This is a genomic window from Stenotrophomonas sp. YJH_SMC_69, assembly GCF_059370495.1.
In genome coordinates, this window is sequence record NZ_JCAFTS010000005.1 from 335,640 (window position 1) to 389,861 (window position 54,222).

A 54,222-nucleotide genomic window follows, 5' to 3' on the forward strand; every position below is an offset into this window, starting at 1 on the left:
CGGGCTGGTGCCCTACTGGAGCTCGCACCTGCCACACGCCGTTTCGGAGAAGGTGATCGTGTCCGGTCACAGCGTGCAGGAAGCCACGCCGGCCATCGTCGAGCTGCGGCGGATCCTGCATGAGGACATGCAGGAACACGGGCGTACGGCAAAGTAAGCCGCCCGCCCCTGCAGATCAGGCACCGGCCGTATGGCGCGAGAACGTGCCGTGCAGCGCCGCGGGAATCGCGAAGCCTTCCATGCGCACCTCGGGCCGGTAGTCGGCGCTGGGGGTGAAACGGAATTCGCGCGCCAGCAGCGCGCACAGCAATACCAGCTGTGCATTGCCGACCGCCGATCCCACGCAGGAACGCGTGGGGAAGCCGTAAGGCACATAGATGCCGGCGGTGCGCTTGCGCCTTTCGGGCAGCCAGCGATCGGGATCGAACAGCAGCGGGTCATCCCAGTATTTCGCCGAGCGATGCTGGATGAACGAGCTCAGCTCGAACACCGTGCCCTCGGCGATGGCCTGCCCTTCCACCTGCAGATCGCAGGCGGCCACCCGACGGTTGTTGAAGGGCGTGGAATACAGCCGCATCACTTCCTTCAGGAAGCGCATCGTGCAGGGAATCCTGGCCATCGGCAGCGCATGGATCTCCGCATCCGAGAGCGGCGCGAATTCCTCCTCGATGCGCTGGCGCCAGTGTGGATGCATCTGCATCGCCAGCAGCAGGCAGGCGGCCATCATGCCGGGCACCCCGGAAATGGCGATCAGCTGCACGGTGACCAGGTAGGTGACCTTGTCCAGGCCGATGCGCTCGCGAAGGGTCAACAATGACTGCGCGTAGTCCAGCGGCGAACGTCCGCTGCGGACCCGGCGCCTGAGTTCGGCGGTGATCGCCCGCGATTCGCCACGACCGATGAGGAAGTTGCGCAGCAGATGACGCCGATGGATGACCTGCTCGACCTGGGTGGTGTAGCGCAGATGCAGGGCGCGTTCGATGGCCTCGGTACCGCGCGCGTCGAGCCCGTCGATCACCAGTGGCACCAGCGGATGCGCCATCACCTTCCACACGGCTGGCGTGGCATCCAGCTCGCGCCCGCACAGTGCGTCCAACGCCTGCCGCATGCGCGACTGCAGCGCCTCCAGGGTCTGCGCTCCGGTAAGCTCAGCACTGCGGGTCGCGATCAGGCTGCGCACTTCGGTCCAGCGCACGCGTTCGTGCCGGCGGAACAGGTCGGCCAGCGACTCGACCACGAACAGGTGCTCGGAATTCTCCTTGTCGACCTTGCCGGCCAGTTCTGGGCAGAACACCCCGATACCGCCGGTTTCCAGTTTCAGCACCGGTCCTTCGCGCTCCACGCGCGCAGCCAGGCGCTCGGCAGCAATGGCGCTGCCTTCATTCGACATCCCTTGCATGCAGTGCGTCTCCGGCAGGAAGGGACTCGAAAGACGAGTCCCTTCGTCTTGCTACCGCTCAATCGCGGGGTTGCCCCGCAGGATCAGAACTCGACCCAGAGCGGCCAGGTATTCCACACACTGCTCTTCTCGTTCGGATGGATATTCAGAGTGACGCGCAATGCTCGGGCGAATCTTTTCATTTTCATTCCTTTGCTTGCTGTGTGGTTATGCCGGGATTATCCCGGCACCGGCTAGATAACACGACATAATCCTGCTGTCCAACCGGGCCGGTGGCGCGATGCAGCATCCGGGTGGTGGTCCATTGAGGGGAATCCCTCATCGCGCCTGCGCACGCGGCCTCCTATGCTGGGCTCACTTTCCCCCAACGGAGGTCCGCATGAACACGCAAGAGCCCAGCCGCCAGCCCACCCCCGATCCGGCCGAGCGCGATGCCTTCTTCCCGTCGCCGTACTCGCTGTCGCAGTTCACCTCGCCCCAGAGCGACCTGTCCGGGGCCGACTATCCGGATGCACGCCGCGATGGCCGCTGGAAGGTGCTGATGATCGCCGCCGACGAGCGTTATCTGCCGACCGCCAATGGCCACCTGTTCTCCACCGGCAACCACCCGGTGGAAACCCTGCTGCCGATGTACCACCTGGACAAGGCCGGCTTCGACATCGACGTGGCGACGCTGTCCGGCAACGCCGTGAAGTTCGAGTGGTGGGCCTTCCCGCGCGAGGACCGCGAGATCGGTGCCCTGTACGAACGCTATGAGGCGCGCTTCCGCCAGCCGTTGCAGCTGGATGAGGTGGTGGCCGGCCTGGGAGCCGATTCGGACTATGCCGCCATCTTCATTCCCGGTGGCCACGGCGCACTGATCGGCCTGCCGGAGAGCGCGGCGGTGAAGGCCACGCTGCAGTGGGCCATGGCCGGGCAGCGCCACATCATCACGCTCTGCCATGGCCCGGCGGCGCTGCTGGCGGCGGGCGTCGACGAAGCCGACGGTGGCTCGCTGTTCCGTGGTTACCGCATCTGCGCCTTCCCCGACGCAATGGACCGGCAGACACCGGAGATCGGCTACATGCCGGGGCAGCTGCGTTGGTTCTTCGGTGAACGCCTGGCGCAGCAGGGCGTGCAGATCGTCAATGAGGGCATCGATGGCAGCGTGCTGCAGGATCGCCTGCTGCTGACCGGCGACAGTCCGCTGGCCGGCAACGCGTTGGGCAAGCTGGCCGCGCGTACGCTGCTCGATGCACTGGCGGGGCGCTGAGCTAATGCCTGCGCTGGTGCCCGCGCTGCTGGAACTGGAACAGGCGCGGTCACTGCCCGCGGTGGGCGGCGTGCTGCGCGCCGCCGCCTCACCCCTGGGCTACGATCGACTGCTGGTGTTTGCCACCGGGACCGGGCTGGAACGCGACGCGCAGCGCGTGTACTGGATCGAGGGTGACTGGTTCGGCGACGGCAGCGATACCGGACTTGCCCGCTACCTGCATGCCTGCCCGGTCAACCGCCATGTACTGGACAGCAATGCGCCGTTCTTCTGGAGCAAGCGCCAGGGCGTGCGCGGCGAACGCTATCAGGTGGTGAAGCAGCCGCGCGGCGATGGCCTGCATGGGTTGCAGGTGCCGGTGTTCGGCCCGACCGGCCTGGAGGGTGCGGTCAGTTTCGCCGGCACCTCGATTGATGCATCCGCCAGCGCGCGCCTGCTGCTGGAAATGGTCGGAACGTCAGCCTTCCGTGCGGCGCGCCAGTTCGCCGAGGCGCCCGCGGATGTTCGCGCAGGCGCGTTGAGCGCACGCGAACGCGAGGTGCTGCGCTGGGTCGCTGCTGGACGGCGCCAGGCGGAGATCGCGGCCACGCTGGGGCTGTCTGCACGCACGGTGGAGAACCACCTGCGGCGAGCGCGACAACGGCTCGGCGTGGCCACCACCGCGCAGGCGGTGCGCGCGGCAGGCCGCCGTGGCGAGATTGAAGACTGAGCCAGGCAGTACAGATGCTGTCAGGCGTGCCGCGGCGTCAGCGTACCGATGAAATCGACCGGAATGGCAAAGCCTTCCAGCTGCATCCACGGTGTGGGCTCATCCTGTACCGTCAACTCGAAATCGCGGGTCACCAATGCGCAGAACAGCAGCAGCTGCGCGTGGCCGACCGCACTGCCGATGCAGGCCCGCGAGGAAAATCCGAAGGGCACGTAGGCCCCCTTGTTGGCCTGGCGTCGCTCCGGCAACCAGCGATCAGGATCGAAGCTGTCCGGGTTCTGCCAGTACTCCGGCGAATGATGCTGGAAGTAGGACGACAACTCGTATGCCCCGCCCTTGCGGATGCACACGCCCTCGATATCGATATCGTGCGAGGCCGGACGATGCAGGGCGAACAGTCCCGGCCACAGCCGCAGGGTTTCCTTGACGAAACGCGACGTGCACGGCAGCGACTTGATCGGCAGCGCATACAACTGCTCCAGGCTCAGCGCCGAGGTTTCCTCGCGGATGCGCGCCTGCCAGTGCGGAAATCGATGCATCGCGTACAGCAGGCTGGCCGCCGTGATGCCCGGCAGGCCCGACATGCCGGCCAGCACCATCGACACCAGATAGGCCAGGCGGTCCACCCCGACCCGCTGCACCAGCGGCAGCAGGGATTGCAGGAAGTCCTCGCGCGGCACGGTCTGGCGCGCACGACGCCGGATGTGCCGCGACACCGTGCGGGCCGCGCGGCGGGAAAGATGGAAGTCGATGATCCGCCGCCAGAACGAGAAGTTCTGCAGCACGATGGCGTTGTATCGGGTCTTCTGCTCACCGATGAGCGCATCGACGTCGGATCGACTGAGGCCGTCGATCAGCATCGGCAACAGCGACTGCGAGATCGTCCACCAGCTCAGTTCGCTGAGGTCATGCGGCCTGTCCGCGCGCTGGGCAAGGAAGCCGTGCATGCGCGTGTAGAGGTCGCGCATGTGGCCGGGACTGGCCAGCCGCCCGGCCTGCTCGCTCAGCAACGCCCGCACCTCGCGCCACGCAACAGGGTCCCTGCCACTGCGCAGCCCGAGAAAATCAATCAGTGAATCCGGTACGGTGTGCTGGTCGGTGTTGGCCTTGTCGATCCTGACCGCCAGGGCCGGATCAAAGATGCCGACGACATCATTGTTGAAGCGCAGTACCGGCCCTTCGCGACGCACGCGTTCGAGCAGGTCGTCGATGGAAACCACTTCCGCATCCGCTGCACGCTCATCCATGCCCTGCCTCCAATGCCAGGGAAGATCATCGACCCTCCCTGGCGATGTCATCGAATACGTGGAGTCCTTCCGGTCAGAAGATATTCCAGTAGCGATACTTGGAACGGATGCACTGCGTGGAATTGTCCGAACGCAGGTTCAGCGACACCTGCAGGGCGCGAATCAATCGTGTCATGGCACAGCTCCTTGTGGTTCCGTTGATGGTTGCTGCGGTGCCGGGTTCAGTGGCCGGCAGCGCCGTTCTAGCACGCAGGCCCGCGCGGGCGGGTCAATGCGCTGTCAAGGCCCTGCTGAATACGCCGCGGCGACCGGCGGATACCGCCAGCGCGCGCACAGCCATGAACAGGCAATCCGTGCGATGCTCCATGAAACCGTTTTCATGGAATGGAGGGATTCCACGATGTTGTCGCGTTTCCGTCGCCCTGTACTGTCTGCGCTGCTGGCGCTTGCCCTGCCTGCGACCAGCGCCTGGGCCGCAGCCCCCGCGCCGTTGAAGGTGATGTCGTTCAATGTGCGCACCCCGGCCGATACCGAGCCGGGCAAGCGCTGGCCCGACCGTCGCGACGCGATGGTGAAGGTCATCCTCGATGCGCACCCGGCGGTGATCGGCACCCAGGAACTGGTGCAGGAGCAGGCCGAGTACCTGGCAGGACACCTCCCCGGCTACCGTTGGTTCGGCGAGGGCCGCCGCGGCGGCAGCGGCGACGAGCACATGGGCGTGTTCTACGACAGCAAGGTGCTGGCGATCGAGGAATCAGGCAACTTCTGGTTGTCCGATACACCCGATGTGCCCGGCAGCATCACCTGGGGCAACCTGTATCCACGCATGGTCACCTGGGCGCTGTTCCGCCGCATCGACGACGGCCGCCGCTTCTACTTCATGAACACCCACCTGCCCTACCGCGACGAAGACGAGCCGCGGCGGGTCAAGGGTGCCGAACTGATCGGCAAGCGCGTGGCCAACCTGCCGGCCGATCTGCCCGTCGTGCTGACCGGCGACTTCAACAGCGAACCCGGCGGCGACACCTACAAGGCATTCACCCGCGTGCTGCAGGACACCCGTACCCAGGTGAAGGCTCCGCAGGGCCCGCGGCTGACCTTCCACGATTTCACCGGCAAGGCCACCGTGCAGCTGGACTGGGTCCTGGTGCGCGGCTTCCATGCGCGCAGCTTCCTGACCGATGACCGCCGCATCGGTGGCGTGCTGCCATCGGATCATTTCCCGCTGGTGGTCGAACTGGACTGGCCCAGGCACTGAGCAGCCACGGCAGCCGCCGCTACGGCGGTGGCTGCCGCGACAGCAGGCGATACAGCGCCTGATGCTGGTCGCGCGCCTGGCAGATGCGGGCCCCGATCGCCAGGAACACGGCCACGCCAATCAGGCCCAGCCCCAACATCGAATCCTGCAGGCGCAGGAAACCGACCGCCGCCGCCATCGTCGCCAGCACCAGCAGCACCACGACCGCCACTGACAGACCCGCACCGGGTGGACCCGGATCGCCGAACAACATCCGTTGGGTATCCCGCCTTCCATCCGCCATCGCCTGTCCTCCCGAGTGCCTGACCCACTTGTTACACGTCGGGCCGGCATTCCGGCAGAGTCAGAAACGTCACGAAGGTGAAGATGTACGCGGAACGCATCGCGTTACCCTGCCTCCTCCCCCGAACTGCGGAGCAGGACATGGCCCACCAGAGCCGGCTGGCTGGATTCATCATCGACTGCCAGGACCTTCCCGCCGACGCAGGTGCCGGCTTCTGGGCCGCCGCGCTCGGCCTGCAGGCACAGGCGGCGCGTGTCGAAGGGGGCGCCGAGTATGCCGACCTGCTGGGTGCACCGGCGGGCTTGAACGTGGAAGTCCAGCGGGTCGATCACCCGTCACGGGTGCACCTGGACATCGAGAGCGACGACATCGATGCCGAGGCCGACCGCCTGGAGAAGCTCGGCGCGCGCCGGATAGGCTTCGTCAAACGCTGGTGGGTGATGGAAGCACCGACCGGCCATCGCTTCTGCATCGTGCGCATGCGCGAGCGCGAGGTGCCGGCCAATCAGTGGCCCTGAAAGCAGGAGGGGACGGAAGCCACTGCCTCCGTCCCCTGCGGTTACTGCACCTGCGCCACGCTCGGTTGCTGCGGTGATTGCCCCCAGCCGCCCAGCGCCTTGTACACGCCCACCACGCTGACATTGACTTCGGACTCGGCCGCCGCCAGGGCGTCATCGGCCGCCAACTGCGTGCGCTGCGCATCCAGCAGGGTCAGGAAGTCTTCCGAGCCTTCGCGATAGCGGATCTGTGCCAGTGATTCGGCACGCCGTGCGGCCTGTGCCTGCTCGACCACGATCGCCAGCCGTGCCTGCTGCTTGGAATAGCGGGTCAGCGCGTTCTCGGTATCTTCCAGCGCCAGCAGCACGGCCTGCTCGTACTGCGCGGCCACGCCTTCGGCTTCAGCCTTGCTGGCACGCAGGCGTGCACGCACGGTACCGAAGTCGAATGCTGCCCAGCTCAGCGACGGGGTCAGCGACCAGGCCTTGTTGTTGCCATTGACCAGGCCACTGGCATCGCCGCCGAGGAACCCGACGAAGCCGGACAGCGACAACCGCGGGAACAGGTCCGCGGTGGCCACGCCCACGCGTGCGGTCGCAGCGGCCAGGCGACGCTCGGCCACGCGCACGTCGGCGCGCTGGCGCAGCAGTTCGCGGGTATCGCCCAGCGGCAGCGCCTTGGCGAAGGCCGGCACGTCGTGCGGCGCGAGCATGTCGGTCAGCACTTCCGGGCGCTGGCCGAGCAGCACGGCCAGCCGGTTGCGCGACTGCGCCTCGGCCACTTCCAGCAACGGGATGTCGGCCTCGATCGCCTTCAGGCGGGCGCGGCTGCTCTGCACATCCAGCTCGCTTCCCGCGCCCAGTTCCCAGCGCGCCTCGGTCAGCTTCTGCGTATCGCGCAGGTTTTCCAGCGTGTGCTGGGCCACCGCGATGCGCTTCTGCGTTCCGCGCAGCTCGAAGTAATTGCGTGCCACTTCGGCGGCGACCAGTACCTGCGCATCGGCCAGGTTGGCCTGCTCGGCACCGAGGTCGGCGCGTGCGGCCTCAGCGGCACGGCGCTTGCGGCCGAACAGATCCAGCTCCCAGCCGGCGTCGAAGCCGAGCTGGTAGCTTTCACTGAACACCCGCTGCCCACCCAGCTGCGGATCGGGTTGCTTGCGGCGGTCGTAGCTGCCGCCAGCGGTGATGTGCGGCGCCTGGTCGAAACGGCTTTCGACGAACACCGCGCGGGCCTGGCTGACGCGGGCCACGGCCACGCGCAGGTCCAGGTTGTCCGACAGGGCGCCATGCACCAGCTGTTCCAGCACCGGATCATCGAACTGCGCCCACCAGCTGGCCACCGGCGAAACGGTGCTGAAGACCGGCTGCTGTGCGCTCTGCAGGACCACCGGTTCCTGCACCGGGGCCTTGTAGTTCGGGCCGACGCTGACACAGCCTGCCAGCACCAGGCTGGAGACGGCCATCGCCAACGTGCGGATCACCATGGCAGCACCTCGCCCAGGTAGGTGAAGCTGCCGCTGGCACCGGATTCGCCGATCAGCGCCATCTGCACGCTGGAGCGCGCGCCTTCGGCGATTTCGATTTCGCCGTTGCCGCCGTTCATGTCGGTCTTCACGTAACCCGGATGCACGGTATTGACCTTGATCGGGGTGTTGCGCAGCTCGTAGGCCAGGCTCAGGGTCCAACTGTTCACCGCGGCCTTGGACGCGTTGTAGGCGGGAATCTTGAAGTGGTAGATGCCCGATGAGGGATCCGCGTGCAGGGTCTGCGAGCCGAGCATGCTCGACACGTTGACGATGCGCCCGGACTTGGCCTGCTTGACCAGCGGCAGGAATGCCTGGGTTACTGCGACCAGCGCATACACGTTGGTGTCGAAGGTACGCTTCCAGGTGTCGAGCGACTGCTCCGACGGCGCCTGCGCCGGGTTCTCGATCATGATGCCGGCATTGTTGACCAGGATGTCGAGGCGGCCGTGACGCTGGCGCACCTGCTCGACCGCTTCGGCGATGCTGGCCGCGTCGGTCACGTCCAGTTGCAGGGCTTCGACCGGCAGGCCTTCAGCCTGCAGCTTCAGTGCCAGCTCCACCGCCGTATCGCGCTTGCGACCGGCCAGCAGCGTATGCACACCTGCCTGGGCCAGCTGGCGCACGGTTTCCAGGCCGATGCCACGGGTGGCGCCGGTGACCAGCGCGATCTTGTTCTGATGGGTATTCATGGATGCATGCCTTGTGGGTGGAAAGCCGCCGCCGGCCAGTGACCGGCGGCGACGGGGTTCCATGTCAGTGGTGGATGGTCGGCTCGCCGTGCTGCACCAGCTGGCCACCGCCGTTGCGGGTGACGAACTTGCGCAGGGCCACGTAGAACACCGGGGTGAGGAACAGGCCGAACAGGGTCACGCCCAGCATGCCGGCGAACACGGTGATACCGGTCACCGAGCGCACCTCGGCACCCGCGCCGTGCGACAGCACCAGCGGCACGGTACCGGCGATGAAGGCGATGGAGGTCATCACGATCGGGCGCAGACGCAGGCGGCAGGCTTCCAGCGCGGCTTCAACGATGCCCTTGCCGCCCATCTCCAGCTCTCTGGCGAATTCGACGATCAGGATCGCGTTCTTGCACGCCAGGCCCATCAGCACCACCAGGCCGACCTGCACGAACACGTTGTTGTCGCCACCGGTCAGCCACACGCCGAACAGCGCGGACAGCAGGGTCATCGGCACGATCAGGATCACCGCCAGCGGCAGCGACCAGCTCTCGTACAGCGCGGCCAACACCAGGAAGGCCAGCATGATCGCCACCGGGAACACGATGAAGGCCGCCTTGCCCTGGGTCGCCTGCTGGTAGCTCAGGTCGGTCCATTCGGTGGTCATGCCCACCGGCAGCACCTTGCCGGCGATCTCGGTCAGCTTGTTCATCGCCTCGGCCGACGACAGCAGGCGCGGGTCAGCCTCACCGGCCAGGTCTGCTGCCGGATAGCCATTGAAGCGCAGCACCGGGTCCGGGCCGAAGGTCTGCTTGATGGTGACCATCGAACCGATCGGCACCATTTCGCCGCGGTCGTTGCGGGTACGCAGCTTGCCGATGTCCTCGACCGTCTCGCGGAACGGACCGTCGGCCTGGGCGATCACCTGCCAGGTACGGCCGAACTGGTTGAAGTCGTTGACGTAGGCCGAACCGAGGTAGGTCTGCAGGGTGTCGAACAGCTCGGTGAGCTGCACGCCCTGCGCCTTGGCCTTGACGCGGTCCACTTCGGCATCCAGCTGCGGCACGTTGGCCTGGTAGCTGCTGATCGGGAAGGCCATGCCCGGCGTCTGCGCAACGGTGCCCTGCATTGCCTGCACCGCATTCTGCAGCGCGCCGTAACCCAGGTTGCCACGGTCCTCGATGAACATCTGGTAGCCGTTGCCGTTGCCCAGGCCGAGGATCGGCGGCGGCATCATCGCGAACGCGAAGCCTTCCTGCAGGCCGGCGATCTTCTGGTTGATCTCGGCATTGATCTGTGCGGCGGTGCGGCCATGGCGCTCGGCGAACGGCTTGAGCGGGATGAACGCCACACCGGTGTTCGGCGTGTTGGTGAACTGCAGCGCGTTCAGACCCGGGAACGAGATGGTGTGGGCCACGCCATCGGTTTCCTGGGCGATCTTGGCGACCTTGCGCAGCATTTCATCGGTGCGCGCGATCGACGAACCTTCCGGCAGCTTTACACCGGCGATCAGGTACAGCTTGTCCTGGGTCGGGATGAAGCCCGGCGGCACCAGCTTGAAGATCACGCCGGTACCGACCAGCAGGATCGCGTAGACCACGAACACCGCGCCACGACGGCCGAGGATGCGGGCCACGCCACGCTCGTACTTCTCCGAGCTGGACTTGAAGAAGCGGTTGAACGGACGGAACACCCAGCCGAACAGGCGGTCGATCAGGCGGCTCGGCGCATCCTTCGGAGCACCATGGGCTTTCAGCAGACGCGCGGCCAGGGCCGGCGACAGGGTCAGCGAGTTGATCGCCGAGATCACCGTGGAGATGGCGATGGTGACTGCGAACTGCTTGTAGAACTGGCCGGTGACGCCGGACAGGAAGGCCATCGGCACAAACACGGCACACAGCACCAGCGCGATCGCCACGATCGGGCCGGACACTTCACGCATGGCCTGGTGGGCCGCAGCGGTGGGTGACAGGCCTTCCTCGATGTTGCGCTCGACGTTCTCCACCACCACGATCGCGTCGTCGACCACGATGCCGATCGCCAGCACCAGGCCGAACAGGCTCAGCGTGTTGATCGAGAAGCCCAGCAGGTACAGCGCGGCGAAGGTACCCACCACCGACACCGGCACCGCGATCAACGGGATGATCGAGGCACGCCAGGTCTGCAGGAACAGGATCACCACCAGCACCACCAGGGCGATGGCTTCCAGCAGCGTGGAGACCACGGCCTTGATCGAGTCGCGCACGAAGATGGTGGTGTCATACACCGCTTCGTACTTCACGTCGGCCGGCATGGTCTTCTGCATCTCGTCCATCGTCGAGATGACCTGGTCACGAATCTCCAGCGCATTCGCACCGGGCGACTGGAAGATACCGATACCGACCGCGTTCTTGCCATCCAGCTGCGAGCGCAGGGTGTAGTCACCGGCACCCAGTTCAAGGCGGGCCACGTCGGCCAGGCGCACGATCTCGCCATCGGTGCCGCTCTTGAGCACGATGTCGCCGAATTCCTTTTCGCTCTTCAGGCGGCCCTGGGCGTTGATCAGGGTCAGGAACTGGCTGTTCGGCAACGGTTCGGCGCCGAGCTGGCCCGCCGAAACCTGCACGTTCTGCTCGCGCATGGCACGCACCACGTCGCTGGCGGTCAGGCCACGCGAAGCCACCTTGTCCGGGTCCAGCCAGGCACGCATGGCGTAGTCGCCGCCACCGAAGATCTGCGCGTCACCCACGCCCGGAATACGCGCCAGCGCATCCTTGACGTGCAGGCGGGCGTAGTTGCGCAGGTACAGGGTGTCGTACTTGCCTTGCGGCGAGGTCAGGTGCACCACCATCAGGAAGGTTGGCGACTGCTTCTGCGTAGTCACGCCCTGCCGGCGCACGTCCTCGGGCAGGCGCGCCTGCGCCTGCGCCACGCGGTTCTGCACCATCACCGCCGCCGCGTCCGGATCGGTACCGGGGCGGAAGGTGACGGTCATCTGCAGCACGCCGTCCGAGCCGGCAACCGACTTCAGGTACATCATGCCTTCGACGCCGTTGATCGCTTCTTCAAGCGGCGTGGCGACGGTCTCGGCAATGACCTTGGGGTTGGCGCCCGGATACACCGTGCGCACGACCACCGACGGCGGCACCACTTCGGGGTACTCGCTGATCGGCAGGATTGGAATCGTGATCAGGCCTGCGGCGAAGATCACGATCGACAGCACCGCCGCGAAGATCGGCCTGTCGATGAAGAAACGGGAAAAGTCCATGGAGGAATTCCTGGGAAAGGCGTCCGGCGGGCAACAGCCACCCTGCCCCTCGCCGGGATGACGAAGGCAGGGAAGGCTGCCGCTGGCGCCGGCAGCTAAGCGGGGACGCGGATCAGGAGCCGGCGGATCAGTGGTTCAGGGCGGCGGTGGCATCGCGGCCCGGTGCCGGCGCAGCCTGCGGCTGCATCGCCACGGCCTTGGCCTGCACCGGCATGCCCGGCATGAAGACCTTCTGCACGCCGTCGATGATCACCTTGTCGCCGGCGGCAAGGCCGTGCTCGACAATGCGCAGGCCGTCGGCGGTGCGGCCGAGCTGGATGTCGCGGCGCTGGGCCTTGCCATCCTTGTCTACCACGTAGACGTACTTGCGGTCCTGGTCGGTCAGCACGGCCTTGTCATCGATCAGCATGGCCTGGAACTGGCCGCTGCCAAGCAGCTGCACGCGGGCGAACAGGCCCGGCGTGAACTGGCGGTCGGCGTTGTCCAGCAGCGCACGGACGCGGATGGTGCCGGTGCTGCGGGCCACCTGGTTGTCGAGGAAGTCGACCTTGCCCGCATGCGGGTAGCCCTCTTCGCCGGACAGGCCGACCTTCACCGGCAGCGCGCTGTCACGCTCGCTGGGGCGCTCGCCCTTGCGTGCCATCTGTGCATAGCGCAGGAAGGTGCTTTCGTCGGCATCGAAGTAGACGAACACGGTATCCAGCGAGACCAGCGTGGTCAGCACGCTGGCGCTGTCGCCGGCGGTGACCAGGTTGCCGGCGGTGACCATCGCGCGGCCGGCACGGCCATCGATCGGTGCACGCACCTTGGTGAACTCCAGGTTGAGGCGGGCTGCATCCAGCGCCGCCTGCGCGGCCTGCACGGCGGCGCCGGACTGGTCGGCAGCCGCGCGGCGCTGCTCGGCGGTCTCGGTGGAGATCGCCTGCTGCTCGGACAGCCGCTTGGCACGCTCGGACTCGCTGCGGGCCAGCGTGGCCTGGGTGCGGGCGCGGGCCAGCTCGGCGGCCGCGCGATCGTACTCGGCCTGGTAGCTGCGCGCGTCGATGGTGAAGAGCACTTCGCCCTTCTTCACTTCCTGGCCTTCGACGTAGTTGACCTTGTCGATGTAGCCGGACACGCGCGGGCGCAGTTCAACGCTCTGCACCGCTTCGACGCGGCCGCTGAACTCGTCCCACTGGCTGACCTGCTTGACCAGCACCGGCGCGGCGCTGACCTGCGGCGGCGGCGGAGCACCGGCCTCTTCGGCATGGCCGCCGCTGCAGGCCGCAAGCACGGCCGCGGCGAGGATCGACACGCCGACCATCGCGATGCGATGGCCGAAACGATGTGGGGTGGTATTGGGGGAAGTCATGGCATGCATCCGTACGGAGGGGTGGTACAGCTATATGAGAACGTGTTGCAAAAATCGGCGGCGCATACTGCGACCTCAACCATGGTCGAGGTCAAGCGATGCCCGCGGTATCGCGCCACAGTGGAGGGACATCCAGGTGCAGCAGGCCGCGCGGCAGTTCGGCATCGCTGCTGTCGCAGCGGACGATGGCGCGGTTGTCGCGGCAGCCGTCCAGCAGGGAGACCACACGACGACCGACCAGCAACGAGCTTGGCCACTCGATGCACGCATTGGCCGCGTTGGCCGGGGTGCACACCGGACTGCAGACTTCCAGCATCTGCGCGCGCACACCCAGTGCCTGCGCTTCCTGGTGCACCACCTGCGCGTACATGCGCAGCGCGGCGGTGGTGATCGAGGTCTCGCCGTAGCCCGCCCAGGGCTTGGCGTTGGCGGGGCTGCCGATCATCACGTAGCGGCGTGCATGCACGTTGTCCTGCAGCAGTGGCAGCAGGTGACGCACCGCGTGCACGTGCGGCATCAGGTCGGCCTGCATCGCCCCCAACAGCTCATCGCCATTGCGGTCGGTCACCCGGCCGCGACGGTAGGGGCCACCCATTGCGGCGATGACCGCCGCCAGCGGACGCGGGCGCTGCGCGATGCGTTCGGCCAAGGCACGTGCCGAGCCGTCATCGCTGAGCGAGCCCAGCAGCGTCTCCAGGCCGGGCTCGTCGGCGAACTGCTCATGCAGCGCCGCCAGCCGACCCGGGTCGCGGCCAACCACCAGCACCGGGCTGCCGGCTTCCAGCAATGCGCCGACCACGCCCTGGCCGACGGCACCGGTGCCGCCGAGGACCAGGACTTCGGGCGTCAGTATCCCATTCACGGGACATTTCCTCCCAAATCCGGGATAGTCCCGATCCGGCGCAGCCGGTCACCCTTGTGCGGGGCCAGGCGGATGGCACCGCCACGCTGCTGACGCATGGGCGCGGTAAACTCACGAAAGTCCTTGTGTACCAAGGAACTCGGACGGGCTTCGACGGTCATCGCCAGGTCCAGGGTGTTCTGGCCGACATGCCGGAAGCGGGCAAGAATGTTGCGCAGGCTCATGGCGAGGGGGCTCCATTTCACGAATGGCGCCACGATAGACCTCAAACCTTTACTTGATTAGTCCTGATTAAGGGGAATAATCATCCCGCTCCCGGTCCAATCGTTCTGTCACGATTGGCCCATCCCCGACGTCCAGGATCCCCGACCATGTCCCACGATCTCAACGAGACGCTGATCTTCGTCAAGGTGGTCGAGCAAGGCAGTTTCATTGCCGCTGCCAAATCGCTCGGCCTGCCCAAGACCACGGTCAGCCGCAAAGTGCAGGAGCTGGAAACGCGCCTGGGCGCGCGGCTGCTGCACCGGACCACCCGCCGCCTCGGCCTGACCGAAGCCGGCTCGATCTACCACGAGCATTGCCAGCGCATCGCGCGCGAGCTGGAAGAAGCCGAAAGCGCGGTGAGCCAGTTGCAGTCCGGCCCGCGCGGCTGGCTGCGCTTCACCGTGCCCTATTCGATCGGCATCACCTGGATCGCCCCGCTGCTGGGCCAGTTCCATGCGCAGTATCCGGAAATCCGCCTGGACATGCACATGGGCAACGAGAAGCTGGACCTGATTGCCGGCGAAGCGGATCTGGCGCTGCGTGTGGGCGCCCTGCCCGATTCCAACCTGGTCGCGCGCAAGCTGGGCAGCCTGCGCACGCAGGTGTTCGCCAGCCCGGCCTACATCGAGCGCTATGGTGAGCCGCTGCATCCGGAAGAACTGCAGTTCCATCGCATCCTGGCGATGCGCAAGCCGTATCACACTGGCAATTCACCGCGCTTCACCTGGCAGCTGGGCGAGAACGGCGGCGAGCTGCGTGACTTCCCGGTCACCCCGCTGATGACCGCCAACGACATGTCTGCGCTTAATGGTGCACTGGTGTGTGGCGAAGGCCTGCTGCTGACCGGTGATGTGATGGCCAAGCCGTTCGTCGAGTCCGGCATGGTACGGCGCGTGCTGGCCGGCTGGACCGGCCCGGAAGTGGACTTCAACGCCGTGTTCGCCGGTGGCCGCCTGGTCTCGCCGAAGGTGCGGGCGTTCGTCGATTTCCTGGTGGAAAAGCTCAACTTCGACGCCAACTACATGCTGGCGCAGTGCCCGGGTGCGAAGCTGGCACAGCAGCAGAAGGCCCAGGAAGACGCGGCGTTGGAGAGCAGCGGCAAGCGCATCCTGGAGAAGGTCGCCGCCTCGGCGGTGTAACCGGCTTCTGTAGAGTCGAGCCATGCTCGACTGCGGTTGGAACGGCGCCGACCAAGGTCGGCATCTACCAGGAGATGAGTTGCGGCATTTCCTTCCGGCTGCGCCGGGCGTCCGGTAGATGCCGACCTTGGTCGGGGCCGTTCGGAGAAGCCGCGAACGGGAACGCTGTCGGTGTGCCGAGCAAGCTCGGCACCCACAAAAATGCCGCCTGCAAGGGCGGCATTTTCGTTCCGGCTGCGTGGCTCTCGGTAGATGCCGACCTTGGTCGGCGCCGTTCGGAGAAGCCGCAACCGGAAGCGCTATCGGCGTGCCGAGCAAGCTCGGCACCTACAGAAAATGCCGCCTGCAAGGGCGGCATTTTCGTTCCGGCCAGGCCGGAACAGCAACAACGCTACGCGTTATTGCTTGAGCGGAATCACGCGGATCTCGACGCGGCGGTTCTTGGCACGGCCGGCATCGGTGCTGTTGTCGGCAATCGGATACGACTTGCCGGCCCCCAGCGTTTCGATGCGCACGCTCTGCACGCCTTGGCCGATCAGGTACTGCGCCACCGAATCGGCGCGTTCCTTCGACAGGCGGTTGTTGACCGCGTCGCTGCCGATGCTGTCGGTGTGGCCCACCACTTCGATCATGGTCTGGTTGTACTCGCGCAGCGTACCGGCCACACCGTTGAGCGAGCCGTAGAACTGCGGCTTCAGGGTGGCCTTGCCGAAGTCGAAGGTGATGCCATCCGGCAGGTTCAGCATGATGTTGTCGCCCTGGCGCTGCACATCGATGCCGGTGTTGGCGGTGCGCTCGCGCAGCGCGCGTTCCTGGCGATCCTGGTACTGGCCGACGGCGGCGCCGCTGAGCGCACCGATACCGGCACCGATCAGCGCGTGCTGGCGCCGCTCGGTGGCGCTGTCACCGGTCAGCAGGCCGGCAGCCACACCGATGGCGGTACCGATCAGCGCGTTGCGGCCGGTACGGTTCTGCTGTTCGGTCGGGTTGCCGTACTGGTCGCTCTGCACATAGGAGCCGCCGGTGGCGCAGGCCGACAGGACGGCCGCACTCATCAGGGCCAGTGCGACGTTGCGGGTGGTGTTGCGGATCATGTGGTTCTCCTTGTTTTCCGGTCGGGTCGGCGGCTTACGGGCGCAGAGAGAATAAACAGCCCGATGCGATGTCGGGATGATGATCGGTCGCGGCAACAGGGCCGCGTTCAGCTAACTGACTGGAACGCTCAGCCCGCGCTTTACCCAGCCCCCGTCTGCCGGTAGGCGGCCAGCGCAGCATCGCGGCCGGCGGCCAGATCCACCAGCGGCGTACGCGGATAGCCCGGGGCATGCGCCGCCAGCAGCAGCGGATGCTGCCACGGCGCGAAGCGCGCTTTCACCGGCAGCGCCGCCAGTTCGGGCACCCAGCGGCTGATGTAGCGCGCCTGCGGGTCGAACTTCTCCGCCTGGGTGACCGGGTTGAACACCCGGAAGTACGGGGCCGCGTCGGCGCCGGTGCCTGCCACCCACTGCCAGCCCATCGTGTTGTTGGCCAGGTCGGCATCGACCAGGGTGTCCCAGAACCAGCGCGCGCCCTGCAGCCAGTGCGCACGCAGGTGCTTGCACAGGTAGCTGGCAACAATCATCCGTACCCGGTTGTGCATGTAACCGGTGTGCCACAGCTCGCGCAGGCCCGCATCGACGATCGGCACGCCGGTGTTGCCGCGCTGCCAGTCATGCAGTTGCGCTGCAGTGGGCGTGGCCCAAGGGAAGCGGTCGAAACGCGGATTGAGGTTGTCGGTCGGCGTCTTCGGGAAGTGATGCAACAGGTGGTAGGCGAAATCGCGCCAACCCAGTTGGCGCAGATAGCCGTCGATGTCGGCATCAGTGCCGGCACTGCGCAATCTCTCCAGCGCATGCGCGATGCGCCACGGTGCGATCTCGCCGAAATGCAGATGCGGCGACAGCCGCGAGGTGCCGACCCGGTCCGGCAGGTCACGCTGCTCGCGGTAACCGCGCAACGCGCCGTCCTCGAACACGGACAACGCCTCCAGCGCGCCGGCCTCGCCCGGCTGCCAGTGCTCCCAGAAGCCGGAATCCCAGTCCAGCGTGGGCGCCAGCCGCAGCTCGTCCAATGCGAGGCCGTCGACCGAGTGCGCGGTCAGTGCCTTCGGCGCGGCACTCAGCGTCGGCAGGCGCCAATGACTGAGTACGTTGCGCCAGTACGGAGTGAACACCTTGTACGGCTGACCCTGCTGTGTCGCGATGTCCCAGGGCTCGAACAACAGGCTGCCATTGCAGCTCTGTGCGTCGATGCCCTGCTCGCGCAGCGTGCGTTTGATGGTGGCGTCGCGTGCCTGGGTGGCCGGCTCGTACTTGCGGTTCCAGTACACCGCCTCGGCGCCGGTCTGCCCGATCAGCAACTGCAGGGCCGGCAGGCTGTCACCACTACGCAGCACCAGCGATGAACCGCGCGTGCGCAGGTCGGCGTCCAAGGCACCCAGTGAACGGTGGCGCCACGCATCGGAGGCCGCGCCAGGCACCCACTCGCCTTCCTCGTGCGGCGCGTGGAGATAGACCGGCACCACGTCGTGACCCGCATCCAGCGCGGCCTGCAGGGCCGGATTGTCCTGCAGCCGCAGATCACGGCGGAACCATACCAACGCTACCGACACATGCACCGCCTTCGTTGTGGAAGGCGGACATGATAGCCAGGGGCGGTGAAGGTGATGCGCGCGTCCGGCCACCCACCCACGGCGGGGTTCTAGCGCTTGAACCGCTGCATGGCCTCGCGGATCACTGACCGTGCCTCGGCGGCGTTGCCCCAGCCATTTAGCTGCACCGGGTTGCGCCCGGCCGGCAGGTCCTTGTAGACGCGGAAGAACGCTTCGATCCGCTGCCGTTCGGCCTCCGGCAGGTCCGCCAGGTCCCGGATACTGGCGTAGGTCGGGTCGACCTTGTCGGTCGGCACCCCGATGATCTTCTCGTCGTGCTCGCCGCCATCGATCATCTTCAGGTAACCGATCGGCCGGAAACGCACGATCACGCCCGGATGCAGCGGTTCGCGGGTCAACACCAGTGCATCCAGCGGATCGTTGTCGCCGGCCAGGGTGCGCGGCATCGAGCCGTAGTTGGCCGGATAGGCGACCGGCATCGACTGGAAGCGGTCCACGTGCACCAGGCCGTCTTCCTTGATCTCGTACTTGGTGAAGCTGCCGGCCGGGATCTCCACCGCCAGGTTCACCTCCTGCGGGGCCTGCGCCGGCTGGGCGACCAGGAAGGGATGCAGCACGGTATCGGCGGCGGTTACCGCACTGGCCAGCAACAGCAGGGACGCGCCGATGGCAGCCAATGGAATGATGCGGCGGGGTGTGGTCATCGGCGTCTCCTCATTCCCAGCAGCGGTCGGCGCGACCCTTGGCGGTCTGCGCGCGCGGGCAGTCGCGCGGAGCAATGCGGCCTTCGGTCAGCTCCGTGCGCTGCTTTCCACCCTTGGCATCACGACGCAATTCGAAGGCATCGTAAAGACGGCCGGTCACGGTGCGTGCTTCATAGCGCAGGTGCTGCGGGTCGATGTTCAGCACCTGGAACAGCTGGGTGTCCTCGGCCACCGGGTCCATCGTCCTGCGCGCTTCGTCGGAAAGGCGGTACTGCTTCGGTCCGGCCACGGTCACCACATACTGCGGCGTCGCGGCCTGCCCTTCGCCACGGCGGCCATAGGTGTGGTCATGGCCCTGCAGCACCAGATCGACGTTGTGGCGGCGTACCACCGGCAGCAGCACGTCACGCAACGCGGCGTTCTCGCGCCCTTCGCGCGGCGAGTAGAACGGCTGGTGCAGCAGCACGATGGTCCACGCCTGCCGATTGCCGGTCAGCACCTTGTCCAGCCACTGTGCCTGCGCCTTGGCGGTGCCGAGGTCGAGTGCCGATGTGCCATCGACCACGGCCACGCGCACGCCCTGCGCATCGAACCAGTAGCTGGTCTGCTGCGCGGCGGTGGCACCATTGCCCGGCAGCGCGAACGTCACCGGCCAGTGGCGGCCCAGCACGCGGCGCTCCTGCGGGGTGTCCTCGAATTCCTCGAAGTACTCGTGGTTGCCGATGGCCGGCGCCACCAGCGTTTCCTGCGCCAGCCAACTGGTCGCAGCGAACCACTCACCCCACTCGCTGTCATCCATGTTGTCGCCTCCGCTGACCAGGTCACCGGCAAACAGACTCATGCGCGCCTGCGGCGCAGCCTTCTGCGCGGCACGCACCACGCGGCTGACATGGCTGACGTTCTTGTTCTGGGTATCGCCGAAGTACAGCAGGGTCAGCGGCTGATCGGCGCTGGCCAGCGTGCGCAGCTGGTTCCAGGCGCTCCAGCTGCCATTGCCCTGCACACGGTAGACGTACTGGGTATCCGGCTGCAGGCCATCGATATCTGCCCGATGGTGGTGCGACAGACCGTTCTCGGTCTGCAGCGCGCGGGTCGTCGCACGCACCTGGCGGATGCCTTCAATGGCCGGCGAATCTGCGGCCAGCGCGATTTCCAGCAGCGGCGCCTGCACGCTGTCGTCGGTACGCCAGGCCACGGCGAACCCATGACTGGAATCAACCGCCGGCGAGGCGACGATGCGGTCCGGCACCGTCGTCGCCGCGTAGTGGCGGCTACCTGCCGGCACCTGGGTATTCGGTTCGGCCGCCGCGAACGACAGCGACGGCAGCGCCAGCAGCAGGCCCAGCGCTAGCGCGCGCATTACGCACTGCCCGCTCATGCGCCACACTCCAGCGGCAACGCCAGCTGCTTGGCGATGCTCTCCCAGTCGAAGGCCACCACGCCCTGGTCGTCATGTACTGCATACAGCGCACCGTGTGGGAAGCGCGCGCTGGGCTGCTGCATCATCCAGATGCCATCGGTGTTGGCCACGGTATTGCCCTGGAACGCGCCGACCGGCTTCAGCGTGTGCCGGTCGAACAGGTGGAACACGCTGCGCTGCTTGCCCTGTTCGGTGGTGATCCACCAGCCGTCCTTGCCGCAGGTGCGCAGGGTCACGCCTTCGGCCTGGGCCTTGAACACGTCGCGGCCAAAGGTGGTGCCAGTGAAGCGGCCCGCCAGGGTGTAGACCTTGAACTCGCTGGCGTAGCGCTCGTCCTCTTCGGCAATCAGCAGCCGGTCGTTCTCGGGGTCGCCCCAGATCGACTCGACCACGCGCAGTGCACCGGCCTCGGTGGTATCGCCGATGCTGGCCACCAGCTTCGCCTCGACCTTCGCGCCGTCGCGGGTCACATGGTACTGGCGCACGCGCTTGTCCAGCTCGGCCAGCGGCGGCAGGATGTCACGCCCCTGCGCATCCTCGCCGTTGTCCCAGGAATCGGTGACGTAGACGCTGTAGCCATCGGCACGGCGGTCGACCCACAGACCGTACGGCTTGCGCAGGTCGTCCGCAGCGAAGGTCGCCAGCGGCGCGAAGTCCGGCAGGCTCAGCACCTGCACGCGGTGATTGTCGCGCTCGACGATCCACAGCAGGTCGTCGGTCACCGCGATGCCGTTTGGGCGGTCGAACTGCCCCGGTGCGGTGCCGCTGCTGCCGACGTCACGCAGGTGCTGGCCGGTGCTGCCGTCGTAGACCACCAGCTTGTCGGTGGCCTTGGCGGTGGCGATCAGCCACAGCGCGCCGTCCGGCGCGCGCCAGGCCGCCGGCGAGTCGATGTTGTCGGCCGGGGTCATCGGTGACAGGAACGCTTCGGCGATGGTGCTCACCACGCGCTCGCCACTGGCGGCCGGCGCGGCCGCTCCCGCAACCGGATCGTTGCCGGTGGCCGGCGTGCAGCCGGCGACCAGCGTAGCCGCCAGCGCGGCGGCCAGGACAGTGACGCCACGCCCCATCACAGCGCCACCTTCAGGCCCAGCGCATAGGTGCGGCCGTACTCTTCCATCTGCAGGGTGCGCGAGCGGGTGCCCTGGTACAGCTCCAGCGGCTTGTCCAGCAGGTTCTGCGCTTCGAAGTACATGCTCACGCGCGGGGTGAACTTGTAGTCCAGCGAGAAATCGAGCTGGGTGTTGGGTGCCACGTAGATGTCGAATGCACGCCCCTTGCCGATGCTGTCCAGATACTCGCTGCGGTACACGGCCGCCAGACGCGTGCTTACACCGTACTTTTCATAGCCGATGTGTGCGCTGTATACATGCTTGGAAGCGCGCGGCAGGGTGAAGTCCTCGCCCTCACGTCCCTTGATGCCGGCATCGAACGTGGTGTCCAGCCAGGTGCCACTGGCACCGACCAGCAGGCCATCCAGGCCCTCCGGCAGGAAGGCCAGCTGCTGCTGCCAGTTGAACTCCGCGCCACGCACGGTGGCCTTGCGACCATTGATCGGCTGGGTCACGTCGAATCCACCGTAGGCCGGATCATTGGTCCGCACGGTCTCCACGATGTAGCCATCGATCGACTTGTGGAACAGTCCCAGCGAAACGATGCCGCTGCTGCCGATGTACTTCTCCACCGACAGGTCGATGTTCTTCGACTCGTACGGATCCAGTTCCGGGTTGCCCAGGCGCACTTCCTCGTCACCGCGGCTGTAACCCACGCGCGGCGAGACGTCGCCGAAGGACGGGCGCGATATGGTCTTGTTGGCCGAGGCGCGCAGCACCCAGTCATCGGCCGCGTCATAGCGCAGATGCAGGCCCGGCAGCACGTTGGTGTAGCTGCTGTTGGCCACGCGCGGGGTGACGGTGAAGCTGCGGCCGTTGGCGGCCACGTCCACCTGGTTGCCGACTGCCTTGAAGCGGGTGTTCTCCACGCGCACGCCGCCGATGATGCGCAGCGCGCCCACATCCCAGGTACCCATGGCATAGCTGGCGAAGATGTCCTCGCTGGCCACGTAATCCTCTTCCAGCGACGTCATCGCATTGCCGCCGACATCCTGCGGGCGGGCGCTGTACTGGCCACCATTGGCGGCCCAGAACGCGCGCATCGCAGCCGAGTCCATGCCATCCCCCATGTTGCCGTGGCGATGCTCCGGCGAAGAGGTGGTCCAGCTCGACAGCACCACCTTCGGGCCGACGCGCAGTTCGCGCTCATCGACATTCACGTCGCGGTCGCGCCAGCGGCCGAGCAGGCCGAACTTGATGCTGCTGCTGTCGCCGTCGAAGCGCACGTTGACCTGCGCGCTGTGTTCCTTGTCGTTCACCTGCTTGGGCGAAAGCACGACGCGGTCGAACGCGTAGTTGCCGTTGTCCAGCCACTGCGGGTTATCGAAGCTGTAGCTGGGCAGGCGGCTGCTCTGGTCCAGGGTGCCATTGAAGGCCTTGCCGTTGAGCTTGAAGCGCGCCTCCATCTCGTCGTTCACGCGCTCTTCGGTACGGGTGTAGCCGATCCGGTAATCGACCACGGCGTTGGTCAGCTTGTTCTCGCCACCAAGACTGGCCGCAAAGGTGTTCTCCTTCTTGGTGCGGTAGCGCATGCGCTTGTCGATCGAGTCCTTCGGCATGCCATCGAGCCGGTACTGGTCGGTGCCGGTCTTGACCATCTTCGCGTCGTCGAAGTTGAAGATCACGCGCTGGCGGGTCTCCGCATCGTCGAACTGGCTGTACAGCGTGCGCAGGTAGTACTTGCTGTCTTCGTTGGGGCGCCAGTCGAGGTTGAGGTTGGCACCGATGCGCTTGCGCTCGATCTCGTACTTGCGGTGCTGCAGGTTGATCGCGGTCACGTCACCGGGGGCGGCATCGTCCTCGCCGTCATATTCCACTTCGGTGTTGTCCGACTCGAACTTCCGCTTCTGGTAGTTCACGCCCAGCGCCACGCCGAACGTGTCGTTGAACACTTCGCTGTAGTTGAAGGCGGCCTTGGGGCTTGTCTCGCCGGACAGCTGCTGGTGGCTGCCCTCGATCTTGCCGCGCAGGCTGCGGCCGTCGCGGTCGAAGGCCGACGCCGATTCCACCAGCACGGCGCCGCCGATGGCATCACCGGGCATGTCCGGGGTCGGCGACTTGACCACGCGCAGGCGCTCGGTGGAGTCCGATGGGATCACGTCCAGCGGCGCGGCGCGGCTGGAATCTTCCGGCGTACCGATGGCGATGCCATCCACGCTGACGCTGTTGAGATTGGCATCCAGGCCGCGAATGACCACGAAGCGGCCTTCGCCCTGGTCGCGGGTCACGCTGACGCCCGGCAGGCGCTGCAGTGATTCGGCCACGTTCTTGTCCGGATACTGGCCCAGGGCATCGGAGGACACCGCGTCCTCGATGGCGTCGCTGCTGCGCTTGAGGTCGACCGCGCGGATCTGCGATTCGAGCTGGGCGCGCACTTCGATACGGTCCAGGTCGACCGCGTCGGCCGCCACGGTGCCGGTAGCGGCTACCGCCTGTTGCCCGGCAGCCTGCAGCGGTGCCGCGGCCCCCATCGCCAGGGTCAGGGTGATGGCAACGGCCAACGGAGTCTTGATATGCACTGGGAATCCCCATTCCTGTTAAGAATGGGTCTGCACGGTATGTCCGCAAGGTTGCATGGCCGTGACATGCGCCTGCACATTTCATGTACATCAGATCCAGGCCCGGTTTGGGGTTCGACACGCCAATCCGGCAAAATGGCCTCCTCTCTCCTTTTCCCCCTTCCCGACCATGAAGATCGTCGAAGTGCGCCACCCGCTGGTGCAGCACAAGATCGGCCTGATGCGCAACGCTGCGCTCAGCACCAAGGATTTCCGCGAACTGGCCAACGAGCTGGGTACGCTGCTGGCCTACGAGGCCACCGCCGACCTGGACACCGAGCCGCACACCCTGCCCGGCTGGGCCGGCCCGGTGACGGTGCAGCGTATTGCCGGCGCCAAGATCACCGTGGTGCCGATCCTGCGTGCCGGCCTGGGCATGCTCAGCGGCGTGCTGTCGCTGATCCCGGCGGCCCGTGTCAGCGTGGTCGGCCTGCAGCGCGACGAGGAAACCCTGCAGCCGGTGCCCTACTTCGAGCGCCTGACCGGCCGCCTGGAAGAGCGCGACGCGCTGATCCTGGACCCGATGCTGGCCACCGGCGGCACCCTGATCGCCACCATCGACATGCTCAAGCGTGCCGGTGCCCGCCGCATCAAGGGCATCTTCCTGGTGGCCGCGCCGGAAGGCATCGAAGCGGTCAAGGCCGTGCACCCGGACGTGGAGATCTACACCGCAGCCATCGATGCCCAGCTCAACGACAAGGGCTACATCCTGCCGGGCCTGGGCGACGCCGGCGACCGCATCTTCGGTACCCGCGTCGGTTGATCCGGTGAACCGGGGTCAGAGCCCTTTCACAGCGAAAGGGATCCGACCCCAACATCGCGGGGGTCGGACCCCTTTCGCAGAAAGGGCCCTGACCCCACCACCCCGCATTCCGGCCTACAGCCCGGCGGCGAAGGCTTCCAGCTGGTCGATGGCGGTGTTCCAGCCGTCGAAGAAGCCCAGCTGCTCATGCTGGTCACGCAGCGCCTTGTCCGGGTGCATCACCCGCGCGGTGTAGCGGCAGCCCTGCCCCTCGTCCTCCATCGTGATCACGGCGGTAAAGCCCAGCCAGGGTGACTGCGGTCGCCAGCCCGCACCCAGCATCGAGGTGAACACCAGGCGCTGCTGCGGCACGATCTCCAGGAAACTGCCCGGATTGTCACTGCTGCCGCCATCGGGACCCTGCATGAAGGTGTGGAAGGCCCCGCCGGGGCGCAGGTCGAATGCGCGCACCTCGGTGGTCCACGGCTTCGGGCACCACCACTGGCGCAGCAGTTCCGGGTCGGTCCACGCCCGCCACAAGGCGGCGCGCGGTGCGTTCAGCACACGGCAGATCACCAGATCGGTGTCGGGGTTGTTACCTGCGTCTACGGCCATGGGCCTGCTCCTGTCGGTGAAGGGTTTCGACGAAATCGACCATGCGGTCGGAACGCGCTTCCCAAGCCGCACGCTGTTCTGCGAGCCATTGTTCGGCCTGGCCCAGCCGCGCCGGCACCAGTTCGCAGGTGCGTGTGCGCCCCTGCTTGTGGCTGCGCACCACGCCGCTGCGCTCCAGCACGGCCAGGTGTTTCATCAGTGAGGGCAAGGCCATCTCGAAGGGTTCGGCCAGCATCGACACCGTGCGCGGCCCCTGCCCCAGCGCCGCTACGATCGCGCAACGGGTCGGGTCGGCCAGTGCCTGGAAGACATCTTCAATGGCAGGATAATACTTACCCATATGGCTAAGTAATACGCCGGTCTGAACGTTGCCGCAAGCAGGCGCGGCACTGGCGTGATTCTTCACGTGGCCTTGCCGGCCCGAAGCGAATGCTCCGCGCACCCGCCACCCTTGGAGCTCCCGATGAAAGCCTCTTTCCTGCTGGCCGCCGTCCTGCTGGTCGGCCTGCCCCTGGCTGCCAACGCCACCACCCCGCAGCAGCAGCGCATGGCCGAATGCTCGGCCAAGAACAAGGGCTTGAAGGGTGATGCCTACAAGACCGCGCAGAGCTCCTGCCTCAGCGGCCACGCCGCCGAGACCAAGGCGGTCAATCCGCAGCAGGAACGGATGCGCAAGTGCAACGCTGACGCGGGCGCGAAGAAGCTGGCCGGTGATGCGCGCAAGACCTTCATGAGCAGCTGCCTGAAGTCGTCGTAATCGTCGCGTCCGGATCGAACGCCATCCACGCATGGCGTGGATCTGCCACCGTCAGTGAAAGGCCGGGCATTGCCCGGCCTTTTCATTACCCCAGGGCGCGCGCCTTCAGCTCGCCCTGTTCGTGCAGGGTCACGAAACGTCCCTTGTCATCACGGCCCAGCTGCGCCAGCGCCACCTGCGGGTCGTGGGTGAAGAACAGCCGCACGTTGCGCGCCAGCTTGTCTTCAAGGAACTGCCGCTTCTCGTCGATCAGCAGCTCGGCGTTGCGGTCGTAGCCCATGGTGATCGGCACGTGTACCCATGAGCGCCCCGGGATCAGGTCGGCACAGAACACCACGCCACCATGCGCCCTTTCGCCGGCATGCGCGTGACCGACGATCTCGGCCAGCATCAGTCCCGGCGTATGCCCGTCGCTGTAGCTGAAGCGCACGCTGCGGCCAAGTGCCTTCGAGTACTCCCCGTCCACCACTTCCAGCCGGCCACTGGCCTGCAGCAGGCCCGGCAGTTCCGGAATGAAGCTGGCACGGTCGCGCGGATGCGGCTGCACGGCGCGCTGCCAATGCTGCGCACCGACCACGTAGGTCGCGTTGGGGAACAGCAACTCGGGTTCACGCCCTTCGCTCCATGCCGCCAGCAGGCCGCCAGCATGATCGAAATGCAGGTGGCTGAGCACCACCACATCGATATCCTCGTGCTCGAAGCCGGCTTCGCGCAACGAATCGATCAGTACGTGCTGGCTTTCCTGCACGCCGTAGCGCTCGCGCATGCGCGGATCGAAGAACGCCCCGATACCGGTTTCAAACAGCACGGTCTTGCCTTCCAGCGGACTGGCAAGCAGTGCGCGGCAGGCCAGCTCGATGCGATTGAGCTCGTCCGGTGCCGCCCATTTTTCCCACAACGCACGCGGTGCGTTGCCGAACATCGCACCGCCATCGAGGCGCTGCGAGTTTCCACGAATAGACCAGAGTTTCATGCGTCGATTATCGGCGCCAGCCCGTTAAATAATCGCTAGAAAGGAAACAGAAAACCCCGCCGGCAAAGGCGGGGTTTCGGTAATCTGCCGGATTGCCGGCCAGCAGCCGGCGCTACCGGATCAGCGTGCCGGCACGACCTGGGCGCTGCCCACCGGGTTGCGGGGGTCGCTGCCGCCGAACAGCTTGTTCGCCTTGCGGTCCCATTCCACGGTCTGCAGGTTGCCCCACACGTGACTGGAACCGCGGCCGCCTGCGGCGACGTCACCCGGCAGGTCGATCTTGTGGCCCATCGCCTGCAACTGCTTCACCGTCGCCGCGTCGAACGCATCGTCCTCGGCTTCGATCAGGTCCGGCAGCCACTGGTGGTGGTAGCGCGGCAGCGCGGCAACCTGCTGTGCATCCAGGCCGTCGTCGTAGCCGAGGATGCCCAGCAGCACCATGGTGATGATGCGGCTGCCACCCGGGGTGCCCAGCACCACGACCTTGTCGGCGTTCTCCATGAAGGTCGGCGTCATCGAGCTGAGCATGCGCTTGCCGGCCTTCGGCGCATTGGCCTCATAGCCCATCACGCCGAACGCATTGGGCGTGCCCGGCTTCAGCGCGAAGTCGTCCATCTCGTTGTTCAGCAGCACGCCGGTGCCCTTGGGAATCAGCCCCGAGCCATACAGCAGGTTGACGGTCTGGGTGGCGCCGACGCGGTTGCCGTCGCGGTCGATGATCGAGAAGTGCGTGGTCTCGTCGTCTTCCAGCGGCGTCGGATTGCCCGACAGCAGGTCGCTGGGCGTGGCCTTCTCCGGATGGATGGTCGCCCGCAGGCCCTGCGCGTAATCCTTGCTGGTCAGCACTTTCTGCGGGATCTGCACGAAGTCCGGATCGCCGAGGAAGAAGGTGCGGTCGCGGTAGGCGCGGCGCATCGACTCCACCACCAGGTGGGTGCGGTGGGCCGGGTCCATCTTCCTGATGTCCCAGCCTTCCAGGATCTGCAGCATGCTCGCCAGCGCGATGCCACCGGACGACGGCGGCGGCGCGGTGGTGATCTTCCAGCCGTTGTAGTTGAACACGATCGGCTCGCGCTGCTTGACGCGGTAACCGGCCAGTTCTTCAGCGGTCCACTTGCCGCCAGCCTGCTTCACGCCCGCCAGCAACAGCTTTCCGGTCTGGCCCTTGTAGAAGCCATCAAAGCCACCCGCGGCCAGGCGCTCCAGCGTCTGCGCCAGTTCCGGCTGCTTGAACAGGTCGCCGCTGGCGATCGGCTTGCCATTGCGCAGGTAGACCTCGCGCGTGCCGGGATAGCGCTCCATCACTTCACGCCGCGACGCGTAGCCCTTGGCCATGCGGTCGTACACCGGGAAACCTTCGCGTGCGATGCGGATCGCCGGCTGCAGCGAGGCCGACAACGGCAGCTTGCCGTGCTTGGCCGACAGCTCGACCAGCGCTGCGGGCAGGCCGGGAATACCCGCCGACCAGGCACCGTTGACCGAACGATCACGGTCCAGGTTGCCCTGCTTGTCGAGGAAGGCCTGCGGGGTCGCCGCAGCCGGGGCGGTCTCGCGCGCATCCAGCATCACATCCTTGCCGGTGGCCGCGTCGTGCAGCAGGAAGAAGCCGCCGCCGCCCAACCCGGAACTGATCGGCTCGACCACCGCCAGCGTGGACGACACCGCCACTGCAGCGTCGAAGGCGTTGCCGCCCTGCGCCAGGATGTCGATGCCGGCCTGGGTGGCCAGTGCGTGGCCGCTGGCAATGGCCGCGCCATCAGGGCGATCGGCACGGGCCGGGCTGTCAGCCCAGGCCATGGGGCTCAGCAGCAGGCCGAGCAGCAACAGGGGGCGGACGATCAGCGTCTTCATTCGGATGGGGGCTCCGCGTAGAGTTCGGGGTGATCGTGCTGCAGCTGGCGCAGCTTGGCCAGCAGCTGGTCTTCCGTTTCCACGATCTCCGGGTCCGGGTCGATGCACTCGACCGGGCAGACGACCACGCACTGTGGCTCGTCGAAATGACCCACGCATTCGGTGCAGCGCGCAGGGTCGATCACGTAGATGGTTTCACCCATCGCAATGGCCTGGTTGGGGCAGGCCGGCTCGCATACGTCGCAGTTGACGCAGAGCTCGTTGATTTTCAGCGACACGGCGATACTCCTCGCCCGCGCCCTGGGACAAAGGACCGGCCAGCGCGGGCGCGCGGGCCGGTCAGGTCATCAGCGGCGCCCTTGCAGGATGCCGCCCGGGCCATGCCGGAGCATGGCCGCCATGGCTCGGTATTACTTGGCTTCGACGAAAATGTACTCGGCACCGGTCGGCTGGATCGCAGCCTGCACGCGGGCGTTGTCGGCCGACTGGCCGATGAAGACGACGCGCACGCCCTTCATCGAATCCGGCGACACGTCCTTGAACACGGCCTGGATCATGTCCGCCATCTTGCCCGAGGCCGACGAACCGAAGGCCAGCATGTTGCCCGGCTGCACGCCACGGGCCACGGCCTGGGTCGCGCTTTCGGTCTGGCGCTCGTACTTGGCCTGGAAGTCCGGGTCCGATTCCGGCGAGAGGTAGTACAGGAACGGGCTGTTGGTGATGTTGCCCATGTTCTGGATCGCCACTTCCTGCAGGTACTTCTTCCAGCCTGCATCGTCGTCCTTGGCCGGGGCGACCAGGGCCTGCTTGGCCTCGTCGACCGGAGCGGCCTCTTCCTTCTTGCAGGCGGTGAATGCCAGAGCCAACGAAGCGATCAGCATCGCGCGCATGGTGGTGTTCATGGGTTTCCTCCCGGAATGGTGCGTGGTGGTGTACGTAATGGGGTGCGGGTACAGCGGGGCTTACGACTGTGCCGACTTCGCTTCGCGGACCTTGCGCAGGGCTTCGAGCACCGCGGCCGGCACGAAACCGGACACGTCGCCGCCCAGGCGCGCGATCTCGCGGACCAGCGAGGACGAAATGAAGCTGTGCTGCTCGGCCGGGGTCAGGAACAGGGTCTCGACCTCGGGGATCAGGTGGCGGTTCATGCTGGCCATCTGGAATTCGTACTCGAAGTCGGACACCGCGCGCAGGCCGCGCAGCAGCACCCCGCCCTGCACCGAACGTACGAAATGGGCCAGCAGGGTATCGAAGCCGATGACCTCGACGTTGCCGTGGTGGGCCAGCGCGCCACGCGCCAGCTGCACGCGCTGCTCCAGCGGCAGCGCCGGGCCCTTGGACGGGCTCTGCGCCACGCCGACCACGACCTTTTCGAACAGCGGCGCGGCCCGGCTCACAAGGTCGATATGACCGTTGGTGATGGGGTCGAACGTGCCGGGGTAGACGGCAATGCGGCGATTGGCCACGGTCATGGGCGGATGCAGATGTTCAGATGAGGTCAAAGTGTAGCAGTGGCACGGCGGTACAGGGCAAAGCGCACCTCGCGGGTGCCACCCTCGCGGTGCAGCAGCCAGTCCGGCGGCAGCACCGGCACGTGGCCGGCCGGCGATTCCAGGTACAGCCAGGCGTCGGCGGCCAGGTGCCGCGGCAGCTGGGCCAGCACGTCCTGCCACAGGCCATCGGCAAACGGCGGGTCGATGAAGACCAGGTCGGCCTGCTGCGCCTGCGCCCCTTGCAGCCAGCGCAGGGCATCGGCCTGCACGACGGTGATCTGGTCGCTGGCCTGCAGCCTGGCGACGGCGGCGGTCAGGTTGCGTCCCAGCTGCGCATCGCGCTCGACCAGGGTGGCGTGGGCAGCGCCACGCGAGACCGCCTCCAGGCCCAGCGCGCCACTGCCAGCGAACAGGTCCAGCACGCGGGCCCCGCCGAGCTTGGGCATCAGCCAGTTGAACAGGGTCTCGCGCACGCGGTCGCTGCTGGGGCGAAGGCCCGGCAGGGTCGGCACCGGCAGCCGGGTATTGCGCCAGCGCCCGCCGATGATGCGGACCTGGCCGTCATTGCCACCGCGGCCGCTCATCGGCGCCCCCGGCGGGAGGAATTCGAGAAATTCAGCATGAGCGGGATTGTAGTTCGGCCGGGCGGCGCCCGGCACCCGCAGAAGCCGAAGCAACAGCAACAGCGGGCATCCCCGTGGGATGGCGGGGTGGGTCCGGTTGAGGGGGACGCTGCAAGTACGTCCATGTAAGCTCGGTCGCCGCATCCATGCGGCTCACGCCCCCTCAACCGGACCCACCCCGCCTTCGACAGTTTCCTGCGATCTGTCGGAACGGCTCTTGGGGTCAGATCCGTTTTCCTGCAGAAAACGGATCTGACCCCAGATTTATTTCGATGTCTGACAGATGTGTCGACCAAGGTCGACACCCACCAACAGCCGAGTGAACCTGTCAGAGGCGGGGCGGTGTGGGGTGGCAGGACCGTTGGCGCCATGGATGGCGCCATCGAGCCCCCATGGGTGAGGGCGCTTTGCTTGCGAAGCACTGCTTCGCAAGCGCCCGAACGCACAGCCGCCAGCGGCTGGGCCGGCCGCCGGAGGGGGGTTTACGGCGTGTCCTGCCAACCCAACCCACACCGCCCCGCCATCCCACAGATAGCCCGCTGTTGCTGTTGCTGTTGCTGTTGCTTCGGCCTCTGCAGGTGCCGGGCGCCGCCCGGCCGACCAACCCCTTGATTTCGGGACAATCAGCCATACCCCTTGGCGAGGCCGCACGCGCTGGCGCGGCATTGCACATGGAGCCCTATCGATGACCGAGACCACCCAGACCGAAACCCTTGGCTTCCAGACCGAAGTCAAGCAGCTGCTGCAGCTGATGATCCACTCGCTGTACTCGAACAAGGAGATCTTCCTGCGCGAGCTGGTCTCCAACGCCGCCGACGCCGCCGACAAGCTGCGCTTCGAGGCCCTGACCCAGCCGGCCCTGCTGGAAGGCGACAGCGAACTGCGCGTGCGCGTCAGCTTCGACCCCGCCGCCCACACCATCACCATCGAAGACAACGGCATCGGCATGAGTCGCGCCGAGGCGATTGCCCATCTCGGCACGATCGCCAAGTCCGGCACCGGCGATTTCCTGCGCCAGCTGTCCGGCGACCAGAAGAAGGATTCGCAGCTGATCGGCCAGTTCGGCGTCGGCTTCTACAGCGCCTTCATCGTTGCCGACGAGGTCGAAGTGACCTCGCGCCGCGCCGGCCTGGCCGCAGGTGAAGGCGTGCGCTGGACCTCGCGCGGCGAAGGCGATTTCAACGTCGCCACTGTCGACAAGGCCGAGCGCGGCACCCGCATCGTCCTGCATCTGAAGGATGGCGAGCATGATTTCGCCGACGGCTGGCGCCTGCGCAGCATCCTCAAGAAGTATTCGGACCACATCGGCCTGCCGATCCAGATGCCGAAGGAAGGCGAGGAAGGCGCCACCGTCGAGTGGGAGACCGTCAACCGCGCCAGCGCGCTGTGGACCCGTCCGCGCACCGAGATCGGCGACGCCGAGTACACCGAGTTCTACAAGCACGTGGCGCACGACCACAGCGATCCGCTGGCGTGGAGCCACAACAAGGTCGAAGGCAAGCTGGAGTACACCTCGCTGCTTTACGTGCCCGGCCGCGCGCCGTTCGACCTGTACCACCGCGATGCGCCCAAGGGCCTGAAGCTCTATGTGCAGCGCGTGTTCGTGATGGACCAGGCCGAGCAGTTCCTGCCGCTGTACCTGCGCTTCATCAAGGGCGTGGTCGACTCCAACGACCTGTCGCTGAACGTCTCGCGCGAGATCCTGCAGTCCGGCCCGGTCATCGATTCGATGAAGGCGGCGCTGACCAAACGCTCGCTGGACATGCTGGACAAGCTGGCCGCCGACAAGCCGGAGCAATACGCCACGTTCTGGAAGGAATTCGGCCAAGTGCTGAAGGAAGGCCCGGCCGAGGACTACAACAACCGCGAGAAGGTGGCCGGGCTGCTGCGCTTCGCCTCCACCCGCGGCGACAGCGATGCGCAGACGGTGTCGCTGGCCGATTACCTCGGCCGCATGACCGAAGGCCAGGACAAGATCTACTACCTGACCGGCGAGAGCTACAGCCAGGTGCGCAACAGCCCCCACCTGGAAGTGTTCCGCAAGAAGGGCGTGGAAGTGCTGCTGCTGACCGACCGCATCGACGAGTGGCTGATGGGCTACCTGACCGATTTCGACGGCAAGGGCTTCGTCGACATCGCTCGTGGCGATCTCGACCTGGGCGCGCTGGAAACCGAAGCGGACAAGCAGGAACAGGAAGCCGCGGCGAAGGACAAGCAGGGCCTGGTCGAGCGCCTGAAGACCGTGCTGGGCGATGACGTGGCCGAAGTGCGCGTGTCACACCGCCTGACCGATTCGCCGGCGGTACTGGCCATCGGCGAACAGGACCTGGGCCTGCAGATGCGCCAGATCCTGGAAGCCAGCGGGCAGAAGGTGCCGGACAGCAAGCCGGTGCTGGAAATCAACCCGGGCCACCCACTGATTGCCAAGCTGGATGCCGAAGCCGATGGCGCGCGTTTCGACGACCTCGGCCGGGTGCTGTTCGACCAGGCCGCGCTGGCCGCCGGTGACAGCCTGAAGGACCCGGGTGCCTACGTGGCGAGGCTGAACAAGCTGCTGCTGGAGCTGTCGGCCTGATCGACAGGGTGGTCGCCGGGCATGGCCCGGCTTACCCGGCGGTGCTCTGGTAGAGGCCGACCTTGGTTGGCGCCCCAAAAGCGTGCCAACCAAGGTTGGCACCTACCGGGGCGGATCGAGCGTGCCAGCCAAGGTTGGCACCTACCGGCGCGGGTGGAGAGTGCCAACCAAGGTTGGCACCCACCAGGGGCGGCGGTTGGCGCCTGCCGAAGGGGTTCAGGCGTCGCGATCCAGCAGCGAACCCAGCATCTGGTCCTGGCGGCGGATCACCGCGGCATTGGCGGCGAAGGCCACCACCTCGGCTTTCGCGGCCAGCAGGTCACCCAGCGGCGCGCCGGCATCGGCGCCGACGGGAATCACCGCGGCCTGCACCCCACCCTGCCCGGCAGCACTGCGCTGCAGCTGCAGGCGCTGGGCATCCGGGGTCGCCAGGTTGGCCACGTTGTGCGCAGCCACCTGCACGCCCTGCTGGGACGCACGCATCCCGCCGAGGGCAATTCCCATCACGTTGTCCATGGCGGTCTCCGGGCCGCACGACGCAGCCCTCCGGACCGGTTAACGGCCGGCGGGCCGCGACCTTGAGTCCACATCGGCCCGACAGGCCCGAGTGGTAGCATATCCCCCTGATTTCAGCGCCTTTTGCCAATGCTCAGTTTTTTCCGCCGCAAGAAGCCCCAGGATGCCCCCGCAGCGGAGGCACCCAAGACCCAGCACTACTCGGCTGAAGAGCTGGCGGCGGCGTTCCCGTCGGCCGCGCCGGTCGAGGACAAAGAGCCAGCACCGGTAGCCGTACCGGCCGCGCCTGCGCCGGCCGAGCCGCCGCCGGCAGCCGTCGTTCCGGTCGCTTTCGAGCCCACCCCGGTGGTTCCGGCTCCGGTGGTTCCGGCTCCGGTCGTTCCCGCTCCGAGCGCTCCGCAATCGGCCGCCCGGATCGACGTCGCCCCGGTGGCGGCCCCGGCCATCGAACCGGCACCCGCACCACTGCCTCAGCCCACCCCGGCACCGGTCACCGACGACCTGCCTGCCGCCGCCTCGATCGATGCCGTTCCGGCGCCTGCCGGCAAGCCCGGCTGGCGCGAACGCCTGCGCAACAGCGTCATCGCGCGCAGCTTCGGTGGACTGTTCTCGCGCAACCCCAAGCTCGACGACGATCTGCTGGACGAGCTGGAAACCGCACTGATCACCGCCGACGTCGGCGTGGGCGCCACCACCGATCTGGTCGAGGGCCTGCGCAAGCGCATGAAGTCGCGCGAGTTCGCCGACGCCAATGCGCTGCTGGCCGCGTTGCGCGCCGAGCTGATCGCGATCCTGCAGCCGGTGGCCAAGCCGCTGGTGATCGATCGCAACGCCAAGCCCTTCGTGGTGCTCACCGTCGGCGTCAACGGCGTCGGCAAGACCACCACCATCGGCAAGCTGGCCAAGCGCTTCAAGGACGACGGCCACAGCCTGATGCTGGCTGCCGGCGATACCTTCCGCGCCGCCGCCGTGGCCCAGTTGCAGGCCTGGGGCGAGCGCAACGGCGTAGCCGTGGTCGCGCAGGGGCAGAACGCCGATGCCGCTTCCGTGGCATTCGACGCGCTGCAGGCCGGCAAGGCCCGCGGCACCTCGGTGCTGATCGCCGATACCGCCGGCCGCCTGCACACCCAGTCCGGCCTGATGAACGAGCTGGGCAAGATCCGCCGCGTGCTCGGCAAGATCGACCCCACCGCCCCGCACGAAGTGCTGATGGTGATCGACGGCACCACCGGCCAGAACGCGCTGTCGCAGTTGCGCCAGTTCAATGCCGCAGTGAACGTGACCGGCCTGGTGGTGACCAAGCTGGACGGCACTGCCAAGGGCGGCGTGGTGTTCGCGCTGGCCCGCGAGTTCGGCATCCCGATCCGCTTTGCCGGTATCGGCGAGCGCCCGGAAGACCTGCGCGTGTTCGATCCGGAAGCGTTCGTCGACGCCCTGCTGCCCGAAGCGCTGGGCGCCTGATACACCGCGCAGCCACGCATGGCGTGGCTCTACCGCAGCCTGGTAGAGCCACCCCACGGGTGGCTGCCTCTCTGGAACTCCAATGCCCCGCCAGCCGCACGCCAGCGCCGAAACTGCAGAACGGGACGGTTTCGTCGCCCGCCTGCTGCACTGGTTCGACGACCATGGTCGCCACGACCTGCCCTGGCAGCACCCACGCAGCCCCTATCGGGTCTGGCTGTCGGAAATCATGCTGCAGCAGACCCAGGTAGCCACGGTCATCCCGTACTTCCAGCGGTTCCTGCAGCATTTCCCGACGCTGCCCGACCTCGCCGCCGCCAGCAATGACGCGGTGATGGCGCAGTGGGCCGGGCTCGGCTACTACGCCCGCGCACGCAACCTGCATGCCGCCGCGAAGCGCTGCGTGGAACTGCACGACGGCGACCTGCCGCGCGATTTCGATCCCTTGCATGCCCTGCCCGGCATCGGCCGCAGCACCGCAGGTGCGATCCTCAGCCAGGCCTGGAACGATCCGTTCGCGATCCTCGATGGCAACGTCAAGCGCGTGCTCAGCCGTTACCACGGCATCGACGGCTTTCCCGGCCTGCCGGCCATCGAGAAACAGTTGTGGTCGATTGCCGAGGCGCACGTGGCGCAGGTGCCGGCCGGGCGAATGGCTGATTACACCCAGGCACAGATGGACCTGGGTGCGACGGTGTGCAGCCGCGCCAAGCCAGCCTGCGTGATCTGCCCGCTGCAGGACGCGTGCGCGGCGCGCCGCGAAGGCCGTACCGCCGAACTGCCCACGCCCAAGCCCAGCAGGACCCTGCCCGAGCGCGAAGCCGTGGCCCTGCTGCTGCGCGATGCCCAGCAGCGCGTGCTGCTGCAGAAGCGGCCGGACACCGGCATCTGGGCGCAGCTGTGGACGCTGCCGCAGGCCGATGCCGGCAGCGTACTGCAGGACTGGTTCGACGCGCACGTCGAAGGTTCGCTGGAAGACGCCGAGGAACTGCCGGTGTTGAAGCACACCTTCAGCCACTACAAGCTGCACCTGCAGGTACTGTCGCGGCAGGTGCACGGCCTGCGCGTGGAAGAACCCACGCTGCGCTGGGTCGCCAACGACGAGCTGCCCGCGCTGGGCCTGCCAGCGCCGATCCGCAAGCTGCTCGACGGCGCCACGACCAAGGCGCCGAAACGAAATTCCAAGAAACCCCGCAACCACGAGTGAGTGCCATGTCCCGAACCGTCTTCTGCCAGTACGAACAACGCGATGCCGAGGGCCTGGACTTCGTGCCCTACCCCGGCGAACTGGGCCAGCGCATCTTCAACAACATCGGCAAGCAGGCTTGGGCCGCGTGGCTCGCGCACCAGACCATGCTGATCAACGAAAACCGCCTGTCGCCGCGCACCCCGGAGCATCGCGCATTCCTTGAGGGCGAACTGGTCAAGTTCCTGTTCGAGAAGGACGCGGAAAAGCCTGCCGGCTTCACCCCGGAAGCCTGACCCAAAGGTAGTGCCGGCCGCTGGCCGGCATCGCGCAGATGCCAGGTTGCCGGCCAGCGGCCGGCACTACCGCGCTATTTCGTATTTTCCTCGCGCTCCTGCACCTGCGCCTGGCGCAGCTCCTGCTCGGAGGCACGCAGTGCCTTCACGTCCAGCTTGCGGATGCTGTTGATGAAGCACGGCATGCGCGGGCCACCGGTCGGGTCGCGCACCAGCACCTTGTCGAAACGCGATGACACGCGGCCCATGCTGCTGGTCAACCCGATGGCGGTGGCGTACGACAGGTCCGGGCACGGACCACTCAGTTCCAGCAGGTAAGCCTCGCTCGGCCGGGTCCACACCGCCAGCGCGCTGTCACCCAGTTCGGTCCAGCCATTGAGGCTGCCGAAGAACTGCATGTCGTTCTGCGGCGCGCCGGCGTGGGCGCGGTACAGATCCAGTTTCTCGGTACTGCTGAGCCGGCCGCTGGTCGCGCAGGCGGCCAGCGCCAGGCAGAGTCCGGCGATCAGGATCGGGGTCTTCATGGCGATCTCCTCGGGGAACCTGCTGCGATCATGCGCCGGCCGATGTGCGACCGGCGCGAGGGCAGGTAAACCCGTTCAGGCGCCGGGAGGCGGCCGTTGCCGGCCGCTCAGACGTCGGCGTGGGCCAGTGCGTGCAGGCGCCCTTCGCGCAGCTCCAGCACCCGGTCCAGGCGCCGCGCCAGGCTGCGGTCGTGGGTAACCAGCACCAGGCTGGTATGACGCGCGCGGTTGAGTTCCAGCATCAGCTCGAACACGGTGCCCGCGGTGCGGTCATCCAGGTTGCCGGTCGGCTCGTCACCGAGCACGCAGGCCGGATGATTGACCAGCGCACGTGCCACCGCGGCACGTTGGCGTTCGCCGCCGGACAGCTCGCCCGGCTTGTGGTCCAGACGATGTCCGAGGCCGACCGCTTCCAGCAGCGTGGTGGCCCGGCTGCTCGCTTCGGCCACGGCAGTGCCGGCCAGCAGCACCGGCATCATCACGTTTTCCAGCGCGGTGAACTCAGGCAACAGGTGGTGGAACTGGTAGACGAAGCCCAGCGCCTGGTTGCGCAGCAGGCCACGCGCGGTGTCCGACAGCGCGGACATGCGCTGGCCGGTCACGTAGACCTCGCCTGCGGTCGGAATATCCAACCCGCCCAGCAGGTGCAGCAGCGTGCTCTTGCCGGCACCGGAGGCACCGATGATCGCCACGGTTTCGCCGGCGGTCACGGTCAGGTCCAGTCCATCGAACACCGGGGTCTGCATGCGCCCTTCGGCGTAGGTCTTGCCCAGTGCTTCGGCGCGGATCACCTCATCGCCGCGGTTGAAGACCTTATTCATAACGCAGGGCCTCCGCCGGCTGGGTGCGTGCCGCCCGCCAGGCGGGATACAGGGTCGCCAGGAAGCTCATCAGCAGCGCGACCACGGTGATCGCCACCACGTCGCCGGTCTGCATGTCGGTCGGCAGGCCGGTGATGTAGTACACATCCTCCGGCAGCAGCTTGACGTTGAACACGCTTTCGATGGCGCCCAGGATGCGTTCCAGGTTGAGGGTCAGGGTGATGCCGCCGATCAGGCCGGCCAGCGTGCCGAAGATGCCGATCAGCGAACCCTGCACCATGAACACCTGCATCACCCCGCCCGGGGTCAGGCCGAGGGTGCGCAGGATGGCGATGTCGGCCTGCTTGTCGGTCACCAGCATCACCTGCGAGGACACCAGGTTGAACGCACCCATGGCGATGATCAGCGACAGCAGGATGCCCATCACCACCTTCTCCATGCGCAGCGAGTGGTAGAGGTTGGCGTTCTGCTGGGTCCAGTCACTCACGCGGTAGGCACCACCCAGGCTCTGCGCGAGGTCCACGCCCACTTCCAGCGAGCGGTCCATGTCGTGCAGCTTCAGCCGCACGCCGGTGGCGCCGTCGCTGCGCAGCACGCGCTCCAGGTCCTGCATGTTGGCGAAGCCGACGCCCCGGTCGACCTCGTTGTAGCCGGCCTCGAAGATGCCGCTGACGGTGAAGCGTTTCATCCGCGGCACGGCACCGGCAGGCGTGCCCTGCACTTCGGCGAAGGTCACCAGCACCTGGTCACCGACGTCGACGCCGAGCCAGATCGCCAGTTCCTTGCCCAGCAGCAGGTTGAAGCTGCCCGGCGTCAGGCTGGCATAGCTGCCCTTGGTGACCTTCTTGTCGATCACCGATACCTTCGGCTCCAGCGCCGGATCGATGCCCTGGATGATCGCACCCTGCACGCGTGGGCCGCTGATCATCGACTGGATCTCGATGTAAGGCGCGGCACCGGCCACGCGCGGATCCTTGCGGGCTACGTCGACCACGCGCATCCAGTCCGGCATCGGCTCGCCGTCGCGGCTGATGGTGGTGTGCGCGGTCATCTGCAGCAGGCGGCTGCGGATTTCCTTCTGGAATCCGCTCATCACCGCCAACGTGGTGATCAGCACCGTAACGCCGAGCGCGATGCCCAGGATCGATGCCATCGAGATGAAGGAGATGAAGCCGTTGCGGCGCTTGGCGCGCAGGTAGCGCAGGCCAATGGCCACGGGAATGGGTTTGAACATGCAGGCACGCCGGTCAATTCAGCTTATGGTGCCATCGTCCGGGGCTGACGGGAAACGGCGCGTGCGGCCACGGCCAGTCGCAGTTCACGTCGCTGCCCGGAATCGAGCACATCCGGCCAGAACAGCAGGCGCTGGCGGCGCCGATCCTCACGCCACAGCAACAACAGCCATGGGCCACGCACCACCAGCCGTGGCGTATCAACGTCCTGCCCGGCCACCTGCAGTGGCTCGGGAAGCGGCGGCAGAAGCACCTGCACGCGCGGCCTGCGCTGGCGCCAGGCCAGTTCGGCCAGGCCCGTGCACCAGGCCAGCACCACTGCGGGCATCAGCAGCCGTGAAGGCAGATCCGATGCGCGCAGCAGCCACGGCGCAGCCAGCAGCACCGCCAACTGGGCGGCGGCCTGCAGCCGCGAGGGGCGCCACTCAAGGCTTGAGGGCGAGGATCTTCTGCATGAAGGGGATCGCGTGCGCATGCGGGCAGGCCTCGTAGCCCATGAACCAGCGCCACAACTTATCGTCCTCGCAGTCGAGCAGGAACAGGAAAACCTCGCGCTCTTCGGTCGGCGCAGTGCTCCACTCGTGGTCCAGGTAGCGGCCGAACAGCTGGTCCAGCTCACGCATGCCGCGGCGGCAGCGCCAGCGCAGCTTCTTCAGCAGAACGTCTTCTTCCATCGTGTTTCTCCAGATACAGCAAAGCCACGCATGGCGTGGCTCTACTGGGGTCATGCAACTACCCTGCGCCGTGTATCAGGCGCGGCGTTCCATCATCAGCTTCTTGATCTCGGCGATCGCCAGTGCCGGGTTCAGGCCCTTCGGGCAGGTCCGGGCACAGTTCATGATGGTGTGGCAGCGGTACAGCTTGAACGGATCTTCCAGATCGTCCAGGCGCGCACCGGTGTCCTCATCGCGCGAGTCGATGATCCAGCGGTAGGCCTGCAGCAGGATCGCCGGGCCCAGGTAACGCTCGCCGTTCCACCAGTAGCTCGGGCAGCTGGTCGAGCAGCAGGCGCACAGGATGCACTCGTACAGGCCGTCCAGCTTCTTGCGGTCTTCCGGCGACTGCAGGCGCTCGCGGTCCGGCGGTGCCGGGGTCTGGGTGCGGATCCACGGCTTGATCGACGCGTACTGCGCGTAGAAGTGGGTCAGGTCCGGAACCAGGTCCTTGACCACGTTCATGTGCGGCAGCGGGTAGATCGGCACTTCCTTCTTGCCGCAGTCCGAGATGGCTCGGGTGCAGGCCAGGGTGTTGGTGCCGTCGATGTTCATGGCGCACGAACCACAGATACCTTCGCGGCACGAGCGGCGGAAGGTCAGGGTCGGGTCGATCTCGTTCTTGATCTTGATCAGGGCGTCCAGGACCATCGGGCCACAGGCGTCCAGATCGACTTCATAGGTATCGGTGCGCGGGTTGCTGTCGTCGTCCGGACTCCAGCGGTAGATCTTGAAGGTGCGCACGTTCTTGCCGCCGTTCTTGACGGGGAAGTGCTTGCCCTTCGTGATCTTGGAATTCTTGGGGAGTGAAAACTCGGCCATGGCTGCTCTCGTTGGCTCAGGCGGCCCGCGCCCGTGGGCGCGGATTGCATGGTAGGCGGGGTCGGATCAGTACACGCGCGGCTTCGGCGGCACCACGGACACGTCGTCGGTCAACGTGTACATGTGCACCGGACGGTAGTCGAAGCTGCACTTGCCCTTCTCGTCGACGCTGACCAGGGTGTGCTTCTGCCAGTTGACGTCGTCGCGGTCCGGGAAGTCCTCGTGCGCATGCGCGCCGCGGCTTTCCTTGCGCTGTTCGGCCGAGTTGATCGTCGCCACCGCATTGAGCAGCAGGTTGTTCAGCTCGTAGGTCTCGATCAGGTCCGAGTTCCACACCAGCGAACGGTCGGAGACCTTCACGTCCTGGAACGAGTCGAAGATCTTGTCCATCTTCTCGCAGCCTTCCTTCAGCGTCTGGCTGGTGCGGAAGACCGCCGCGTCGGCCTGCATGGTGCGCTGCATGCGATCGCGGATGACCGAGGTCGGGGTATCGCCGTTGGCGTGGCGCAGCTTGTCCAGCAGGCCCAGCGCCTTGTCGCAGGCATCGGCCGGCAGCGGCTTGTGCGCAGCGCCCGGCTTGATGGTCTCGGCACAGCGGTTGGCCACGGCACGGCCGAACACCACCAGGTCCAGCAGCGAGTTCGAGCCCAGGCGGTTGGCGCCGTGCACGGACACGCAGGCCGCTTCGCCGATGGCGTACAGGCCCGGCACTACCGCGTTGTCGTTGTCGCCGACCTTCTGCACCACTTCGCCGTGGTAATTGGTCGGGATGCCGCCCATGTTGTAGTGCACGGTCGGGATGACCGGAATCGGCTGCTTGTGTACGTCGACGCCGGCGAAGATGCGGGCGCTCTCGGCGATGCCCGGCAGCTTCTCGTCGATCACGCCCGGGCCGAGGTGGGTCAGGTCGAGCAGGATGTGGTCCTTGTGCTCGCCGACGCCGCGGCCTTCGCGGATCTCGATGGTCATCGAACGGCTGACCACGTCGCGCGAGGCCAGGTCCTTGTAGTGCGGCGCGTAACGCTCCATGAAGCGCTCGCCGCTGCTGTTGCGCAGGATGCCACCTTCACCGCGGACACCCTCGGTGATCAGGCAGCCGGCGCCGTAGATGCCGGTCGGGTGGAACTGCACGAACTCCATGTCCTGCATGGCGATGCCGGCACGCATGGCCAGGCCGCCACCGTCGCCGGTGCAGGTGTGCGCCGAGGTGGCGCTGAAGTAGGCACGGCCGTAGCCGCCGGTGGCCAGTACCACGCCCTGGGCGCGGAACAGGTGCAGGGTGCCGTCGGACATGTCCAGGGCCAGCACGCCGCGGCAGGCGCCTTCCTCGTCGAAGATCAGGTCGAGCGCGAAGTACTCGATCATGAAGCGCGCGTCGTGCTTCAGCGACTGCTGGTACAGCGTGTGCAGCATCGCGTGGCCGGTACGGTCGGCCGCCGCGCAGGTACGCTGCGCCGCCGGGCCTTCGCCATACTTGGTGGTCATGCCACCGAACGGACGCTGGTAGATCTTGCCTTCGGCGGTGCGCGAGAACGGCACGCCGTAATGTTCGAGCTCGATGATGGCCGGGATGGCCTCACGGCACATGTACTCGATGGCGTCCTGGTCGCCCAGCCAGTCCGACCCCTTGATGGTGTCGAAGAAGTGGTAGCGCCAGTCGTCCTCGCCCATGTTGCCGAGCGCGGCCGAGATACCGCCCTGGGCGGCAACGGTGTGAGAACGGGTCGGGAAGACCTTGGTCAGGCACACGGTCTGCAGGCCCTTGGCGGCCAGGCCGAACGTGGCGCGCAGGCCGGCACCGCCGGCGCCGACCACGACCATGTCGTACTTGTGTTCGGTGATCTTGTAAGCGGACATCTAATCTGGATTCCTGTGTAGGTGCCTGGGCTCAGGCAACGCCGAGGGCGATGCGGCCCACCGCAAACACACTGACGATCATGCCGAGCACGGCGACGAACTTCACCGCGGTCTGCAGCACCAGGGCCAGCAGCGATTCGTGGATGTAGTCTTCCAGCACGACCTGCATGCCGAGCTGCGCGTGCCAGAACATCGCGATCAGCAGGCCGATCAGCGGCACCGCGTTCCACGGCTTGGCCACGGCGGCGGCGGCGGTGGCGTAGTCCGAGCCCAGCAGGCCCAGCACGAAGACCAGGAACCAGATGCCCAGCACCACCAGTGCGGCGGCGGTCAGGCGCTGGTGCACGAAGTGCTCGGTGCCGGTCTTGGCCGAGCCAAGGCCGCGCACGTTCTTCAACGGGGTACGGAACTTGCTCACGCGGCACCTCCGAACATCACATAGGCCCACACCAGCAGGGTGATCACCAGGCTGCCGATGACCGACAGCCAGCTGCTGCGGATGAAGGCGGGGATGCTGAAGCCGATGGCGAAGTCCTGCACGACGTGGCGGATGCCATTGCACAGGTGATAGGCGAACGACCATGTCCACGCGAACAGGAACACGCGGCCATACCAGGCCCCGGCATGGCCGGTGAAGCAGTTCCAGGACTCGGGCCCCATCATCAGGGCCAGCAGGCCGGCGGCGATGATGAGGGCACCAACAGACAGAAAGACGCCAGTGGCTCGATGCAGGATCGAGGTGGCCATCTGAATCTGCCAGCGATACACCTGAAGGTGCGGGGAAAGTGGGCGTTGTCTGGTCGCCATTCGCTGGGCTCGTTGTCTCGGCTGGGCGGCACACGGCCGCGTTGGCTCAATGCTGATCAGAAATCGATGCAGCGTCCGTTTTTCTCCCAATCGCCATACCGCACCGGATCAAGTCCGCCGCGGCCGCCGAATTCTTCCGCTTTTTCCTGTTCCACGGGCACGGGTGCCGCGGGGACCAGCGGGGCTTCAGATTCGTCGTCGGGAGTGGGGGTTGTTTGGCCTATCATGTTCGGTCTCGCAACGCACAAATTTTAGACCTCGTTCACGTGCCTGACAACCTGCCCCCTGCTTTCGTCGGATATCCGCGCCTGCCCGGCCACCAGCTGCTGAGCCTGCAGGGCCCGGATGCGGCTGTCTTTGCCCACGCCCAGTTCAGCAGCGATGTCACCGCCCTGCCCCTGCAGCACTGGCAGTGGAGTGCCTGGCTGAGCGCCAAGGGCCGCACCCTGGCGGTGTTCCAGCTGCTTCGGCTGGCCGAAGACCACGTGATGCTGGTGCTGGCTGACGGCGATGCCGATGCGATTGCGTCGCAACTGCAGCGCTTCGTGTTCCGCCGCAAGGTGAAGGTGCAGGTGCGCAGCGATCTGGCGGCGGCTGGCGCGTTCACCGCGCCCGAGGCCGCCAGCGGCGCGGCGATTGCGCAGACCGCAGGCGACGGCTGGGAGCTGGACCTGGGCAGCGATGCCCTGCCGCGCACCCTGCGCGTTGGCAGCGCCGACGCGTTCGCGGCCGGCAATGAAGCCGATGAGGCCGCTTTCGCCCTGGCCTGGCGCCAGGCCGACCTGCGCTACGGCCTGCCGCGGCTGGAAGAAGGCCAGCGCGAAGTGTGGACCCCCCAACAGCTGGGCCTGGACCGCCTGAACGGCTACAGCGTGAAGAAGGGCTGCTATCCCGGCCAGGAAATCGTCGCCCGCACCCACTTCCTCGGCAAGGCCAAGCGTGCGGTGCAGTTGCTGCATACCGCAGCACCGGCACAGGCCGGCGATGGCGTGCAGCAGGATGGCGCGGGGCTGGGCACGATTGCCAGCGTGGCCGGCGACCTGGCACTGGCGGTACTGCCACTGGAGGCCAGCGACGCTGACCTGCAGGTGGGCGATGCCATTGCGCAGCGCGTGCCGTTGCTGGATGGCCTGGCCCGCTGAAGCAGGCGGGGACCTGCACGGATGGGTGCAGGAATGGTAGTGCCGGCCGCTGGCCGGCAACCATGCAGGGTTGAGGTTGCCGGCCAGCGGCCGGCACTACCCCTTACAGGCGCTCGCCGGTTTCCGCGCTGAAGAAATGCAGGCCCTGCGGGTGGATCGCCACGCGGATCTGCTCGCCCACCTCGGGCAGCGCCTGCGGCGCCACGCGCATGGTCAGCGCGTGCTGGCCACTGCTGAGGTTGACGAAGATCTCGTTGCCGACCGGCTCGATGCCTTCGATCCGCGCGCTGAACGCATGCGCATCGTCGGCGGCCGCCGGCTGCAGATGCTCCGGACGCACGCCCACCGCGATCGGCTTCTGCAGCCACGCCGGGTCGATGGTGGCCTGGCCCAGCGGCGCACACCAGTCACCGTCGACCACGGTCACGCCACCGGCATCGCCCTGCAGCGTGCCGCGCAGCACGTTCATCGCCGGGCTGCCGAGGAAGCCCGCCACGAACAGGTTGGCCGGGCGGTCGTACAGCGCCATTGGCGTATCGATCTGCTGGATGATGCCGTCCTTCAGCACCACGATGCGCTGGCCGAGGGTCATCGCTTCCACCTGATCGTGCGTCACGTAGATCATGGTGGTGCCCAGCTTGCGGTGCAGCTGCGCGATCTCGGTACGCACGCTGTGGCGCAGCTTGGCATCCAGGTTGGACAGCGGTTCGTCGAGCAGGAACACCGCCGGCTCGCGCACCAGCGCACGGCCCAGCGCGACACGCTGGCGCTGGCCACCGGACATCGCCTTGGGCAGCTTGTCCATCATCTCGGTCAGGCCCAGCGTCTGCGCCGCCTCGGCGATGCGCTTGTCGATGGTCGCCTTGTCGTGACCGCGCAGCTTCAGGCCAAAGGCCAGGTTCTCGGCCACGGTCATGTGCGGGTACAGCGCATAACTCTGGAACACCATCGCGATGTCGCGATCCTTCGGCGCCACGTCGTTGACCACGCGATCACCGATGGTCAGCGTGCCGCCGCTGATCTCCTCCAGGCCAGCCACCATCCGCAGCAGGGTCGACTTGCCACAGCCGGACGGGCCGACCAGCACCATCAGCTCGCCATCGGCGACCTCGAAGCTGGCGTCCTTCACCGCGACCTGGCCGTTGTCATAGACCTTGCGCACACCCTGCAACTGCACTTTTGCCATATCACCTATCCGGTCCGCCCGAAGCCGGGCTGTCTTTTGGGACTGCCTCGGCCCTCCCGATGGCAGTGATGATTGCGCGCTTGCCGCATGACGGCGAGCACTGCAATCGAATACAGTTGCCCATTCTGCCATGTAAACGTTTTCACGTGGCACTATCCGATGATCGGTGCGCACCGATCTGCGTCGGCGGTTGAACGAAGGTTCCGCCGAGGCAGTGGTTTCGAATGGAACGGTCTTCCGGCACCCCGGAGAACGCCCCTGACGAACCTCGGACAGGCAGTTGCGCGGATGTCCCCCGAACCCAGCCATGAAGCGATTGACAACGATGTCACCCGGATCTGAAACTCGAGCGATGCACGACACCCTCTTCCTGTTCGGTGCCACAGGTGATCTGGCCCAGCGCTACCTGTTCCCTTCGCTGCTTCGCCTGCTTGGCGACGGCCTGCTGCCGGAGGACTTCCGCATCCGTGCGCTGGCCCTGTCCGGGCATGACACCGAAGCCTTCCATGACATCCTGCGGCCGCGCCTGCAGCAGGCCATGCCGATGGCCACGCAGGACGACATCAGCGCCCTGCTGCGTCGCATCGACTACCGCTCTGTGGACCTGCGCGACGTCGACTCGGTTGCCGCCGCGGTCGCCGACCTCGTGCACCGCAAGTGCGTCAGCTACCTCGCCATCCCGCCGGGCCTGTACATCTCCACCTGCGAAGGCCTGGCCAAGGGCGGCGCCCTCGCCGCGCCGGCACGCCTGATGCTGGAAAAGCCGATCGGCAGCGACAGCGAGAGCGCCGAGGAAATCATCAGCACCATCGGCCAGTGGATCGACGAGGACCGCGTGTTCCGCCTCGACCACTACCTGGGCAAGGCCGCGGTGCAGAACCTGATCGCACTGCGCTTCGGCAACACGCTGCTGGAAGCGGTGTGGAACCGCAACTACATCGAATCGGTGCACATCCTGGTGGCCGAAAGCGAAGGCGTGGATGGCCGCGATGCCTATTACGCCCGCTCCGGCGCGCTGCGCGACATGGTGCAGAGCCACATCCTGCAGCTGCTGTGCATGGTGGCGATGGAACCGCCGGCATCGCTGGAAGCCGATCGCATCCGCGACGAGAAGGTCAAGGTGCTGCGCGCCCTGCGCCCGCTCGATGCCAGGCACGCCGCGCGTGACAGCATCCGTGGCCGCTACACCGCCGGCACCATCAATGGCCAGCCGGCACAGGCCTACCAGCCGCCGGAAGGCAGCGACGTGGAAACCTTCGCCGGTGTCACCGCGCATATCGACAACTGGCGCTGGAGCGGCGTGCCGTTCCACCTGGTCACCGGCAAGCGCCTGCCCGAGCGCACCACCCGCGTGGTGGTCACGCTGAAGCCGGTCACCCACTGGCTGTTCGAGCGCCCGCAGCGCGCGCAGGCCGCACCGAACCGCCTGGTGTTCCAGCTGCAGCCGCAGGAAAACATCGAACTGGGCCTGATGAGCAGCCTGGCAGGCCCGGAATGGGGCGCGCTGGAGCTGCATCCGCTGGAGCTGGAACTGTCGGTGCCGACCGGCCTGCACCGCCGTATCGCCTACGAACGCTTGTTCCTGGATGCCTTCAACGGCAACCACACGCTGTTCGTGCGCGATGACGAAGTGCGTGCGGCCTGGGCCTGGATCGACAGCGTCGCCGACGCCTGGAAGGACGCCAAGCTGCCGCTGGAGCCCTACCCCGCCGGCCAATGGGGCCCGGGCAATGCGGGCGGGTTCCTGCCGCAGGACCTGGACGCGCCCGACAGCGGAGCGTCGGCATGAGTGCCAGCTCGCAGCCAGTGCTGGTCGCCGACATCGGTGGCACCAACGCGCGCTTCGCCCTGGCCGACACCTCGCTGGACGCACCGCTGCAGAAGGACAGCATCCGCGAGTACGCGGTGGCGGAGTTCCCGTCGCTGGGTGATGCCGCGCGCCACCATCTGGAACAGATCGGCGCCACGGCAAGCCGCGGCGTGTTCGCCGTGGCCGGTCGCGTGGATGGTGACGAAGCACGCATCACCAACCATCCGTGGGTGATCTCGCGCAGCCGCACCGCTGCCATGCTCGGGTTCGACGAACTGCACCTGATCAACGACTTCGCCGCACAGGCGATGGCGATTTCGCTGCTGCAGCCCGATGACGTGGTCCAGGTCGGTGGGGCTGCCTGGGTACCGGGCAAGCCCGGCCAGCCACGCAACTACGCGGTGATCGGGCCCGGTACCGGGCTCGGCGTCGGCGGCCTGATCATGCGCCACGGCCGTTGCTATCCGCTGGAAACCGAAGGCGGCCATGTCAGCTTCCCGCCGGGAACCCCGGAAGAGATCCGCATCCTGGAGATCCTGTCCGAGCAGTTCGGCCGCGTCTCCAACGAGCGCCTGATCTGCGGCCCCGGCCTGGTCAACATCCATCGCGCCGTGTGCGAGATGGCCGGCATCGATCCGGGCCAGCTGCAGCCGGTGGACGTGACCGCCCGCGCCCTGCACGGCGATCCGCAGGCGATGCGCACCGTGGATGTGTTCTGCGCCGTGTTCGGCGCCATTGCTGGCGATCTGGTGCTGACCCAGGGCGCCTGGGACGGCGTGTTCCTGACCGGCGGGCTGACCCCGAAGATGCTCGATTCGCTGCAGCACTCCGGTTTCCGCCAACGCTTCGAGCACAAGGGCCGGTTCTCTTCCATCATGGCGCGCGTGCCCTCGTTGGCGGTGATGCATCCCCACGCCGGACTGCTGGGCGCCGCCGCCTATGCCGCCGACGCCGAACGTGACACACCTGGAGTTGCCGCATGAGCCCCACCACCTTCCACGACGACCGCATCGAGTTCATCAACCATGGCGATGCCGATGGCTGGATCGAAGCCGTTGCCGCCGAGATGGCGCACACCCTCAACCACGACATCAACGAAGTGGGCCGCGCCCGCATCCTGCTGTCTGGCGGCACTACACCGGCGCCGGTCTACCAGGCGCTGGCCGAGTTGGACGTGCACTGGGACCGGGTGGAAGTGAGCCTGGCCGACGAGCGCTGGCTGTCGCCGCAGGATCGCGACAGCAATGCCTGGCTGGTGCGCGAGCACCTGCTGAAACGCGCCGAGGGTGCGCATTTCGATCCACTGGTGCGGATCGGCAAGCCCCTGCCCGAATGCGTGTACACCGCCAACCTGCAGGCACAGCACAGCCAGCCGCCGAGCCTGGTGGCACTGGGCATGGGCAACGACGGCCACACCGCCTCGCTGTTCCCGGGCTCGAAGGACCTCGCCCGCGCACTGGAAAGCACCCTGCCCTATGCCGCGCTGGATGCCACCGGCTGCCCGGGCGCGAACCAGTGGCCGCTGCGCATCACGCTGACCCCGCATGGGCTGCGCCAGTGCCGACAGCGCCTGCTGCTGCTGCGCGGCAAGCAGAAGCTGCAGGTGCTGCGCCAGGCGTTGGACAGCAACGACGCCCAGCAGTATCCGATCCTCAACGCGATCAACCTGGAAGGCGCGCGCCTGCGCGTCCACTGGGCTGATTGATGTCGGCGGCGGTGCCCTGCCGCCGCTTGCCTCTCGCCACCTTGAACGCCGGTAGCCAATGAGCCTCCATCCGCAATTGCAAGCCATCACTGAGCGTGTCATCCGCCGCAGCGCCGCCTCGCGTGCCGCCTACCTGGCCGCGATCGACGCCTCCCTGCGCGAAGGCCCGTTCCGCAGCCGCCTGAGCTGCGGCAACCTCGCCCACGGATTCGCCGCCTGTGGCGGCACCGACAAGAGCCGCCTGCGCGGCGGCGTGACGCCGAACCTGGGCATCATCACCGCCTACAACGACATGCTCTCGGCGCACCAGCCGTTCGAGACCTATCCCGAGCAGATCCGCGAGATCGCCCGCGGGCTGGGTGCCACCGCACAGGTGGCCGGCGGCGTGCCGGCGATGTGCGACGGCGTCACCCAGGGCCGCGGCGGCATGGAACTGTCGCTGTTCTCGCGCGATGTGATCGCCCAGGCCACTGCGATCGGCCTCAGCCATGACATGTTCGATACCACCGTCTACCTCGGCGTGTGCGACAAGATCGTGCCGGGCCTGCTGATCGGCGCGCTGGCCTTCGGCCACCTGCCGGCGGTGTTCGTGCCGGCCGGCCCGATGACCCCGGGCATCCCGAACAAGCAGAAGGCGGAAGTGCGCGAGCGCTATGCCGCCGGCGAAGCCACCCGCGAAGAGCTGCTGGAAGCCGAGTCCGCGTCGTACCACGGCGCTGGCACCTGCACCTTCTACGGCACCGCCAATTCCAACCAGGTGCTGCTGGAAGCGATGGGCGTGCAGCTGCCGGGAGCATCGTTCGTCAATCCGGGCACGCCGCTGCGCGACGCCCTCACCCGCGAAGCCACCGAACGTGCACTGGACATCACCGCGCTCGGCGACGACTTCCGTCCGCTGGGCCGGATCATTGATGAGCGCGCGATCATCAACGCGGTCATCGCGCTGATGGCCACCGGCGGTTCGACCAACCACACCATCCACTGGATCGCAGTGGCGCGTGCCGCCGGCATCGTGCTGACCTGGGACGACTTCGACGAACTGTCGCAGCTGATTCCGCTGCTGGCCCGCGTCTATCCGAACGGCGAGGCCGACGTGAACCGCTTCGCGGCCGCTGGCGGACCGGCCTTCGTGTTCGGCGAGCTGATCAGGGCGGGCCTGATGCACGGTGACCTGGTCAGCGTGGCGCGCGGCGGCATGGCCGACTACGCGCGCGAGCCGCAGCTGCGCGACGGCCAGCTGGTCTACCTGCCGGGCCTGCAACACAGCGCCGATGACGAAGTGGTGCGTGGCGTCGACAACCCGTTCGAGCACCAGGGCGGCCTGCGCCTGCTGCGCGGCAACCTGGGCAAGTCGCTGATCAAGCTGTCGGCGGTGAAGCCGCAGTACCGCACGATCGAAGCACCGGCCGTGGTTGTCGATGCGCCGCAGGTGCTGAACAAGCTGCATGCCGGCGGCCTGCTGCCCGAGCACTTCGTGGCGGTGGTGCGTTACCAGGGCCCGCGTGCCAACGGCATGCCGGAACTGCATTCGCTGGCGCCGCTGCTGGGGCTGCTGCAGAACCAGGGCCGGCGCGTGGCACTGGTCACCGACGGCCGCCTGTCCGGCGCCTCGGGCAAGATTCCGGCGGCGATCCATGTGACGCCGGAAGCGGCGCGCGGTGGTCCGCTGGCCAAGGTCCGCGAGGGCGACATGATCCGCCTTGATGGCGAGGCCGGCACGCTGGAAGTGCTGGTGGACGCGGCCGAGTGGGCCGCGCGTCCGCTGGCCCCGAACACGGCGCCTGCCGCGCATGACCTGGGCCGCAACCTGTTCGCGATCAACCGTCGCGTGGTGGGTCCGGCTGATCAGGGCGCGATTTCGATTTCGTGCGGGCCGGCGGCGGCCGATGGCGGGCCGTGGGAATACGACGCGGAGTACGAGCTGGGGCACGATGCCGCAGCGGCGGCGGCGCCGCATGAGGCAAAAGACGCCTGAAGCGAAAAGCCGCGGCAGGCTTCCCGGCCTGGGCAGTAGAGCGCCCTGGACAATTCCCGGCGCGTCATTTGCGCTGCGGCCACTGAATCAAGAAGAGCAAAGGCAAGGGCAAAAGCATGGGTATCGAACAACATCAGGTGAAGGCGGCGGAGCTGTTGCGTGCGGCGGGCATTCTGCCGGTGGTGACGATTCATACGCTGGACCAGGCGCGTGCGGTCAGTGCGGCGTTGCTGGAAGGTGGCCTGCCGGCGATCGAGTTGACGCTGCGTACGCCAGTGGCGATGGAAGCATTGGCGATGCTCAAGCGCGAGCTGCCGGACGTGGTGGTGGGCGCCGGCACGGTGCTGACCGTGGAGCAGATGCAGCAGTCGATCGATGCGGGCGCGGACTTCCTGGTGACCCCGGGTACGCCACCGGCGCTGGCCGATGCGCTGGCGGCGGCCCCGCTGCCGGTAGTGCCGGGTGCGGCCACGCCGACCGAACTGCTGTCGCTGTATGCGCGCGGCTTCCGCGTGTGCAAGCTGTTCCCTGCCACCGCCGTGGGGGGGCTGGCGATGATCAAGGGTCTGGCCGGCCCGGTTGCCGACCTCAAGCTGTGCCCGACCGGCGGCATCACCGAAAACACCGCCGCCGAGTACCTCGAGCAGAAGAACGTGGTCTGCATCGGCGGTTCGTGGATGGTGCCGGGCAGCTGGATCGCCGACGGTCAGTGGGACAATGTGCGCGCCAGCGCCGCCGACGCCGCGAAGATCATCAAGCGCGTACGCGGCCACTGAGCCCGACACAGGTGTAGAGCCGAGCCCATGCTCGGCTCCGCGCCCGCAGGCCGGAAAGCAGCCGAGCATAGGCTCGGCTCTACATTTCCTCTATCGGCAGTGACGGCGCACGGAACCTGTCGGTGGCCCTGCGGAGGGCTCAGCCGTTGGCCGAATCCCTTACAGCGGCCGTGCCGGATCCACCAGCCCGTACTGGCTGGCCATGCGCGCCAGCGCGATGTTGTCGTGGATCCCCATCTTCTCGAACAGCCGCGCCTTGTGCGTGTTCACCGTCTTCGCACTCAGGCTCAGGCGCCGCGCGATGTCTTCCTGGCGCAGGCCCTGGGTCAGCAGCAACGCCACTTCCAGCTCGCGCGGCGACAGGCTGTCGAATGGAGAGCCGTTGCCTTCAACGGTCGACAAGGCCAGGTTCTGCGCGATGCTGGTGCCCAGGTAGCGACGGCCCATGGCCACATCGCGCACCGCACGCAGCAGCTCCTGTGCATCGCAGCCCTTGCCGATGTAGCCCGCAGCCCCGGCTTCCAGCAAGCGCTTCGGCAGCGGACCGTCTTCCAGCACCGACACGATCACCACGCGGGTGTTGCGATGGCTGCGGACGATGCGCTCGGTCACCTCCATGCCACTCACGCCGGGCAGGTGCAGGTCGCACAGCACCACGTCCGGCAGCAGCTGGCGGACGTCGCGCAGCGCATCTTCGCCGGTCTCGGCTTCGCCCACCACCTCGATGTCGGTCTCCCCCGACAGGATCATCTTCATCCCGGTGCGGACCAGTGCGTGGTCATCCACCAGGTAGACTCGAATCGTCATTCACGTACCTCTTCGAATGCGGCCATTGCAGGTCAAGCTAGGCAGGGCGCCGATACCCCTGCAAGCGCGTTCGAGATGCGACCCGGGCATTCTGCCTTGCGCATCACAGTACCGCGCGTTGTGCTTGCCCCCTGTCTTGCAGAACCTGCTGCAACGAAACAACTGATCTATTACGTAGACGCCCCGGAGGGGCCATCCACGTCAATCCCCCTGTGATGATGCTTCGCTGGCCGTCGCTGGCGGCGAATCCTGACGTCGCCAAGGATGCCGGCGACTGAACATGACCAGATAGCACCCTACCACCCAAACCAGCGCGGCACACCATCCGGCCAGGATATCGGAGGGGTAATGCACGCCCAGATAGACCCGGGAGACGCTGACCAGCAGGCTGAACGCGGGCGCCAGCAGCAGCACCGGCCAGCGCCAGCGGGTGTTCCAGGCCAGCAGCACCAGGGTCACGGCCAGGGTCATCGAGCCCATCGCGTGGCCGCTGGGAAAGCTGAACGTCGATTCCGGCGCGATCGATTCCCACAGGCTGGGGCGCTGGCGCTGGAAGAAATGCTTGCTGCCCATGTTCAGCAGCGCCGAGCCGACGAAGCTGACCGCCACGAAGGTGGCCTCACGCCAACGCCGGTAGCCCAGCAGCACGCCGATGATCAGCACGTCGGCGGGAATCAGGAACCATTCGTAGCCCAGCCTGGAAATGAGCACGAAGAAGCGGTCCAGCAGCGCTGAGTGCAGGCCATGCATCTGCCACAGCAGCGGCGCATCGAAATGGAACGATTCAAACTCGTGCACTTCG

At 66.9% G+C, this 54,222-nt stretch carries 55 protein-coding genes (2 of these 55 running past the window's edge); 18 read left to right on the forward strand and 37 right to left on the reverse strand.

Annotated elements, in window-relative coordinates; all coding sequences use genetic code 11:
* Positions 1–157, forward strand: the 3' end of a protein-coding gene (locus tag AC5P8F_RS11615) for an esterase/lipase family protein (RefSeq protein ID WP_329768638.1). 1,865 nt of this gene lie to the left of the window's left edge; 157 of the gene's 2,022 nt are visible here — the last part of the coding sequence; the start codon falls outside the window, past its left edge; its stop codon occupies positions 155–157.
* Between the two features lie 18 nt (positions 158–175).
* Here the strand turns inward: AC5P8F_RS11615 and AC5P8F_RS11620 are convergent, their stop codons facing one another.
* Positions 176–1,399: a cytochrome P450 gene (locus AC5P8F_RS11620; RefSeq protein ID WP_329768637.1), complete on the reverse strand. Its 1,224-nt coding sequence runs from the start codon at positions 1,397–1,399 to the stop codon at positions 176–178.
* Between the two features lie 379 nt (positions 1,400–1,778).
* On the opposite strand from AC5P8F_RS11620, the gene hchA reads away from it, so the two are divergent.
* Positions 1,779–2,651: a glyoxalase III HchA gene (gene hchA / locus AC5P8F_RS11625; protein ID WP_049439205.1), complete on the forward strand. Its 873-nt coding sequence runs from the start codon at positions 1,779–1,781 to the stop codon at positions 2,649–2,651.
* Between the two features lie 4 nt (positions 2,652–2,655).
* Positions 2,656–3,360: a PA1136 family autoinducer-binding transcriptional regulator gene (locus AC5P8F_RS11630; RefSeq protein ID WP_053495142.1), complete on the forward strand. Its 705-nt coding sequence runs from the start codon at positions 2,656–2,658 to the stop codon at positions 3,358–3,360.
* 20 nt (positions 3,361–3,380) lie between these two features.
* On the opposite strand, the gene AC5P8F_RS11635 is transcribed toward AC5P8F_RS11630, so the two are convergent.
* On the reverse strand, positions 3,381–4,607 hold the full coding sequence (locus AC5P8F_RS11635) for a cytochrome P450 (RefSeq protein ID WP_329768636.1): 1,227 nt from the start codon (positions 4,605–4,607) through the stop codon (positions 3,381–3,383).
* A gap of 400 nt (positions 4,608–5,007) precedes the next feature.
* Between AC5P8F_RS11635 and AC5P8F_RS11640 the strand changes: the two genes are divergently transcribed.
* Complete coding sequence (locus AC5P8F_RS11640; RefSeq protein ID WP_032959133.1) at positions 5,008–5,865, forward strand: endonuclease/exonuclease/phosphatase family protein; 858 nt, start codon at positions 5,008–5,010, stop codon at positions 5,863–5,865.
* A 19-nt stretch (positions 5,866–5,884) separates the two neighbouring features.
* On the opposite strand, the gene AC5P8F_RS11645 is transcribed toward AC5P8F_RS11640, so the two are convergent.
* Complete coding sequence (locus AC5P8F_RS11645) at positions 5,885–6,148, reverse strand: hypothetical protein (RefSeq protein ID WP_032959134.1); 264 nt, start codon at positions 6,146–6,148, stop codon at positions 5,885–5,887.
* Positions 6,149–6,288: 140 nt separating this feature from the next.
* Between AC5P8F_RS11645 and AC5P8F_RS11650 the strand changes: the two genes are divergently transcribed.
* Positions 6,289–6,666, forward strand: a complete 378-nt coding sequence (locus AC5P8F_RS11650; protein ID WP_014646791.1) for a VOC family protein — start codon at positions 6,289–6,291, stop codon at positions 6,664–6,666.
* A gap of 41 nt (positions 6,667–6,707) precedes the next feature.
* Here the strand turns inward: AC5P8F_RS11650 and AC5P8F_RS11655 are convergent, their stop codons facing one another.
* From AC5P8F_RS11655 to AC5P8F_RS11680, 6 genes are all read right to left on the reverse strand, one after another.
* Positions 6,708–8,129: an efflux transporter outer membrane subunit gene (locus AC5P8F_RS11655; protein ID WP_014646790.1), complete on the reverse strand. Its 1,422-nt coding sequence runs from the start codon at positions 8,127–8,129 to the stop codon at positions 6,708–6,710.
* Positions 8,123–8,860, reverse strand: coding sequence for an SDR family oxidoreductase (locus AC5P8F_RS11660; RefSeq protein ID WP_049439198.1), 738 nt, complete (start codon positions 8,858–8,860; stop codon positions 8,123–8,125). Before AC5P8F_RS11660 ends, AC5P8F_RS11655 begins: the two co-directional genes overlap by 7 nt.
* A gap of 64 nt (positions 8,861–8,924) precedes the next feature.
* The gene (locus tag AC5P8F_RS11665) at positions 8,925–12,095 is read right to left on the reverse strand and encodes an efflux RND transporter permease subunit (protein ID WP_495228222.1); all 3,171 of its coding nucleotides are present in this window, start codon (positions 12,093–12,095) and stop codon (positions 8,925–8,927) included.
* Positions 12,096–12,222: 127 nt separating this feature from the next.
* Positions 12,223–13,446, reverse strand: coding sequence for an efflux RND transporter periplasmic adaptor subunit (locus AC5P8F_RS11670; protein WP_014646787.1), 1,224 nt, complete (start codon positions 13,444–13,446; stop codon positions 12,223–12,225).
* A 91-nt stretch (positions 13,447–13,537) separates the two neighbouring features.
* Positions 13,538–14,308, reverse strand: a complete 771-nt coding sequence (locus tag AC5P8F_RS11675) for an SDR family NAD(P)-dependent oxidoreductase (RefSeq protein WP_014646786.1) — start codon at positions 14,306–14,308, stop codon at positions 13,538–13,540.
* Positions 14,305–14,532, reverse strand: coding sequence for a hypothetical protein (locus AC5P8F_RS11680; RefSeq protein WP_041863314.1), 228 nt, complete (start codon positions 14,530–14,532; stop codon positions 14,305–14,307). Before AC5P8F_RS11680 ends, AC5P8F_RS11675 begins: the two co-directional genes overlap by 4 nt.
* Positions 14,533–14,679: 147 nt before the next feature.
* On the opposite strand from AC5P8F_RS11680, the gene AC5P8F_RS11685 reads away from it, so the two are divergent.
* On the forward strand, positions 14,680–15,711 hold the full coding sequence (locus AC5P8F_RS11685; protein WP_032959145.1) for a LysR family transcriptional regulator: 1,032 nt from the start codon (positions 14,680–14,682) through the stop codon (positions 15,709–15,711).
* A gap of 398 nt (positions 15,712–16,109) precedes the next feature.
* Here the strand turns inward: AC5P8F_RS11685 and AC5P8F_RS11690 are convergent, their stop codons facing one another.
* The 6 genes from AC5P8F_RS11690 to AC5P8F_RS11715 form a co-directional block, all read right to left on the reverse strand.
* Positions 16,110–16,805, reverse strand: coding sequence for a YiaD family glycine zipper/OmpA-like lipoprotein (locus AC5P8F_RS11690; protein WP_014646784.1), 696 nt, complete (start codon positions 16,803–16,805; stop codon positions 16,110–16,112).
* Positions 16,806–16,945: 140 nt separating this feature from the next.
* Positions 16,946–18,361 carry a cryptochrome/photolyase family protein gene (locus AC5P8F_RS11695; RefSeq protein WP_032959146.1) on the reverse strand — a complete coding sequence of 472 codons (1,416 nt, stop codon included), beginning with the start codon at positions 18,359–18,361 and terminating at the stop codon, positions 16,946–16,948.
* An 89-nt stretch (positions 18,362–18,450) separates the two neighbouring features.
* Positions 18,451–19,065, reverse strand: a complete 615-nt coding sequence (locus tag AC5P8F_RS11700) for an inorganic diphosphatase (protein ID WP_014646782.1) — start codon at positions 19,063–19,065, stop codon at positions 18,451–18,453.
* A gap of 10 nt (positions 19,066–19,075) precedes the next feature.
* A complete protein-coding gene (locus AC5P8F_RS11705; protein ID WP_014646781.1) occupies positions 19,076–20,443 on the reverse strand; it encodes a purple acid phosphatase family protein in 1,368 nt (455 codons plus the stop codon).
* Positions 20,440–21,555: an NHL repeat-containing protein gene (locus tag AC5P8F_RS11710; RefSeq protein ID WP_049439193.1), complete on the reverse strand. Its 1,116-nt coding sequence runs from the start codon at positions 21,553–21,555 to the stop codon at positions 20,440–20,442. The genes AC5P8F_RS11705 and AC5P8F_RS11710 overlap by 4 nt, the downstream gene beginning before the upstream one ends.
* Positions 21,555–24,068 carry a TonB-dependent receptor gene (locus AC5P8F_RS11715; RefSeq protein WP_495228231.1) on the reverse strand — a complete coding sequence of 838 codons (2,514 nt, stop codon included), beginning with the start codon at positions 24,066–24,068 and terminating at the stop codon, positions 21,555–21,557. The genes AC5P8F_RS11710 and AC5P8F_RS11715 overlap by 1 nt, the downstream gene beginning before the upstream one ends.
* Positions 24,069–24,285: 217 nt before the next feature.
* On the opposite strand from AC5P8F_RS11715, the gene upp reads away from it, so the two are divergent.
* A complete protein-coding gene (gene upp / locus AC5P8F_RS11720; RefSeq protein WP_005409099.1) occupies positions 24,286–24,918 on the forward strand; it encodes a uracil phosphoribosyltransferase in 633 nt (210 codons plus the stop codon).
* Between the two features lie 114 nt (positions 24,919–25,032).
* On the opposite strand, the gene AC5P8F_RS11725 is transcribed toward upp, so the two are convergent.
* Positions 25,033–25,512, reverse strand: a complete 480-nt coding sequence (locus tag AC5P8F_RS11725; RefSeq protein WP_014646778.1) for an SRPBCC family protein — start codon at positions 25,510–25,512, stop codon at positions 25,033–25,035.
* On the reverse strand, positions 25,493–25,918 hold the full coding sequence (locus AC5P8F_RS11730) for an ArsR/SmtB family transcription factor (RefSeq protein WP_229767398.1): 426 nt from the start codon (positions 25,916–25,918) through the stop codon (positions 25,493–25,495). Before AC5P8F_RS11730 ends, AC5P8F_RS11725 begins: the two co-directional genes overlap by 20 nt.
* A gap of 57 nt (positions 25,919–25,975) precedes the next feature.
* On the opposite strand from AC5P8F_RS11730, the gene AC5P8F_RS11735 reads away from it, so the two are divergent.
* Positions 25,976–26,269 (forward strand): PsiF family protein, encoded by a 294-nt coding sequence (locus AC5P8F_RS11735; RefSeq protein WP_046430010.1) that lies wholly within the window; start codon positions 25,976–25,978, stop codon positions 26,267–26,269.
* Between the two features lie 85 nt (positions 26,270–26,354).
* Here the strand turns inward: AC5P8F_RS11735 and AC5P8F_RS11740 are convergent, their stop codons facing one another.
* The 6 genes from AC5P8F_RS11740 to rsmD form a co-directional block, all read right to left on the reverse strand.
* Positions 26,355–27,242, reverse strand: a complete 888-nt coding sequence (locus AC5P8F_RS11740; RefSeq protein WP_180835877.1) for an MBL fold metallo-hydrolase — start codon at positions 27,240–27,242, stop codon at positions 26,355–26,357.
* A 120-nt stretch (positions 27,243–27,362) separates the two neighbouring features.
* Complete coding sequence (gene ggt / locus AC5P8F_RS11745) at positions 27,363–29,093, reverse strand: gamma-glutamyltransferase (protein ID WP_014646774.1); 1,731 nt, start codon at positions 29,091–29,093, stop codon at positions 27,363–27,365.
* Complete coding sequence (locus AC5P8F_RS11750) at positions 29,090–29,371, reverse strand: YfhL family 4Fe-4S dicluster ferredoxin (RefSeq protein ID WP_004153175.1); 282 nt, start codon at positions 29,369–29,371, stop codon at positions 29,090–29,092. The genes ggt and AC5P8F_RS11750 overlap by 4 nt, the downstream gene beginning before the upstream one ends.
* 132 nt (positions 29,372–29,503) lie before the next feature.
* Positions 29,504–29,995, reverse strand: a complete 492-nt coding sequence (locus AC5P8F_RS11755; RefSeq protein ID WP_005409092.1) for a hypothetical protein — start codon at positions 29,993–29,995, stop codon at positions 29,504–29,506.
* Positions 29,996–30,055: 60 nt separating this feature from the next.
* Positions 30,056–30,565, reverse strand: coding sequence for a pantetheine-phosphate adenylyltransferase (gene coaD / locus AC5P8F_RS11760; RefSeq protein ID WP_014036814.1), 510 nt, complete (start codon positions 30,563–30,565; stop codon positions 30,056–30,058).
* A 26-nt stretch (positions 30,566–30,591) separates the two neighbouring features.
* Positions 30,592–31,170, reverse strand: a complete 579-nt coding sequence (rsmD, locus tag AC5P8F_RS11765) for a 16S rRNA (guanine(966)-N(2))-methyltransferase RsmD (protein ID WP_014646773.1) — start codon at positions 31,168–31,170, stop codon at positions 30,592–30,594.
* A gap of 724 nt (positions 31,171–31,894) precedes the next feature.
* On the opposite strand from rsmD, the gene htpG reads away from it, so the two are divergent.
* Positions 31,895–33,784 carry a molecular chaperone HtpG gene (htpG, locus tag AC5P8F_RS11770; RefSeq protein ID WP_046429950.1) on the forward strand — a complete coding sequence of 630 codons (1,890 nt, stop codon included), beginning with the start codon at positions 31,895–31,897 and terminating at the stop codon, positions 33,782–33,784.
* A 216-nt stretch (positions 33,785–34,000) separates the two neighbouring features.
* On the opposite strand, the gene AC5P8F_RS11775 is transcribed toward htpG, so the two are convergent.
* A complete protein-coding gene (locus AC5P8F_RS11775; protein WP_014646771.1) occupies positions 34,001–34,300 on the reverse strand; it encodes a hypothetical protein in 300 nt (99 codons plus the stop codon).
* 129 nt (positions 34,301–34,429) lie between these two features.
* On the opposite strand from AC5P8F_RS11775, the gene ftsY reads away from it, so the two are divergent.
* From ftsY to AC5P8F_RS11790, 3 genes are all read left to right on the forward strand, one after another.
* Positions 34,430–35,761, forward strand: coding sequence for a signal recognition particle-docking protein FtsY (ftsY, locus tag AC5P8F_RS11780; RefSeq protein WP_046429948.1), 1,332 nt, complete (start codon positions 34,430–34,432; stop codon positions 35,759–35,761).
* An 82-nt stretch (positions 35,762–35,843) separates the two neighbouring features.
* The gene (mutY, locus tag AC5P8F_RS11785; protein WP_495228224.1) at positions 35,844–36,968 is read left to right on the forward strand and encodes an A/G-specific adenine glycosylase; all 1,125 of its coding nucleotides are present in this window, start codon (positions 35,844–35,846) and stop codon (positions 36,966–36,968) included.
* Between the two features lie 5 nt (positions 36,969–36,973).
* Entirely contained in the window at positions 36,974–37,243 is a 270-nt protein-coding gene (locus AC5P8F_RS11790) for an oxidative damage protection protein (protein WP_004153160.1), read from the forward strand.
* 74 nt (positions 37,244–37,317) lie between these two features.
* Here AC5P8F_RS11790 and AC5P8F_RS11795 read toward each other — a convergent pair whose 3' ends face one another.
* The 10 genes from AC5P8F_RS11795 to AC5P8F_RS11840 all read right to left on the reverse strand — a co-directional run bounded on the left by AC5P8F_RS11795 (position 37,318) and on the right by AC5P8F_RS11840 (position 44,246).
* Positions 37,318–37,767 carry a DUF6491 family protein gene (locus tag AC5P8F_RS11795; protein WP_495228226.1) on the reverse strand — a complete coding sequence of 150 codons (450 nt, stop codon included), beginning with the start codon at positions 37,765–37,767 and terminating at the stop codon, positions 37,318–37,320.
* Between the two features lie 107 nt (positions 37,768–37,874).
* On the reverse strand, positions 37,875–38,588 hold the full coding sequence (gene lolD / locus AC5P8F_RS11800) for a lipoprotein-releasing ABC transporter ATP-binding protein LolD (RefSeq protein ID WP_014036806.1): 714 nt from the start codon (positions 38,586–38,588) through the stop codon (positions 37,875–37,877).
* Entirely contained in the window at positions 38,581–39,822 is a 1,242-nt protein-coding gene (locus AC5P8F_RS11805) for a lipoprotein-releasing ABC transporter permease subunit (protein ID WP_032958619.1), read from the reverse strand. Before AC5P8F_RS11805 ends, lolD begins: the two co-directional genes overlap by 8 nt.
* A 23-nt stretch (positions 39,823–39,845) precedes the next feature.
* A complete protein-coding gene (locus AC5P8F_RS11810) occupies positions 39,846–40,295 on the reverse strand; it encodes a hypothetical protein (RefSeq protein ID WP_041863309.1) in 450 nt (149 codons plus the stop codon).
* Complete coding sequence (locus AC5P8F_RS11815) at positions 40,246–40,494, reverse strand: FAD assembly factor SdhE (RefSeq protein ID WP_049442321.1); 249 nt, start codon at positions 40,492–40,494, stop codon at positions 40,246–40,248. The genes AC5P8F_RS11810 and AC5P8F_RS11815 overlap by 50 nt, the downstream gene beginning before the upstream one ends.
* 75 nt (positions 40,495–40,569) lie before the next feature.
* Positions 40,570–41,355 (reverse strand): succinate dehydrogenase iron-sulfur subunit, encoded by a 786-nt coding sequence (locus tag AC5P8F_RS11820; RefSeq protein WP_005409079.1) that lies wholly within the window; start codon positions 41,353–41,355, stop codon positions 40,570–40,572.
* Between the two features lie 66 nt (positions 41,356–41,421).
* The gene (gene sdhA / locus AC5P8F_RS11825) at positions 41,422–43,212 is read right to left on the reverse strand and encodes a succinate dehydrogenase flavoprotein subunit (RefSeq protein ID WP_014646765.1); all 1,791 of its coding nucleotides are present in this window, start codon (positions 43,210–43,212) and stop codon (positions 41,422–41,424) included.
* Between the two features lie 31 nt (positions 43,213–43,243).
* Complete coding sequence (gene sdhD / locus AC5P8F_RS11830) at positions 43,244–43,630, reverse strand: succinate dehydrogenase, hydrophobic membrane anchor protein (RefSeq protein ID WP_005409077.1); 387 nt, start codon at positions 43,628–43,630, stop codon at positions 43,244–43,246.
* Complete coding sequence (gene sdhC / locus AC5P8F_RS11835; RefSeq protein WP_024958620.1) at positions 43,627–44,019, reverse strand: succinate dehydrogenase, cytochrome b556 subunit; 393 nt, start codon at positions 44,017–44,019, stop codon at positions 43,627–43,629. Before sdhC ends, sdhD begins: the two co-directional genes overlap by 4 nt.
* 56 nt (positions 44,020–44,075) lie before the next feature.
* Positions 44,076–44,246: a DUF1674 domain-containing protein gene (locus tag AC5P8F_RS11840; protein ID WP_005409075.1), complete on the reverse strand. Its 171-nt coding sequence runs from the start codon at positions 44,244–44,246 to the stop codon at positions 44,076–44,078.
* A gap of 39 nt (positions 44,247–44,285) precedes the next feature.
* Between AC5P8F_RS11840 and ygfZ the strand changes: the two genes are divergently transcribed.
* On the forward strand, positions 44,286–45,161 hold the full coding sequence (gene ygfZ, locus AC5P8F_RS11845) for a CAF17-like 4Fe-4S cluster assembly/insertion protein YgfZ (RefSeq protein WP_032958610.1): 876 nt from the start codon (positions 44,286–44,288) through the stop codon (positions 45,159–45,161).
* Between the two features lie 103 nt (positions 45,162–45,264).
* On the opposite strand, the gene AC5P8F_RS11850 is transcribed toward ygfZ, so the two are convergent.
* Positions 45,265–46,347 (reverse strand): ABC transporter ATP-binding protein, encoded by a 1,083-nt coding sequence (locus AC5P8F_RS11850; protein ID WP_049442320.1) that lies wholly within the window; start codon positions 46,345–46,347, stop codon positions 45,265–45,267.
* A gap of 352 nt (positions 46,348–46,699) precedes the next feature.
* Here AC5P8F_RS11850 and zwf point away from each other — a divergent pair, with 352 nt between their 5' ends.
* From zwf to eda, 5 genes are all read left to right on the forward strand, one after another.
* Positions 46,700–48,136, forward strand: coding sequence for a glucose-6-phosphate dehydrogenase (zwf, locus tag AC5P8F_RS11855; protein WP_014646761.1), 1,437 nt, complete (start codon positions 46,700–46,702; stop codon positions 48,134–48,136).
* A complete protein-coding gene (gene glk / locus AC5P8F_RS11860) occupies positions 48,133–49,140 on the forward strand; it encodes a glucokinase (protein ID WP_445979115.1) in 1,008 nt (335 codons plus the stop codon). The genes zwf and glk overlap by 4 nt, the downstream gene beginning before the upstream one ends.
* Positions 49,137–49,862 carry a 6-phosphogluconolactonase gene (pgl, locus tag AC5P8F_RS11865; protein WP_014646759.1) on the forward strand — a complete coding sequence of 242 codons (726 nt, stop codon included), beginning with the start codon at positions 49,137–49,139 and terminating at the stop codon, positions 49,860–49,862. The genes glk and pgl overlap by 4 nt, the downstream gene beginning before the upstream one ends.
* Before the next feature lie 58 nt (positions 49,863–49,920).
* Positions 49,921–51,837, forward strand: a complete 1,917-nt coding sequence (edd, locus tag AC5P8F_RS11870; protein WP_014646758.1) for a phosphogluconate dehydratase — start codon at positions 49,921–49,923, stop codon at positions 51,835–51,837.
* A 116-nt stretch (positions 51,838–51,953) separates the two neighbouring features.
* Complete coding sequence (gene eda / locus AC5P8F_RS11875; protein WP_495228228.1) at positions 51,954–52,613, forward strand: bifunctional 4-hydroxy-2-oxoglutarate aldolase/2-dehydro-3-deoxy-phosphogluconate aldolase; 660 nt, start codon at positions 51,954–51,956, stop codon at positions 52,611–52,613.
* A gap of 159 nt (positions 52,614–52,772) precedes the next feature.
* Here eda and AC5P8F_RS11880 read toward each other — a convergent pair whose 3' ends face one another.
* Positions 52,773–53,420, reverse strand: coding sequence for a response regulator (locus AC5P8F_RS11880; RefSeq protein WP_005416124.1), 648 nt, complete (start codon positions 53,418–53,420; stop codon positions 52,773–52,775).
* 201 nt (positions 53,421–53,621) lie between these two features.
* Positions 53,622–54,222, reverse strand: partial view of a phosphatase PAP2 family protein gene (locus AC5P8F_RS11885; RefSeq protein ID WP_495228229.1) — the 3' portion only. Its footprint extends 149 nt past the window's final position; the window shows 601 of its 750 coding nt (coding positions 150–750); the start codon falls outside the window, past its right edge; it ends in the stop codon at positions 53,622–53,624.

What these genes read in the sequence shown, in the direction of transcription:
- AC5P8F_RS11620 (WP_329768637.1), bottom strand. Translation starts at nt 1,399, where the DNA reads ATGCAAGGGATGTCGAATGAAGGCAGCGCCATTGCTGCCGAGCGCCTG.
- hchA (WP_049439205.1), top strand. Translation starts at nt 1,779, where the DNA reads ATGAACACGCAAGAGCCCAGCCGCCAGCCCACCCCCGATCCGGCCGAG.
- AC5P8F_RS11630 (WP_053495142.1), top strand. Translation starts at nt 2,656, where the DNA reads ATGCCTGCGCTGGTGCCCGCGCTGCTGGAACTGGAACAGGCGCGGTCA.
- AC5P8F_RS11635 (WP_329768636.1), bottom strand. Translation starts at nt 4,607, where the DNA reads ATGGATGAGCGTGCAGCGGATGCGGAAGTGGTTTCCATCGACGACCTG.
- AC5P8F_RS11640 (WP_032959133.1), top strand. Translation starts at nt 5,008, where the DNA reads ATGTTGTCGCGTTTCCGTCGCCCTGTACTGTCTGCGCTGCTGGCGCTT.
- AC5P8F_RS11645 (WP_032959134.1), bottom strand. Translation starts at nt 6,148, where the DNA reads ATGGCGGATGGAAGGCGGGATACCCAACGGATGTTGTTCGGCGATCCG.
- AC5P8F_RS11650 (WP_014646791.1), top strand. Translation starts at nt 6,289, where the DNA reads ATGGCCCACCAGAGCCGGCTGGCTGGATTCATCATCGACTGCCAGGAC.
- AC5P8F_RS11655 (WP_014646790.1), bottom strand. Translation starts at nt 8,129, where the DNA reads ATGGTGATCCGCACGTTGGCGATGGCCGTCTCCAGCCTGGTGCTGGCA.
- AC5P8F_RS11660 (WP_049439198.1), bottom strand. Translation starts at nt 8,860, where the DNA reads ATGAATACCCATCAGAACAAGATCGCGCTGGTCACCGGCGCCACCCGT.
- AC5P8F_RS11665 (WP_495228222.1), bottom strand. Translation starts at nt 12,095, where the DNA reads ATGGACTTTTCCCGTTTCTTCATCGACAGGCCGATCTTCGCGGCGGTG.
- AC5P8F_RS11670 (WP_014646787.1), bottom strand. Translation starts at nt 13,446, where the DNA reads ATGACTTCCCCCAATACCACCCCACATCGTTTCGGCCATCGCATCGCG.
- AC5P8F_RS11680 (WP_041863314.1), bottom strand. Translation starts at nt 14,532, where the DNA reads ATGAGCCTGCGCAACATTCTTGCCCGCTTCCGGCATGTCGGCCAGAAC.
- AC5P8F_RS11685 (WP_032959145.1), top strand. Translation starts at nt 14,680, where the DNA reads ATGTCCCACGATCTCAACGAGACGCTGATCTTCGTCAAGGTGGTCGAG.
- AC5P8F_RS11690 (WP_014646784.1), bottom strand. Translation starts at nt 16,805, where the DNA reads ATGATCCGCAACACCACCCGCAACGTCGCACTGGCCCTGATGAGTGCG.
- AC5P8F_RS11700 (WP_014646782.1), bottom strand. Translation starts at nt 19,065, where the DNA reads ATGACCACACCCCGCCGCATCATTCCATTGGCTGCCATCGGCGCGTCC.
- AC5P8F_RS11705 (WP_014646781.1), bottom strand. Translation starts at nt 20,443, where the DNA reads ATGAGCGGGCAGTGCGTAATGCGCGCGCTAGCGCTGGGCCTGCTGCTG.
- AC5P8F_RS11710 (WP_049439193.1), bottom strand. Translation starts at nt 21,555, where the DNA reads ATGGGGCGTGGCGTCACTGTCCTGGCCGCCGCGCTGGCGGCTACGCTG.
- AC5P8F_RS11715 (WP_495228231.1), bottom strand. Translation starts at nt 24,068, where the DNA reads ATGGGGGCCGCGGCACCGCTGCAGGCTGCCGGGCAACAGGCGGTAGCC.
- upp (WP_005409099.1), top strand. Translation starts at nt 24,286, where the DNA reads ATGAAGATCGTCGAAGTGCGCCACCCGCTGGTGCAGCACAAGATCGGC.
- AC5P8F_RS11725 (WP_014646778.1), bottom strand. Translation starts at nt 25,512, where the DNA reads ATGGCCGTAGACGCAGGTAACAACCCCGACACCGATCTGGTGATCTGC.
- AC5P8F_RS11735 (WP_046430010.1), top strand. Translation starts at nt 25,976, where the DNA reads ATGAAAGCCTCTTTCCTGCTGGCCGCCGTCCTGCTGGTCGGCCTGCCC.
- AC5P8F_RS11740 (WP_180835877.1), bottom strand. Translation starts at nt 27,242, where the DNA reads ATGAAACTCTGGTCTATTCGTGGAAACTCGCAGCGCCTCGATGGCGGT.
- ggt (WP_014646774.1), bottom strand. Translation starts at nt 29,093, where the DNA reads ATGAAGACGCTGATCGTCCGCCCCCTGTTGCTGCTCGGCCTGCTGCTG.
- AC5P8F_RS11755 (WP_005409092.1), bottom strand. Translation starts at nt 29,995, where the DNA reads ATGAACACCACCATGCGCGCGATGCTGATCGCTTCGTTGGCTCTGGCA.
- coaD (WP_014036814.1), bottom strand. Translation starts at nt 30,565, where the DNA reads ATGACCGTGGCCAATCGCCGCATTGCCGTCTACCCCGGCACGTTCGAC.
- rsmD (WP_014646773.1), bottom strand. Translation starts at nt 31,170, where the DNA reads ATGAGCGGCCGCGGTGGCAATGACGGCCAGGTCCGCATCATCGGCGGG.
- htpG (WP_046429950.1), top strand. Translation starts at nt 31,895, where the DNA reads ATGACCGAGACCACCCAGACCGAAACCCTTGGCTTCCAGACCGAAGTC.
- AC5P8F_RS11775 (WP_014646771.1), bottom strand. Translation starts at nt 34,300, where the DNA reads ATGGACAACGTGATGGGAATTGCCCTCGGCGGGATGCGTGCGTCCCAG.
- ftsY (WP_046429948.1), top strand. Translation starts at nt 34,430, where the DNA reads ATGCTCAGTTTTTTCCGCCGCAAGAAGCCCCAGGATGCCCCCGCAGCG.
- mutY (WP_495228224.1), top strand. Translation starts at nt 35,844, where the DNA reads ATGCCCCGCCAGCCGCACGCCAGCGCCGAAACTGCAGAACGGGACGGT.
- AC5P8F_RS11790 (WP_004153160.1), top strand. Translation starts at nt 36,974, where the DNA reads ATGTCCCGAACCGTCTTCTGCCAGTACGAACAACGCGATGCCGAGGGC.
- AC5P8F_RS11795 (WP_495228226.1), bottom strand. Translation starts at nt 37,767, where the DNA reads ATGAAGACCCCGATCCTGATCGCCGGACTCTGCCTGGCGCTGGCCGCC.
- lolD (WP_014036806.1), bottom strand. Translation starts at nt 38,588, where the DNA reads ATGAATAAGGTCTTCAACCGCGGCGATGAGGTGATCCGCGCCGAAGCA.
- AC5P8F_RS11805 (WP_032958619.1), bottom strand. Translation starts at nt 39,822, where the DNA reads ATGTTCAAACCCATTCCCGTGGCCATTGGCCTGCGCTACCTGCGCGCC.
- AC5P8F_RS11810 (WP_041863309.1), bottom strand. Translation starts at nt 40,295, where the DNA reads ATGCGCACGCGATCCCCTTCATGCAGAAGATCCTCGCCCTCAAGCCTT.
- AC5P8F_RS11815 (WP_049442321.1), bottom strand. Translation starts at nt 40,494, where the DNA reads ATGGAAGAAGACGTTCTGCTGAAGAAGCTGCGCTGGCGCTGCCGCCGC.
- AC5P8F_RS11820 (WP_005409079.1), bottom strand. Translation starts at nt 41,355, where the DNA reads ATGGCCGAGTTTTCACTCCCCAAGAATTCCAAGATCACGAAGGGCAAG.
- sdhA (WP_014646765.1), bottom strand. Translation starts at nt 43,212, where the DNA reads ATGTCCGCTTACAAGATCACCGAACACAAGTACGACATGGTCGTGGTC.
- sdhC (WP_024958620.1), bottom strand. Translation starts at nt 44,019, where the DNA reads ATGGCGACCAGACAACGCCCACTTTCCCCGCACCTTCAGGTGTATCGC.
- AC5P8F_RS11840 (WP_005409075.1), bottom strand. Translation starts at nt 44,246, where the DNA reads ATGATAGGCCAAACAACCCCCACTCCCGACGACGAATCTGAAGCCCCG.
- AC5P8F_RS11850 (WP_049442320.1), bottom strand. Translation starts at nt 46,347, where the DNA reads ATGGCAAAAGTGCAGTTGCAGGGTGTGCGCAAGGTCTATGACAACGGC.
- zwf (WP_014646761.1), top strand. Translation starts at nt 46,700, where the DNA reads ATGCACGACACCCTCTTCCTGTTCGGTGCCACAGGTGATCTGGCCCAG.
- glk (WP_445979115.1), top strand. Translation starts at nt 48,133, where the DNA reads ATGAGTGCCAGCTCGCAGCCAGTGCTGGTCGCCGACATCGGTGGCACC.
- pgl (WP_014646759.1), top strand. Translation starts at nt 49,137, where the DNA reads ATGAGCCCCACCACCTTCCACGACGACCGCATCGAGTTCATCAACCAT.
- edd (WP_014646758.1), top strand. Translation starts at nt 49,921, where the DNA reads ATGAGCCTCCATCCGCAATTGCAAGCCATCACTGAGCGTGTCATCCGC.
- eda (WP_495228228.1), top strand. Translation starts at nt 51,954, where the DNA reads ATGGGTATCGAACAACATCAGGTGAAGGCGGCGGAGCTGTTGCGTGCG.
- AC5P8F_RS11880 (WP_005416124.1), bottom strand. Translation starts at nt 53,420, where the DNA reads ATGACGATTCGAGTCTACCTGGTGGATGACCACGCACTGGTCCGCACC.